The sequence below is a fragment of the Microcoleus sp. S1D4 genome (assembly GCF_036700765.1).
GTDB lineage: Bacteria > Cyanobacteriota > Cyanobacteriia > Cyanobacteriales > Microcoleaceae > Microcoleus.
This window is the reverse complement of the sequence record NZ_JAUBPP010000004.1, coordinates 230686-288356: the sequence shown is the minus strand read 5'-3', so window position 1 is coordinate 288356 and position 57671 is coordinate 230686. Positions and strand designations below refer to the sequence as shown.

Below are 57671 nucleotides of genomic sequence, written 5' to 3'. Positions count from 1 at the left end.
GGAACAATCCCCAATCTTTGCCTCCAAAATACATTTTGTCAAAAGCCGGGGCATAGATCCACCCGGCCACTGGTTCGGCCTCAACCAGCAGTCCCACCATCACGGCGTAGTGCTGTTTTCCCTGAATAAATCCCTCCGTCCCGTCGATCGGATCGATGCACCACAGCCGCGAGTAATTGGCCGAGTAAGCTGCTCTGGAGGCGATGTTTTCCTCTGCGATCGTGCCGTCTTCAGGAAACAAAGCGTTAAATGCTGCCGATAATTGTCCGTCTAAGTAGCGATCGATACTCGTCACGTAGTCGTCCGGGCCTTTCTGGCACACTTCAAAAGGTTGCGCCGCCAGCTTGTAAGCTTCCTGACCGCACTGGCGCATGGTGTAGCGAATTTTTTGGTCTTGTTCTGGAGAAATATACATGAGGTTTAAAATAAATGTTTTAGCTAACTTTCAGGATAAAATCTTAGTTCATTTGAATCGATCGATCGACCTCTGTCATTCGATTTTAGATTTTAGATTTTAGATTTTGGATTGATTCCACGGATAAATTCGGGAGCTTGAGGATTTGAGATTTTAGATACTCCCGATTGATTCGACGGATTGATTCCACGGATCGAGTACGTGGCGGGTACCACCTTTGAAATTCGCTTGTCACTGTTTTTGACTCGTACAGGATTTGATCGCGGGTGTCCTTGCAACCCCGTTTGCGAGGGCGATCGGGCAGTTGCTGTACCAGCCCCAGACAGGATTCTCCTCGCAATCTCCTAGGATAGAATCTTCTGAGGTTAAGTTAATTCCTGCCAGCACCAGCATTATAAGGAGAATATTTTGAAATATCATTGGGCGTTAGGGCGCAAAATAGACCTCGATGGCATTGAGCTCTATCCCAACTCCGAAAATGCCCCAGACACGTCCTGCGGGCTCTGAGAGACCGCTTAAATGCCACAGTCCACGCTGCCGACGGCGAAGCGATATCCTCCCTCGACAAACTGCGATCGAAAATTTCTTCTAAACCCGAACATTGGGCCGCCGCGCGCAAATTATCCGAGCAAGTCAGCAGCGGCGACGTGATATTTTGTACGGGCGAGGACATTGGCATTCCAGTGGTGGTGCTGTGCGGCGCTAAACCAGATCGCCCCAAAATTGTTGTATATTTCCACAATATCGATCGGCTGCGCGGCCGAGTCGCCCTAAAACTCTTCGGTTTAGCCGACAAAATTGATTTGTTCGCCGCCTGCGCCAGCCCTCAAACAAACGGGGACTTGCATACGCGCTGGGATTGCGGACTCAACTGCACTACGAACCAATTTTATATCGGTAAATCGATCGGACATGATATCAAACCCTAGCGTCCTTGTAGCGCAACACAAATCATGTCACCGGGCGCGCAATCCCCACCATAAATCTGACACGCCAATCATCAGTAAGGTCGCGTTGCACACCATACAATTGTTTAACAAACCCGCACCAAACTATTAAGATTCCCGTCCGCTAACCCACTTATCGCGCCATTTCACAGTGCCCTCGCTAGCCAAAACCCAGCGGCGACAAACCAGATTTTCTCGCAGCGGCGACTCTCCTTCCCGCAGCAAAATATACTTGTAACTAATCAACTTCCCCGCACTTTCATCAAACGGAATCTCCCCAAACCAAGTATTAGTATTAATGTATTCCAGCGGGTAAGCTTTGCTAATATCCCAATTCCCCAATTCAGGACAATCTCCAATCACCGCCACCCTTTCCCCAGGCTGAGTTTCAACGCTGTTAAGCTGCGCCCGCACAATGGTTTTTGCCTTAATCCGCTCTCCCACATGACTGAAAATAATTACTTCCCGCGCACCCAACTCTAAATCCTGCAACATCCCATCTTTCACTTCAAACTTGCGGCGCGACAAAACATCCGTATGTTCTCCATCAGGCAATTCAGTATCAACAGATTCGAGGGTGACAGAATCACCTCGATTCATCGCTACAAATACTAATGAATCCCGATAGCGCCGCACGTAACAATAGACATCAGGAGTTAAATATTTTTGCCACTGACTGCCCATCGAAATAGCAGGATTCAACCGCCGCAATCCTGACAGCAACCTTATGTCTCGGTAAATCGGCGAATCAGTATCCCACTTGTCCATCATCGGGCGGTTGTAAGGATCGTTGCCACCATTTGTATCGTCGTGCAGGTACTGTTCTGTACCGTAATAAATGCAGGGAATCCCGCGATTTGTCATAATTAAATTAACAGCCAACTTCAGCATTTCTGGATCGGGATTCAGCGATTGAAACCGGGGCATATCGTGGTTGTCAATAAAAGTAATCAACTCAGTAGCCCCGTAGTAGCGGCTATCTAAATCGAGCACATCTTGGATTAAATGAAATCCACTTTCAGCACCCTGGGCCAGCGCCTCCCGAATTGCCACGCACAAACCGAAATCTAAAATACTCATTCCCGACTCGTTAGCAAATTCGATAGATAAATCGTTTCTCGGATCGCTATAAATCCACTCGCCAAAGATGAAAACATCCGGTCTGTGCGTTGTAATATCAGCGTTAAATTCCTGCCAAAACCAGATCGGCATATGCTTAACAGTATCGACTCGCAGAGCATCAACACCCCGATCTATCCATTGTTTGATTGCTGATTTGATATAGTTGCGGTATTCGGGATTGTTTTCATTAAAAGTAGCTAAACCGGAAAGTTCGCAGTTTTGTACTTGCCATTCATCTTCCCAATTTTTGACTTCGCCGTAGTGGTGATACCAGTTATTTTTATCATTATTAAAATCAGCTATTTTTACACCATCGTCGTAAAGTTCGCCTTTTTTTCCGCTAAAATCTGGGTTGCTGTGGTTGCAGACAATATCCAGTATAAACTTCATTTGGCGCTTGTGCAATTCAGCAATTAACTTATCAAATAGGGTATCCTGATTTTCTTGAGTTTGGTTGAGAGATGGATTTTCATCTTTACCAATAAACCGAGGATTAAGGCGTTTAAAATCTTTAATCCAGTAGCCGTGAATCGCCGCTTGTTCGATAAATAATGCTTCTACTTGCTCAAATAAAGGAGTCAACCACAGTGCGGTAACACCCATGTCTTTTAAGTAATCGAGTTTGTCGATAATTCCCTGCAAATCGCCGCCCCAATATTTTCCCCAGTCTTTACCTTCGGGATCGTACAGTTCGGGATTTGGGCCTTCGTTATTTTCTGGATCGCCGTCATGAAAGCGATCGACTACAATGAAATAAATTGTTTCTTGGCGAAATTCAATGTCTCTGGTGTAGAGGAATTCTAAATCGAGTTCGCTTTCTGGTTGAACTTCTGCTACCAGAGACTCAATTTTTTCTTCGGGTTTGGTAGTTTCGTATTGAGAGGAAGTTTGAGTGGGAGTGACTGGTGTCATGAGAAATATGTTTTGATTTAGTAAGATTGGTCAGTTATTCGGAGCTAGAGTCGGAGATAGCCTTCTCATCTGACTAACTTTTACAGCATCATACGGAATTTACTGGTTGAATAAAATCTGTCTAAAGACAGATGGTGGAGTCGTCTATAGGTTTGTATTGAGGACTTCAGTCCTCAAAGTTTGATGGTAGTTGTGCAATTCCCTGGCCGATAGCTGCGCTTCACGGACTTTTCCCCTTTTTTTATCCCTTCCGCAAATTTTGGATATCTTCTTTTTTGAGATTTTTGTGGGGTGGGCCGAATATCTCGCCTCTATATTCGATTTAAATGCCGATCGACTTTTTCAACAAACTCCATCAAATGCTTGACGAATTTGGTTTGAATTTTGGTGCGTTCGACATCATTCGCGACGAGGACGACACGGTTTATTTGATCGAACTCAATCCTAACGGACAGTGGTAATGGAGCGAAATTCTCGCGGAAATGCCGAGGGTTCGCGCCACGGTCGAACTCATTGAAAATTTGGCGCTGCAATATCAACAGTATTGCTGAATTCGATCGCGAATTCTACATTTTATTGAGATTGCTTTCTCGCAACTATCGGGAATCAACGAACTACAGCCACTTCCTCAACTTCCACTTCAGAATGCTCCACCCGAAACACATTTGCATTCAGATTAGCGACAATTTGCTTCCCCTGCTGCGTCAGTTCCAAATAGCCGATCGCATCTTTGACATACCTATACACAACATTCCAATAAAACTTAGGATACCCGTCCCGCAAATCCCCCGGATTGCGATATCCCAACACCTGATTTTGACCAGTCTCCTCAAACTCGTAAAACAGCGCAGCAACCTTTTGCAAATATCGCGGATCGCTCAACTGACCGATTAAATCCGCCGCCCGCAGCAAACCCGGATAATTCGCAGTATTTTGATGATCTTCCCCTGCTGGAACCGGGAAACGAGTTAACTCAATATTCCGCTTAACTTCCTCGGCATCAATCAGTCTGTGACCTCCAAAACGCTCTTCAATAAACATTTTTGCGCGATCGACATGATAAGGGGTCAAACTCGCATCCGTCGCCCCCCGAGGTAGTGTTAATTTAAAGTCGCCTATGCCCGTCGCATAAAGTCCCATATCTGTTCTATCTTGCTGGCAAACGCCCTTGACGTATCCGATATCGTGGCACAGCAAAGCAATGTGGAAATGCAGCCAATATTCGCAGCAAACACCACCCTCACGGATGTGCTTGCCTCGCAAAATTTCTTGTCCTACCAATGTCACTAAAATAGTATGTTCTACATTGTGGTAAAGAGCATCGCTATTAGCAATATTTTGTAAAGCCATATCGGCTACCCAACCAATAATCTCGCCATAGTCAGATTTGAACCCGCCGTAGGTGTGGCGGTAGCCTTCAATTAGCCGATTTACAAAAGTATTAATCAGCAGTTCAGTTGCGTTAAACATATTCACTTGCTTGAGCAAAAATAGCTTGTTAAATTATTTCTTTACTTATTTTTTTTGATGCTACCGTTTGATATTTTAGTATTTGTCAAAATTAATGCTACACAATAATTTTTGTTTTCCACCCTGTGTAAGTAATTGGACAGAATTAATTACACACTGATTTTTTGCTGATTCTTTACTAGACAAGGCTTGTAGCCCAGAGTTTTGTGTAATTAATGGTGTCTTACTACTTATCAGGTGCGCGGCACCCTCGAAACAGCCGATCGCATTTCAAGATTTTTTGAGCGGGTGACGCACCCTAGAACTAATGTGGCATAATTAAGAATTTGTCTGATTTTTTACTTATTTGCCACGATGAATGCCCGCTCCTATCTAGAGGCATTCACTCATATTATCAAATATAATGAGTTAAATTTGGAATCTCGCAACTAGCAGAGCGATGCACCCAGTAAACAATCGATCTCGACGGGCGATCGAGGTATAACACCCCTCAATCAGCAGTACCGCGTTACATCTTCCCCGCATACGTCAGCCAAAAACGAGAGAGAGCGAAAACGCAACCCCACTAATTCTTCATATACCGGATTGAGTTTGCACATCGGGGGTATGTGGAAAAGATGGTGTCCCCATAGCTTGATATCTCTCTCAAAAGGACACTGTGAGGGTATAAGTTGGCACAACCACCGAGCTACTTGCCGATCGCCCACTGCAATGCCATCCAGCCACCGTCGCGCTGGTTGGACGAGAAACTTGCCAAAACTTAAGTATTGACACCGATTTTTAGGAAAAATACTTGTAGTCGAATTCATGATTGACCTCAGTAGTTATTACCAACAAAAAGCTCTGAATCACTCTTCTCAATCATCAATCAAACCCGCCGTTACGACAGTGACGTGAATAAGTTTTTCGTGTGATACCAAACGCCCTAAAATGTGATATATTAAGTTCATAGTCGTGATTGTAAGTCCGCAAAAATGTGAGACAGATCACTGGGTGCACTCTTTAGGCCGTGTAGCATCACATAGAGCAAAAAAATTATGATATTTTCTAACTCCCTGCATCTGCCTTACCCTACTACTTGCCTGCGAAACATTACCTGCTCAATTTACTAACAGAAGGTTTCAGGCAATGATTCAACAAAATGATAAAAATGCCGACCTTTTTCAACGCCCCCACACAAATACCGTGCTGGAAAAACTCCCTGTAGAAGTTAAAGCTTGGGCCGAAAGTTTACCTTGGAACCAGCGGCGCTACGTTTTGTCCCTTTCCTACATCTTGTGCGCCACTACTCCAGACTTGCAAGCAGAATTTTTAGATGACTATACAGCCGACGGCTTAGTCTCAAAAATGTTTGAAGATGTCGATACTCTCCACCGAGTCAAAGAGTATTTAATCAGATTCCAAGTCAAAAAAGAATTGAACGAATCTGATTTGAGAAGCTACATCAAACAATTTTACATCCACTCAGCTCAACAAGCGCGCCGAGAAACCGATCAATATTTAGAATCCGCGCTCCGCTTTGTCTTGAGCACAGAAGAACGCAATAATGTTTTTAACTACATTTTGGGTTTTGAGTTTATTAAAATTGTGTTTCAAATGAGTTGGTTGCAACATGAAAGATTAGCCAGACTGCAAAAAAGTCAGTCGCAGTTTATTGAAAGTTACATCAAGCCGATTCAACACGCCCACAGAATTAATGGCATAATTGTACCGAAAGATGAGAGAATATTTTTTGCCAGACGCACATATTACGTTCAACAGCCCAACATTTCTTACAGAAAACTCATTGAGTTAGTCATGGCCAGTTTTACTACAGAAATGGTGACTCAATGCGGATTTTCGATCAGCCGCCACTCTCAAGCTTTCCAGTTTGACTGCGACTACATTTACGATCCAGAACCGGAAGAAGAAAGATTTCCTACTGACTTGCAATTTATTCATTAGACTGATTCTATTAATTGTGAATCGGGCATCTTACCTGCTAGCTTACTGGCTTTTGAGAATTCGTCTATTGAGTGTACGCAATAATACCAAATCCGAGTTTGCCATCCCCTTTATCTTCTGACTCTTCTCTTTCCTCTTCTCTTCGCGCTATAAGTATCTTCCCGGTTCAATCGTAAAGGGGGTATGTTACCCGGATTTGGTATAAGCTGTGCATTGCTCGCCCGACATATAGCCGAGTCTCAATTTTATTGACACTCTATGCAAAAAGCATTTTTTTTACAGGGCTAGCGTCCCCGAAGAGCCAGTATTTTGTACCGTGCGAGAACGTCAAGAGCTCGCACGGTACAAAGCAAAATACAGATGCGCTGGATGCTTCCTCTGCAGATCGATACAAAAGCGCTTATCCCAGCCAGGATGGATTCATGGCGGTACTGTCAAATTGACTGCTGGTTTTATACAGTTCGTATTGACCTTTTGCCGCCGCAGAGCGAGTGCGATCGAGCATCGCCGCCACTTGTGCTGCATCCATCGGCTTAAACGTGCGGGCTGCCTCAAATGCTTGATCGAGAAGCTGCATGGTATCGATCCCAGTAATCACCACAGAAGTCGGCAGATTCATCGCATAGTGGAGACATTCGATCGGCGTAACTGTGTTGCTTCTAAGAACGTAGGAGTCGCCCATCGATTTCATCCCCAATACGCCGATTTTGTTCTGCACCAGCACGGGCAAAACTTGTTTCTCAAAACTTCTGAAATGGCCGTCCATCACGTTGAGCGGCATCTGTACCGTGTCGAAACGGAAATTGTGTTGAGCGGCAAGTTCCAGCATTCGCAGGTGAACCAAAGGATCTTTGTGTCCGGTAAACCCGATGTATCGAATCTTGCCAGCTTTCTGCGCTTCCACCACAGCCTCCATTGCTCCACCGGGGGCAAAGATGCGATCGGGGTCTTCCATGCGAATAACTTCGTGATGCTGCATCAGGTCGATGTAATCGGTCTGCAATGCCTTCAGCGAGTCGTCAATCTGCATCATAGCAGCGCCCTTGGTGCGACCGTCGAGCTTCGTCATCAGAAAAACTTTTTGCCGATAGCCGTCCTTGAGCGCTTGCCCCATCCATCGATGGCTGCGTCCGTTGTGATAGTCCCAGGAGTTGTCCATGAAATTGATGCCGCGATCGATCGCACTGCGAATCAGCTTAATACTTTCTTGCTCCTCTCGAAGCCGTCCGATATGGTGTCCGCCTAAGCCAATTGCAGACACTCGCTCTCCTGTGCCTCCCAGTGTCCTGTAACTCATCTCGCCGCTCAAACTTTGAGCTCGGGCCGCTTCACTTCGAGCGTATACTTGGGGTGGTTCATCTTGAGCGTATAGGGGTTTAAAAAAACCTTCTGAAGCTGCCATTCCTGCTGCAACTAAACTCGAAGCAGAAGTTACCTTCAACAATTCGCGTCTGCTAATACCCACAAATCTCTCCTTTTTTTAAAATACTAGAACTCACTCTCTACCAGACAATCTGGGGACTGCAAGCTTTTAACTTTTACAATCCTAGGAAGGCGGCAGGGCGATCGCATCTTTCCAAGGACGTACTGCTATTGTTATGTTTAAAATGCTAGGCTGTCTCAAATAATTAAAAGTTCAGGTCAAACAAGCGGAGTCGAGCGGCGAGGTATGAGGAAAATTTCCCCAAGTTTTTTCGCATCGGGCTGCAATCTTCGGCGCTGCTGAGAATTTAGATAAAGCACTCCCAAGTTTATGAATAACCCTTCTCTTCTACAAGTGCAGAAAATTAGAGCCATTGGATTGACGGTCAAAAATGCCGATCGCTCCCAGGAGTTTTATACCAAAGCACTCTCCTTTAAATTTGTTTCGGATATTACGGTTGAAGGGCAAAATTACAGCGAGCTCGAAGGTGTTGAGGGGGCAAAAATCCGCATTGTTACTTTGCAGCTTGGAGATGAACAAATTGAGTTGATGGAATATCTGAATGTTGAGGGAAAACCCATTCCCAAAGATTCCCAAAGTAACGACTTGTGGTTTCAACATTTGGCAATTGTAGTCAGTGACATCGATCGCGCCTTTGCACACCTGCGCTCTTTTCCCATTGTCCCCATCTCCACTGCACCCCAAACAATACCGCCGGAAAATCAAGAAGCTGCTGGCGTGAGAGCTTTTAAATTTAAAGACATTGACGGCCACAATTTAGAGCTAATTTGGTTCCCGGAGGACAAAGGACAAGAAAAATGGCATCAAAAGAGCGATCGCTGCTTTTTAGGAATCGATCACAGCGCGATCGCGATTAGCAACACAGAACAAAGTCTTCACTTTTACCGCGACTTACTGGGAATGCAAATTAAGGGAGGCAGCCTCAACCAAGGCGAAACCCAAGTTCGCCTCGATAATTTGCCAGAAGCTAAAGTCAAAATCACCGCACTTCGGCCGATTCAAGGCGGTTTAGGAATTGAACTGTTAGACTATTTAGTTACTCCAAAAGGCCGCCCCATACCGAGGAATTGGAAAAGTTGCGATATTGCTCATATGCAAGTCCAACTAATTGTTAACGATCTAGATCGACTATTGGAAAAGTTGCGACAAAATAAAGTTGAGTTAATCTCGCCGCAGATCGTGCAATTTGGAAATAATTCCAGTTTTTCCCGCCAAAGTTGCCTCGTCAAAGATCCTGACGGACACGCAATTTTACTGACATCAATTCCGGTTGAACCGGAATGATGTTAACAGTTAACAGTCAACAGTTAACAGTCAACAGTCAATTTACTATTCCGATGAAGAGAGGATTTGATATCAGAAACTAAGCTATTTCAAAAGATTGCTAAATTTTAGCCATTAACTAGCTGTATTATCTTTGCTATCTCCTAACATTTGCATCAATTTTCGGGCGACTACAACGCCCACTACCGCACCGCCAACCCATTTAACCACATCGGCAGTATGAATCGGGTGCAAGTGGCGATCGAAAATTTCATCTTTCAGCCATTCCTCTGTTACTTTTAAATTATGAACGGGAGTGGGCAATAACTCTAAGTAACTACCTTGGCGGATTAAGTGACCGAGTTCTCCGGTTACTTCAAAGCTATTGTAAATGTTAGCGACACTTTCTTCTATCCCAAGTTTTAGAAGTGTTCCCCGCAGGTTAACTTCCGCAGGTTTTAGCTCATTTCCCAAAGCCAGAGCATTCAAATTGTGAGCGATTGCAGCTCCCTGCTGATAAGCAACTTGAGCGGTGGGAGGTAAGGAATTGCCTTGCACTGCTGCACAATCTCCCCCTGCAAAAACTTCAGGAAAATCTAGCAGTTGCAGTGTAGGGTTCACGAAAGGGCGACCGTGTTTGTCTCGCGATTCATCAGAAATTGCTAAACCTTTAATTAGCGAATTAATGTTAGTTCCTGTCGTCCAAATCACTGTACCTGTTGATAAAGTTTTCGCCTGTCCGTGGCGCTGATATTCTACTTCGTTGGGGCGAATAGCTGTCGCTTTTGCCTCCATAATAAATTCTACTGGTACTGTGCGTTTTTGCAGAGCATTTGTCGCAATTTCGCGCAGGTGACTATTAATATCGTTCTCCAGGATTTGCTCGCCGTGATTGAGTAAAACGACCCGGACTTCCTCTGCATTGCCGCCCATTGCAGCATACCAATTTGGCAGTAAATCGCCTAAGGTACCTGCCATTTCCACCCCGGAAGCTCCAGCACCTATGACGGTGACAGTCAGGAATTTGCGGCGCTTTTGGGCACTTTGAATCTGAAGAGCTTGTTGCAAGCAGTCGCGCAGGTGTTTGTCAATGGCGATCGCATCTTCTCCGGTACGCAGAGGAAACGCATTCTCTTGAGCTCCCTCAACTCCAAAATATCCTGTAACGCTACCTAAAGCCAAAACTAAATTGCTGTAATTGTAAGCATCTCCCGATGTTACTTTGACTTCTCGCTGTTGTAAATCAATCGATTGAACGGCATCTTTAACAAAAATTACACCGCTACCTTTTAGCAATTCGTCATAGCGCGGCCAAACTTCTTCTGCACCCATTTCGCCGCTAAAATATTCGTAAAGTAACGGCTTAAAGCAAAAGCGATCCTCTTTTTCGATCAAAATTACAGAACGGGGATAGTGTTGGTGGCTCAAGTGCAAAGCTGTAAATAGTCCAGCAAAGCCGCCACCTACAATTACAGTTTGATAGATTGTGTTGTTCATCATACTGTTAGTTAAATTTGATAATTTTCTTGATGCACTAATTATTATACAAAAATGCAGCTTGATTCTAACTAACCTCAACTTATATCCGGTTCGGCCGATTGCGATCGCCAAAACGGATCGCGCGTGGGTCAGTCAGTGTCGGCTCCCTGTGGACAACTCAACTCCGCACGCGCGATCGAATCTGACTGCGGTTAATTGACAGGATATGATATTAGGGTAATTCTTATTCAAAGGTATCTGCCTTAAGAAAGACATAATTTAAAATTATATATTTCTTAAGGCATAAATAAATTTAAGTAGTAATGGCTAGACGCTATTACTAGCATGAGCTTCAACTAAAACAATCTCTTGTATAGACTATTTTTATGACAAATTTGACACAAGTTTGTTATCAATTTGACTAATAGAGTCTATATAATAAATGTCAAATAAATTTTCAAAATGACGGAGAAAAAATATGAGCTTTTCCCCTGAGCTTCTTAAAGGCCAAAAAGCTCTGGTAACGGGCGGAAGTTCTGGTATCGGCGAAGCGATCGCCCGTGCTTTAGCTGCAGCAGGTGCATCTGTTGCTGTCAATTACCACTCGGAAGCTGAAGACGCGCAGAAAATTGTCGAGGATATCAAAGCCGGGGGTGCAGAAGCGATCGCCATTGGTGCCGATGTCAGCAAAGAAGACGAAGTTAAGGCTATGTTCCGTCAGGCGATCGAGGAATTTGGTACGATCGACATCCTGGTTAATAACGCAGGTCTGCAAAAAGATTCGTCCTTTGTAGACATGACACTCGACCACTGGAACCTAGTCATTGGAGTCAACCTAACCGGACAGTTTTTGTGTGCTCGCGAAGCTGCCAAAGAATTTCTGCGGCGGGGCGTACAACCTCATATTTCGGCGGCTGCCGGCAAAATTATTTGCATGAGCTCAGTACATGAGGTAATTCCTTGGGCGGGTCACGTCAACTATGCTGCTAGTAAAGGCGGTATAAATATGATGATGCGGAGTATTGCCCAAGAACTCGCACCCCAGAGAATTCGAGTTAATAGTATTGCGCCAGGGGCAATCAAAACCCCCATCAATACATCAGCATGGAATACACCAGAAGCCGAAGCAAAATTGTTAAAACTTATTCCTTACAATAGAGTGGGAGAAGTAGAAGATATTGCTAAAACGGCTGTTTGGCTCGCTTCGGATGACTCGGATTATGTCTGCGGTGCAACGATGTTTGTGGATGGCGGCATGACTTTGTATCCAGGATTTGCTACAGGCGGCTAATCGAGATTATATAATCTAAAATCTGGCGGGATCGACTAAATGGGTGCTGAAGACAAACGAATTCAAGAAAATGCTGAAATGAAAGCGCACTGGAACCGCTGGGGTTCTTATTTAAGCGATCGCCAGTGGGGAACAGTCCGCGAAGATTATTCGCCAAACGGTGAGGCTTGGGAGTATTTCCCTCACGATGCTGCGCGATCGCGCGCCTACCGCTGGGGTGAAGATGGATTAGGGGGATTTTGCGATCGCCACGGTCAACTCTGCTTCGCCCTAGCACTGTGGAACGGCCGAGATCCGATTTTGAAAGAGCGTTTTTTTGGGCTGACTAACAGTCAAGGAAATCACGGAGAAGATGTCAAAGAATACTACTTTTATTTAGACAATACCCCAACTCATTCTTATATGCGGTGGCTGTACAAATATCCGCAGCAAGAATATCCCTATACCTTGTTGGTTGAGGAAAATGCCAAGCGCGACAAATATCAGCCAGAATATGAGTTGATGGATACGGGAATTTTTGAGGGCGATCGCTACTTCGATATCGTTGCTGAATACGCCAAAGCATCCCCAGAAGATATTTGCATTCGGATCGGCGCAACTAACCGAGGTTCAGAAACAGCAACCCTTGACTTATTGCCGAGTTTATGGTTTCGCAATACTTGGTCTTGGACGGATAGCAAAAAATCAGCGTATGTGGCTCGATCGGGCGATGGAGTTATCAAAGCTAACCATCCAAAATATGGCGATCGCTGGCTATTTTGTCAAGGCAATCCTCCCCTGTTATTTACTGAAAATGAAACCAACCTACAGCGCCTGTACGGTGTCGCCAATACCTCACCTTACGTTAAAGATGCTTTCCACGAATTAATCGTTCGCGATCGCCAAAAAGCTGTAAATCCCGCTCAAATCGGTACTAAAGCCGCCGCTCACTATCACCTGGAAATTGAGCCAGGAGAAACTGCAGTTATTCAACTTAGATTTACTGATGTTTATACCGACAATGCTTTTAGCCAAGAATTTGCAGACACCTTCATTCAAAGGCAAAAAGAAGCCGATGAATTTTACGAATCGCTAACTCCAAATCTTGAGGAAGATGTCCGCAACGTACAGCGTCAAGCCTTTGCTGGCTTATTGTGGACTAAACAGTTTTACGCCTACGATGTTCGCACTTGGTTGCGAGGCGATCCTGCAGAACCCATACCACCGGCGCAGCGTTTAAACGGTCGCAATGCTGAGTGGGAAAGCTTTTATGCAGAAGAAGTCATTTCCATGCCAGATAAATGGGAATATCCTTGGTTTGCAGCCTGGGATTTGGCATTTCACTGCATACCGATCGCCTTAATCGATGCTAACTTTGCCAAGCGCCAATTACTGCTGCTAACTCGCGAGTGGTATATGCACCCAAACGGTCAAATTCCCGCTTATGAATGGGCATTTGGAGATGTCAACCCGCCCGTGCAAGCTTGGGCGGCATGGCGAATTTATAAAATTGAAGAAAAGCGAGTAGGTAAAGGCGATCGGGACTTCCTAGAACGGATGTTTCACAGAATGCTGCTCAACTTTATTTGGTGGGTAAACCGCAAAGATCCTCAAGGTGCAAATTTGTTTCAAGGCGGCTTTTTAGGCTTAGATAATATTGGGGTATTTGACCGCAGCAAACCATTACCAACTGGCGGCTATTTGGAACAAGCAGACGGCACTGCGTGGATGGGAATGTTTTCGCTGAATATGTTAGCAATTGCCTTAGAACTTGCCCGCGAAGATCCAGTTTACTCGGACATGGCGCTCAAATTTTTTGAACACTTCCTTCACATAGCCGATGCTGTCAACCATGTCGGCCCCCAAAAAATCGGTTTGTGGGACGATGAAGACGGCTTTTACTACGATGCTCTGTCTCTGCCTAACGGTGAATGTTCCTTGCTAAAAGTCCGCTCAATGGTGGGGATGACGCTACTATTTGCCGTCGATACCTTGGAAACTGAATTATTAGAAACAGTGCCGGGATTTAAAGAGCAAATTGATTGGTTTTTGAAGAACCGCCCGGAACTGACAAATAATATTGCCAGTATGGAAATTCCCGGAGTCGGCGAGCGCAGGCTGCTTTCAATTACCACCCCCCAAGGATTGCAGCGCGTCCTCAAAAGGCTGCTAGATGAAAATGAATTTCTTTCGCCCCACGGCATTCGTTCCCTCTCTCGCTATCATTTAGAACATCCGTTTATCTTTGAGTGGGATGGCATTAAATATCAGGTAGACTATGAGCCTGCTGAGTCTACAACTGAGCAATTTGGTGGCAACTCAAACTGGCGCGGCCCGATTTGGTTTCCGTTAAATTTCTTATTAATTGAATCCTTGCAAAAATATTACCATTATTTCGGTGATGACTTCAAAGTAGAATTTCCTACTGGCTCTGGAGTTATGATGAATTTATGGGAAGTTGCCTTGCAATTAGAGCAGCGGCTAAATAGCATTTTTATCAGAGGTAAAGATGGTAAAAGACCAGTCTATGGCGGTTTAGAAAAGTTTCAAAACGATCCTCACTGGCAGGATTTGATTTTGTTTCACGAATACTTTCACGGCGACAACGGTGCAGGATTGGGCGCGTCTCACCAGACGGGATGGACTGCTGTGGTGGCGAAACTGATCCAGCAAGTGAGTGACAAACCATGAAACTGACAATGTTTTGTTTAAATCGATGTTTAGATATGAAATTGGCAATTTTCAGCAAACCGTATAGCCCTCTAACTATAAAGACAAGATTGCTTTGTAGTGAGGACTTTAGCCCTTCTAATTGCGGACTAAAGTCCTCACTACGAACCTGTAAAATGTTGATACTTGGTAATTGATTGGATGTCAGGAACCTCAGCCCTGACGGCATGAGGCTTGAAAGAGAAATCTCAAAAGCCGTCCTGACCAGCCTAAGTCTTAACTGACTACGTTTTTTGAGTCACGACACTCCTTGAATGCGTAGCTAGTTTTCCGCTCTGTCATTTGCAGTTAAACAGTTTTAAGGTCCCTGAAACGGTGCTGCAAGTCTAAAAAGCTCTTAAAACATGGGCGAAGCTAACTTTACCCCAGAAATGGGAGTTTGAGGTAACCATACCTCATCGGAGGGGCAACCATACCCCTCCACCCCGCGAGGGGATTTAAATTAATGCAAAGCCGTCCTTTTAGGACGGGGTTTCTACCCATTTTTCTGATGATATAATTCATTGATGCCGTAAGGACAAAGCAATGCCTGCTCTACCTCTCAATAGCGAAAATCTACCTTACCCCGATCCGCTCCATCCGATTCTTGTCCACTTTGTAATTGCGATGGTAATTTTCTCGTTTTTCTGCGACGTTGTGGGATATTTCACTCGCAATCACCGCTTGTTTGAAGTGAGTTTCTGGAACTTGTTTGTGGCGACAGTTTCCATATTCCTAGCTGTGATGTTCGGTCAGTTTGAAGCTGGTTTGGCGCAACCTTACGAGGTGGTTAAACCGGTACTGAATTTGCACGCGATTACGGGATGGTCGCTGGCGGCAATTATGGCGGGAATTATGGGTTGGCGCTTTGTAATTCGCAGGCGCAGTCCCTTGAAAGTACCGCCGGCTTATCTGGGGGCGACAACTTTTTTGAGTTGTTTGGTTTTATTTCAAACATATCTGGGAACTCGGCTGGTTTGGGTTTACGGGTTGCACGTAGAGCCGATCGTTGAAGCGACGAAAAGAGGAATTTTGCAATGAACTCGCAACTCGTGCAGCAACTTATCGATCAATTGGGGTTCAAGCTAGGTGCAAATAGACTGCCCTACGAAGTGCCAATTCATCCGAATTTGGTGCATTTTACCCTTGGTTTGTTTATAATTGCCATCTTGTTTGATATAGCAGGAAATCTTTTTCCGCTAGAAAGACCGATTTTGAAATTTTTGGCTGTCCCTGCGCTGCGATCGGGCTTTTATGATGTGGGCTGGTACAATTTGGTGGCAAGTGCGATCGTCACATTTTTTACTGTCGCAGCCGGATTTTTCGAGATTATGCTCGCAGATCCCCCTGCGAATGTCAAGAGTGCGTGGGGGTTGGGTGCAGCGCCGACTATGGTATTGCACGGTTTGGGCGGAGTTTTGCTGTTGGGGGCGATCGTTGCCCTGACCGTGTGGAGGGGGTTTCAGCGCTACCGCTGGCGCAAAGAAGCCAGCAGACAAGTGCAGTGGAGCTATTTGCTAGCAGGCGTTGTCATGCTGGGTTTACTATTCGTTCACGGGACGCTCGGAGCACACATGGGAGACCAGTTTGGGATTCACAATACGGCTGCGGGTTTGCTCCGACAGGGATTAAATCCTAGTTCTGTCCTCAAGTAAATAGGTAAATAAATTAAGAGTTTCGACTTAGAATACGCATCTTTTCAAGCAGCAGGAATTTTATGAAAGTTTTCATGAGCTTGCTATTGGCGATCGCGATCGCCTTAGATATGATAGCCAGCCACTGGGTAGGACAGCAGGCCTATTCTTGGATGCCCAGTCAGGGAACCGCAGAAGCCCAACAAGTTGACAATCTGTTTAGCTTCTTGGTGTCTATCGGAACGTTTATTTTTATCGGAATTTCTGCCATTATCCTCTATTCTATCCTCACTTCCCGCGCACCGAAAGGAGACTTCAGCCACGGTCATCCTGCGAGGGGAAATTGGAAAATCGAGGTTCTTTGGGTAGTTGTTCCGGTGTTGTTAGTGACGTGGGTTGCCGCTCAAAGCTACATGATTTATCAGAAAATCAACATCCAAGGTTTGACACCGATCGCCCACTTGCACCTGCCTCTAGAAGAACCTGTTTATGCCGCCGAAAAACCTACGGAAAACAACAACAATTCTAAACCAGTTGCTGAAGAAATTGAGGTAATTGCTAAACAGTGGTCTTGGTCTTTCCGCTATCCGCGCCAGAATGTTACCAGCACAGAATTGCACCTGCCAGCTAATCAAAACGTGCGGCTGACATTGCAATCGCTGGATGTTATTCACGGTTTCTACGTTCCTGAATTCCGCATCAAGCAAGATATCATTCCCAACCGCAGTATTAATTTTGTGTTTGCGCCGATCCGAGAAGGCAAATATCGGTTGAGAGATTCTCAATTCAGCGGCACTTACTTTGCCCTGATGGATGCGGATGTGTACGTTGAATCCCCCGCAGCTTACGATCGCTGGCTGACCAAAGCTGCGACACAATCGCCAACTCCTGCAAGCAATCAGGCGGTTTCCGAATACAAAAAGCAAGTGCAGAAAACCAGAAGCAGCTTCTGGCCGACTGTGACACCGGCTCCGCCTCCTGTGGTAAATCATCCCAACTGATCGAACTATTCGGCAAAAAAACAGAATTTGCTCTCGATTAATGACTAAGTAACTGAAAAATGACAAATAACTCGATTGAAAACATAGCCAACGGTGGCGCTCGTGAAAGCGATCTCCGCGAAAATCCGATTCATTGGCGGCGCTACATCAGCTTCAGCAAAGATCACAAAGTTATCGGCATTCAGTACCTAATTACTGCTTTTATCTTCTTTTTAATCGCGGGTTTATTCTCGATGATTATGCGCGCCGAACTGATCTCTCCAGCATTAAATCTAGTCGATCGCCCGCTGTACAATGGCTTGTTCACCATGCACGGGACAATAATGATCTTCCTGTGGGTTTTCCCCTGCATGGTGGGTCTAGGCAACTACCTGGTACCGCTGATGATCGGGGCGCGGGACATGGCGTTTCCCCTCCTTAATGCCATCTCCTTCTGGATAATTCCCTTCGCAGGCATCCTGCTGATTTCCAGCTTCTTGCTGCCCAGCGGCACCGCCCAGGCCGGCTGGTGGTCTTACCCGCCGGTCAGCATCCAGAACCCGTCGGGCGATTTAATCAACGGCCAATTTATCTGGCTGGTGAGTGTGGCGCTGCTAGGCATTTCGTCGATTATGGGGGGAATTAACTTCGTAACGACGATCGTCAGAATGCGAGCACCGGGCATGACTTGGTTCCGAATGCCAATCTTTGTGTGGACGGTTTTGAGCGCCCAGTTGCTGCAACTGTTTTGCCTGCCAGCCCTGACAGCGGCTGCGGTGCTGATGTTGTTCGATTTAGCCTTGGGGACAACCTTTTTCGATCCTTTTAACGAAGGCAGCCCGATTCTCTACCAGCACTTATTCTGGTTTTACTCGCACCCTGCAGTTTACGTAATGGCGCTGCCGGCCTTCGGTATTTTCTCGGAGATTTTGCCTGCTTTTTCCCGCAACCCTTTGTTTGGCTATAAATCAGTAGCGGTTGCATCCTTTGCAATTTCTCTACTCAGCATCTTCGTTTGGGTACACCATATGTTCGCCAGCGGCACTCCCGGCTGGATGCGGATGCTGTTCATGTTCTCCACCATGTTAGTCGCCGTGCCGACTGGCGTTAAGGTATTCGCTTGGACTGCTACCGTTTGGGGCGGAAAGCTGCACCTACAAACGCCGATGCTGTTTGCCTTGGGTGGCGTAGTCATGTTTCTGTTCGGCGGCATCACGGGCGTTATGCTGGGGGCCGTGCCTTTTAATCTGCACGTAAATAATACTTATTTTATAGTCGGCCACTTCCACTACATTGTGTTCAACACCATCACAATTGCGATTTTTGGAGCAATTTACTACTGGTTTCCCAAGATGACTGGGCGGATGTACGCCGAGGGCTGGGGCAAAATCCACTTCTGGCTAACTTTTATCGGGGCTAATCTGACTTTCTTTCCGATGCACCCGTTGGGCTTGCAAGGGATGGTGCGCCGGGTTGCTTCCTACGATCCGCAATACCAAGGGTTGAACGTCATTGCCAGTTTGGGGGGATTTCTGCTGGGGGTATCGACGCTGCCTTTTATCGTCAATATGGTGGTTTCCGCGCTGCAGGGCCCGAAAGCAACGGACAATCCTTGGCACGCTACGGGGTTGGAGTGGACTGTTTCTTCGCCGCCGCCTGTTGAGAATTTTGCCCAGATTCCGATTGTGACTTTGCCGCCGTACCACTATGTCGATTCTCCCGATCCGATTACCCAGGCTTCTGCTCAAGAATAGCTGCAATTTCAACCGCTGATTTCAGGCAGATAAACACAGATTAACGCAGATAATTTCAAGAATTGAGATCGATTGAATGCTAGAGGTATTTTCTTCCTGATGACCAATAACTAATGACCAATAACTAATGACTAATGACTCATGACTAATGACTAATGACTAATGACCAATGACTAATGACTTCTTCACTTATGGCAAATCCTACGCATTCAGGCCGATCGCCCCAAGAAAGCAACGAAAATTCTCAAGATCGCAAAAAGCGGATGTTTGGCTTTACCGCATTCTTGCTTTCCGAGAGTATGGTCTTCCTCAGTTTTTTCGCCGCCTACATCATCTTGCGGCAGACAACTCCCAACTGGATTCCTCCTGGTATCCCGAAATTAGAGGTGCTTAAACCTGCGATCAACACGGCGGTACTGGTTTCGAGCAGTTTTGTCATTTACTTTGCCGAACAGGCCCTCGATCGCCGGAAACTGGGTTTATTTCGCTTGCTGTGGCTGGTGGCATCCTTAATGGGAACTTACTTTTTAGTTAATCAGGCGATCGAGTGGAACAACCTATCTTTTGGGCTGACTACAGGGTTGTTCGGCGCGACATTTTATCTGCTGACTGGGTTTCACGGTTTGCACGTTTTTGTCGGGATTATCTTGCAGCTAATTATGCTTGTCCGTTCTTTCCTTCCGGGGAACTACAACGGCGGCCACTTCGGCGTGAGTGCGGCTTCTTTGTTTTGGCACTTTGTTGATGTGATTTGGATTGTTTTGTTCTCGCTGGTTTATCTGTGGTAGTTCTATTTCTTTGCCAAAACCCTACCCTTGCGGTTTTGATAGTGCTTGTAATTCTTCCCAAGTGTAATGTTTGGGCAATTCAACTGGCTTAGCATTAGCGCCTAAACCTAACCCGATCGCCGGCTCAATTTCGGCGATCGCCTCTGAAGCAACATCAGCCACTGCACTACCTGCCATACCGCCCGCGATCGCCCCTGCGATGCTACCAATGGCCGCACCAACCTTTCCGCCAACAGAATTACCAATGGCCGCACCAGCTACACCGCCGCCGACTGCGCCCAATCCTGTGGCGATCGGGTGAGATTCAGATGTTTCTGATTGGTCTTTATCGTTTTCATTCGGCTGTTTAACATCATTCATTGCCATTATTTCCTCACAAATTTTGCGGGTTTTCAATTTTTTCTTAATTGGTTCGTAGTGAGGACTTTAGTCCTTTCTTTCTCAAGGGATAAAATGAGTTTATTTTAACCGCTCAGCGATGCGATCGCCAACCCGCAGCGCATTTGCCATAATCGTCAGCGTCGGGTTAACCCCCGAATTTGACGCGAAAAAACTGCCATCCACAACATAGAGATTCTCAACATCGTGGGTGCGGCAATTCACGTCAAGCACTGAAGTTTTGGAGTCTGTACCAAACCGACAAGTGCCACATTGATGACCAACTGATTGTACCGGCATCTCGGCGCGAGGATACAGGCTAAAAGGAATGACGTGCTTGGCCGAACGGTGGAGGGATTTGACTACAGATGTCCAGCGGTGAATTAGCCGATCGCCCGCTTCGGTATTGTTCGGCGTATAATCCAAGTAAATTCGATCGCCTTCCACCCGAACACGATTGTTTGAATCTGGCAAATCTTCTGTTTGCAACCACCAACCAACCGATCGCTCAGCAATCAAATGCCGCTCGTATTTAGGAATCAATTTTACCAGCGGAGCCATCAGCGCCGGAGCCTCCGCCGGCAGCATATCAGCTAACACATTGCCCGTATTTTGTACCATACCCATTGGATAAGGAAAATCCGGCTCTCCCCAATAATAATCATTGACAGCAATAGTTTTTTGAAAGTTAGCTGCATTCACATCTAAGTGCATAGCAACTAAAGCAGTCGCCAGGTGTTTCATTAAATTTCTGCCCACCTGATCCGAACTATTTGCTAATCCATTGGGGTGCTGCTCGTTAGCAGATTGCAACAACAAAACAGCCGAATTAATCGCACCGCAGGAAACCACCACAATATCGCCTGTAAATTGCTGTCGTTCCCCTAAAATTTCGGTTTCTACCCCCGTCACTTCTCGCCCGGATTTGCTGGTATGCAGCCTCAAGACTTTGGCATTAGTTATTAGGGTGAAATTAGCATATTTTTCGCGGGTAGGGCGAATCGCATTCACCTCCGCATCGGCTTTCGCACCTACTAAACAAGGATAGCCGTCAAAAGTATCGCAGCGAATGCAAGGGCTGTTTGTGCGATCGGCTTCATTCAGCTTTAATCCTAAAGGTAAATGAAACGGATTGTAACCGAGCGATCGAATATCGTCCGCGAGCACCTGCATATCCGGTTCGTGGCTGACAGGAGGATAAGCATAAGGTTGGCTGCAGGGCGGTTCAGTCGGATCTGTTCCCCGCTCTCCATGAACGTCATAGAGTGCTTCAGCTTGCGTGTAATACGGCTCAAAATCTGCGTATTTGAGCGGCCACTCTGGAGAAAATCCTTGTTTGTGAATTACGCGATCGAAATCTCGTTCCCGCAGCCGTAAAAGAGCCGCACCATAAACCTTTGTATTGCCGCCAACCCAATAGCCCGTCTGGGGTCGAAACTCCTTTTCTTCCCTGTCGTACCAGCACTCATCCGTATGATAGCGCTCTTTTTGATAAACTTCCAGCGCGCTCCAATTTGCTTTTTCCCTGGGTAAAAAGTCGCCTCTTTCTAGCACCAAAATCCTTTTACCAGTCGGTGCGAGACGGTGAGCAAGCGTACCTCCGCCCGCTCCCGTGCCAATAATAATGATATCGTAGTGGTTCGCCGAATTTACCATTGCCTAATCTTTTCTTAATTGTGCTGGTTTGGGAATAATGTTCCCTTAACTCACTGATTCAATCTTACCCAGAAATTCAGGAATCACAACTGTATCGATAATGTGAATTACACCGTTATCTGCTTCCACATCTGGCTTGACTACCTTAGCATTGTTTACCTTAACTCCATTAGCAGTATCAATCTTGAGAGTTGAACCTTCGGAGGTGGTGGCTGAATTAGTTTTGCCAATTTCTGCTGCCGCGATTTTCCGCTCGCGAATCACATGATAGGTTAAAACTTTCATCAAATCCCGGATATATTTTAGCAAAGCTTTTACAGTTCCCGACGGCAGTTTAGAAAACGCTAAATCAGTTAGTTCCAACACGGCAAAAAAGCCTTCTGTTTTTAAACCTTCTACCAAGCTAGCAGCATTTAGAGCTGTTATTAAATTACTCCAAAAAACCGCATTAATTGCAGTATTTACCATAAATATCAGATCTCGATCTTTCTCCTGAATATTTCAGGTAATCTTGCAAAAAATAATGAATTTGCCAACTAGATTTTAGCTGCGATCGAGCAACACTTGCCCCGCATTAATTTGGATGCGAAACAGGCTGTAAGGTTTCTCGCGCAAGTCTTGCCCGTTATGATAGCTGGGGTTCCTATTCCACTGATCTACAGTAAAGTAGAGATAGCCATCTTGGGCAACAAATAGGCAATTCGGCCACAGCATTCGCGCATCGTGGGCGAGTGTTTCCCACGTACCATCAGGGAGGTGGCGCAAAATTGAATTGTTTTCGTAGTTTGTCACGTAAAGGTGATTTTTGTCGTCGGAAACCATGCCGCCAGAAGCGCCTTTTTCACCGTGATCGATGACTGTGGCGGCAACATTTTCATCAGGTAAATTTTGATTAACTAATGCTTCAATACTGACGCTGTAAAGGTGTCGGCTTGCTAGGGGACAATAGAACAGTCTTTGACCGTCACCGCTGAGGGCAATGCCATCGCTGCCGGTGTGAATGTGCTTGGCCGGTTTGTTGGGATGCCGCACCATCATCGGTTGACCTTCGACTATGGGCAAAAAGCCGGGAATTGGTTTAGTTGAAGGATGGTCATTGAGTTTTCTCCAACTATTTCCGGTGGCTAAATCTACGACAACAATGCCGTTAGGCCCTTCTTCCGAGGAGTCGGTAATAAATGCAATCCCATCCTCTCCCCAGCGCAAATCGACGCGCACGTCATTCAAGGTAGAATTGGCAGAGGCGACGGATTCGGGAAACAGAATTTTCTTGACAATACGATCGCCATTCAGGTCAATTCCCACCAGTTTCGGGCCGCCGGAGGGAACTAAATTTTGCTTAATTTTTGCATGATCTAACAGCCAAAGGCGATCGCGCGCGTCGATGGTCATCCCTTGAACGCACAGCAACTTTTCTGAGGGCGAAGCTAAATCTAACTTGTGGATTTCTGCATTGGGGTAGGGAACAGGATTGCCGTTTTTTTCTAGTGGCTGTTTGAGTTCCGCAACGGTGAATTCTACATCGTCAACCAGTCGGGGATAGCTGATGAAAATTCGCCCTTGCTTGGATACCGCAACCCCGATCGGCATGGCATCCTCGAATAGCGTTATTAGCTCTAAATTGCCAGCAGATTTGTCGGCTGGCAGTGAAGGCACAGCGGCCATAGATTTGGTTGCGGCTAAGTTCGCCATTGCACTAATCCTATTGAGAGTTTGAAGAATTTTAAAAACTAGAAAATTGGACGTTGATTGTATCTAAAAAATCTCTGCCATGCTATTGCTATTTACCATAAAAAATGGGTGTAAAGCCTCCCCCTGTAGGGTGCAAGGAAAAATCCATTTCCTTCGCTGACAATCACTTTGCGCTTGAGTCCGAGGTAACTGTCAACTGTCAATTGTTTACTGTCAACTGTTGAAAAAATTTGCATGACCCACCAAAAAATCTATTTTTTTTACCGAATTATAGGTTTTCAGCAAGTATTTTGGTTGAAAAACGGGATTTTGAAGTACCAGTTCGCAATTCCTCTAGTTAATTGACAAAGCAGTTCTTTTAGAGATTTTCATGGGTTCAACTTTACATTGTTGATGATTTTTTTATATCTATCGAATGGATGAGATTAAATTTATATCAAAAGACTGATTAGTATTTGAGCGCTCGTTGTTTAAGGATAAGAATAACGTTAAAAATAATATAAAATATCAATGTCTGAAGTCATCAATATTTATGACGATCGCCTGAAATCGCTTTTGCGCCCTGATGCTTCACTCCAGAAAGTTGTCAGCGGTGCCGTCTGGAGCGAAGGCCCGGTTTATTTCCATGAAGATGATAGCGTGGTGTGGAGCGATGCTCACGGCAATCGCTTACTGCGCTGGAGTCCCCGCCAGGGAATGAGCGTTTTGCGCGACCCCTCCGACTATCAAAGCGGTAATTACCGCGATCGCGAAGGTCGCCTTGTCTCGTGTTCGTCGGGTTTGCGCGCGATCGTCCGGCGCGAACACAGCGGCGAATGGCGGGTGTTGGTCGATCGCTACCGAGGATCGCGCCTCAACAGCCCCAATGACTTGGTAGTCAAGAGTGACGGCACGATCTGGTTCACTGACCCCCCCTACGGCCTGACGCAGCCCGACCAGGGATACGGCGGACAACAGGAACAGCCTGGATGTTTTGTGTACCGCTTCGATCCGGCGACGGGTGCGATCGATGCGGTGGTGACGGATATGTTACGCCCCAACGGCCTCGCCTTCAGCCCCGACGAAAGCATCCTCTACGTGTCGGATAGTTCTGCTTTCAATATGCCCCAAGGCTATCACCACCTCCGCGCCTATGATGTTGTAGCCGATCGCGCTGCAGACAACGGCCGGGTGTTCGCAGTCATCGAACCCGGTGAACCCGACGGGTTGCGAACCGACGAACACGGCAATATTTTTACAACTTCCAAAGATAGCGTGCAGGTGTACGCCCCCGACGGTACTCGTTTGGGGAAAATTCCGGTACCGGAGACTTGCGCTAACCTGACTTTTGGGGGAAAAAAACGCGATCGCCTCTGGATCGCTGCTGGCACATCTTTATATGCGATCGATCTCAACACTCGCGGGTGTCAATAAAGCTGTTCTCGCCACCTGCAATAGACCTCTCCCGTCATTCTTGTGGAACAGGCATCCTGCCTATTTTTTACAAGCTTTTGGAACAGAAGTCTAATAGATGTTTAATGATGTCCAATTTAGAATATCTCAATCGATTGGAAATGACCAAATGATTTACAAATTTGCTCTGGGTGTGGCGATCGCGCTGCTGTTCGCTCAAGTTTCAACTCATCTACCCGAACTAAGTTTCAAACTGCTCAGTTCACTCAATCCCGTCTATCCGACCGGCATTCTCGGCTGGGCACTTTTATTGCTGAGAGTTGGTGTCGGCGGGCTATTTATGCTGCACGGCTACCCAAAAATAACACATCTTCGAGAGTGGTCTGATGCTATGAAAATGCCGCTGTTTCTGTGCTTTCTCTCAGCAGCTTCCATGTTGGCTGGCGGAGTTTGTCTGATTCTGGGATTTCTGACACTATTAGCAAGTCTGCCGATTCTTGGTTCTATGCTATTCGCAATTTATTTAGATTTATCCAAAGGGTTGCCTTTTGTTGCTAGCGATCCCTATTTAATTCCCCAAGGGCAGTATGAAGGGCCAAATGGCAAGGGCGAACCGCCAAGCTGGGAGAAAGCTTTTATGTACTGTTTGATGCTGGTGGCGATCGCAGTTTTAGGGCCTGGTGCCTATTCGCTGGATGCTCTGATTTTTGGAGGGTAAAGAACCTGCAAGCGAACTCGATCGGTAAGCATTACCGGAGATGTCTGTTGCAAAAATTGGGAGGGGTGCCCTTCACCGCAAGTACGATCGCCACCAAGGCCGAATCAAACACGCCCGCGATCGAACAAACAGCCTTTGTGACTCTACAACCGCCCCGGAAACTGTTGGCGGTGCCCGCATTTGCATCTGCAAACGCTCAAACTCAAGTTCGCGCCCGCACACCCGGTTTCACTACCAGCAACCAAAAATTACAACTCTGCCTCGTGGCAGATAGTACGAACAGCTCAATTTTTGGGATACTAGAAACTAGCACTCAACTTATTATCTGAGGAACAAACGTGCTGCTATCAAAAGGCTTTGAAGTAGAAATGTATACCGGCACGCCCCAAGGTGAGGTTGTCGGTCTTTCCGATCGCATAGTCGCCAATTTAGAGGGATTTGTCCGGGAGCCTGATAGCCGCAATGTGGAGTACACGACTGCCCCGCTGTGCAGCTACGATCGCCTGCTGTGCGCCCTAGTTAAGCCCAGAGTCCGGCTGCGCGAGTATCTCAAACAATTGGGCGACTATACCTTGCTGCCTGGAAGTACCCTATCTCTCGGCGGGAGCGATCGATTTTACCGCTCCGATCCCAACAACCCCTACCATACCTACATTGAGCAAACCTACGGCACCAAAGTCGTTACCGCCAGCATTCACATCAACATCGGCATCTCCCAACCAGAACTGCTGATGCGCGCCATCCGCCTCGCCCGCGTCGAAGCACCGCTTTACCTTGCCTTGAGCGCCTCTTCTCCGTTTCTCGACGGCGAAGTCACGGGCTACCATTCCACTCGCTGGGGTTTGTTTCCCAAAACTCCCGCCGTCGTCCCCCTGTTTGAAAGTCACAAGCATTACATCCAGTGGACTGAAGAACAGTTAGAACTCGGCACCATGCAAAATGTCCGCCATTTGTGGTCTGCTGTGCGCCCAAATGGCGATCGGCGCCCCTACTGTCTCAACCGCCTCGAACTCAGAATTTGCGACCTCGAAGTCAATCCTCTGGCTTTATTGGCCATCACTGCCTTGCTAGAAGCTCGCATTTGGCAATTGATGGAAGACCCCAGTTTAGATCCTTTACAACTGAGCACCTTGTCGGCGGCTACCCGCAACCAAGACTTAGTTGCTCTCACAGATGCCAACGAAATTTCTGCATCCAGGCAAAGTTTGGATGCCGAACTCATCCACTGGCAAGATGGCAGAAAGATTTTGGCACGAGATTGGATTGAGGAAATTTACCAGGAGGTGTTCCCTCTTGCCAAGAAACGCGGCTTTAGTTGCTTTCTCTCGCCTCTCAAAAAGATTCTCCGGGAAGGTAACACCGCCCAGCAATGGTTGAAGCTGCACGAGGACGGTTTGGACACCCGCAGTATTATTCTCCAAGGGATTGATGGCATGGCTCACCAAGAATGGGAGCTCGAAGACAATTTGTGCGCCCAGTTAGTTGCCTAAACTATCTGCCATTCCCATCGCGGGGGCTTCTCACTAGCCCCTGGCTGTCCGTACTCAGCCCACAATTCCCATAGCCCGAATTTTGGACCCAGAAAAATTTGCCAAGCACAGCCCCAAAAAACAAATCAGAATATTTAATCAATCGCACTTTACAGAGGTTATAAATAAAAGCTATAACTGCTATCTACTTTTTAGGTATATTTATACTTCTCCCCAGAGCTGTCTTTTGCGTTTTTAATTAGCTTCATGCCCCAACTTGTCTTGATTCACCCGCAAATCCCCCCGAATACTGGCAATATTGCCCGCACTTGTGCTGCTACAGGCACGGAACTGCATTTAGTCGGCCCGCTGGGCTTTGAAATTACCGATCGCTACCTGAAACGCGCTGGCTTAGATTACTGGCCCTACGTTAACCTCCAATGTCACGAAGATTTGCCGGCTTTTCTGGCTTGTCGCCAACAGCGAGGGGGGCGATCGATCGGATTCAGCACTGGCGGGCGATGCAATTATGCCGAATTCCAATTTCAGCCAGACGATTGGCTGATGTTTGGCTCGGAAACTGTCGGCATTCCCCAGTTCGTCTTAGATGCCTGCGATGCCACAGTTTTTATTCCCATGAGCCAGCCTGGAGTTAGGAGTTTGAACCTCTCTGTTAGCGCCGCTGTGGGTTTATTTGAGGCTAAACGACAGTTGGGCGAACTCGGATAAATCTCGATCGACACCTACATACACATATAGATATTTAATCGCTGCTAGGGGCTGCTAAACCTTGATTTAAATATAAGAAATTTGTATCAAAGCGGTGAAATTCTAGATAGCTTTGATTAATATATTTTATTCATCCCAAAACATATTGTTATCAGCAATACAAAATTGCTCCCTAGATGATTAAGCCAGAAAAACAGAGGATTTCAGGGACTTAGGATACCAGGGATCGCCGTATTGTGCCTTGCTGCTATTGATATCTAGTAAATATACGGTTGTAGGTTGTCCGGAAATTAGCATAAAGTCGGATAATAGGTGAGAATCTTAGGCCGTGCCGGAACGCAAATTTTATTTGTTCGTTCCAGCTATTGCCGCGTAAGGCTTGTGGGTGTAAATTCAGCAGGTTTGACCGAGAATTTGAAAATTAATTACGGTTCGAGCTTGTCTAAATTTAAAAAGCAAGGTAATCTTGCCTAAGCATGATAGCTGTCAACAATCAAAATATTTTTGGTGGTTGATTTAAATTCAGCGTCATGGAATACCCTTGAGTGTTTCCAAGGACAGTTAGCGCTTCTCAGTAGGAGGTCGTTTTTTTGAAACGAACATATCCCCAAATTAAGCCTGTTCAGGCTAGTGAAATCGACGGAGACGGTTCATCAGAACCGTCCAAGCAGACAACGCTCAGCACTGGCAGAGTTCGCTCTCTCGCCACGATCGGGCTGGCAATATCTGTAGGTGCTTCAGGCATCCTGCTGCCGAGAAATGGAGACAGCGCTCGCGCGTCTGAACTCGCAACGGCAGCAAAATCTACCGCAGAAGTACAGCCAGTTTCGGCAAATGCACCCGCTACCTCGGCACAAGTTGACGGTTCCCGGGCCGAACAGGCAGGGGTTAAGGTTCAACAGGGACAAACCCTCTGGGAGTTGTCTCGGGACTATGAAGTTGCACCGCAGGCACTAGCAACTGCCAACGGTATCAAAATCGATACCGTACTCGAAGTTGGCCAAGAACTCAGAATCCCGACTGCGATGGCAGCGGCTCTACAACAGAACGCCGGCAATACTGCCGCGGTCGATCCCGAACAAAAGTTAAATCTGACTGGCTCCGAGTCGTTGGATAGTACAACTTCGTCATGGCAGCCAAACTCCGCGCCAGACCAGGAGACGATATCGGCACAAAGCTCGATCGAAGACCCTAACGCAGACTGGGCGATAGACAGTCTGAAAAAACAGGAAAACCGCACCACAGCATCAGGTCGGCCCCTGTCGGAGTCCTCGGTAAGAGCAAATTCATCTACATCTGCTGTAACGACTCTGGCATCCCCAGACTCTCCTACTCAGACAGCAATTCCAGACCTCAATACTACACCAGTAATTCTCAATGGCGGTGTCGGTCAAGCAGGCTCTGGCGATCGAGCATTCGAGTCCATTGAACAGTCTCTGGTAACACCCGGTTTGCCTTCGGCTGTGGTAGTCCCCCCCGCAGGCAGTACCGCCGCGCCAGAAACGGTACTGTACAGCGTCCGTCCGGGAGATACCCTAGATGCGATCGCCAAAGGTTACGGCGTATTGCCCAAAGAGCTGATCGCAGCCAACAAGCTCGGCAACCCCAACTTGCTGAATGTAAATCAACAGCTAAAAATTCCCCAAGTTGGGTCAAATAATCCCGCGGTGCAGGCGGCAGCCTCTGATTCTGCCTCCTACTCTAGATCTCTGTGGTCAGCAGCTTCGGTTCCCGCATCTTTGAACCAGAGTTCCTCTACCCCGGAAAGAACTGACTCGATAGTTACAGCATCCGCTCCTACAGCGCCTGTTGTCTCTCCCCTAGGGAACTTGGAAGGCCTGAACAATATTTCAGCGCCGATGGTTCCCAAAATCAACAGCATTTCGCTAACTCAAGTTTCTCAAACTATTAGCGACCCCGGTAAACTGGAGCTTCAAGGCGAACCAACTTTTACAGGTGCCGTTGACACCAGTGCCCTGCCTCAGCCAGCAAGTGCAACTGCTACCGCCATCGCTACGGGAGAATACCCCCAGCCGGTCAGCTTTCTGCCAAATGCTAGCACCCAGGGTTTAAATGCAGCGGACGGTAGCGCTTTACCTGAGTCGAATTCCGAGGCCCGTCCCGCAGGTCAGGCTCTCAACCCTTATGCCGAACGCTTGAGGGCTGAAGTTGGCAGGCTGCGAGAGGAATATCGCGCCGAACGCAATTCGATCGGCCCAAATGCAGTCTCCCTAGCTCCAACTGAGCAGGAGACGACTTTCGCCTCGACCAACCCGTCTCAGGAACTCCCAAGTGTAAATCCTGACCTCTACACTCCCGAGTACCCTGGGGCTGTGCAGAACGAAATCAGCAGACCGCCTTCGAGAGATTGGTCAGAGCAGGTTCAGAAGCAGCAGCAAGAGCGTTTTGACCCGGCTCGCGCCGCCGAACTCCAACCGATCGACCTGACGCCGAACTCGACTCTGGATCGGCCTGTGGTAGCAACGGCTCCTTTGGGTTCCCAGGGTTACGACCCCCTGAGCAACCCGTCTATGGGACGCATGGTTTCTCCAGAACTGCCTCCGCTTTCGGGCCCTGATACTTATCTGCCTAACGGCAAACAACGGTCTGCCAACGGGTTTATTTGGCCGGCTAAGGGCGTTCTCACTTCTGGCTACGGCTGGCGTTGGGGACGGATGCACAAGGGAATTGATATTGCAGGGCCGATCGGTACGCCAATTATGGCCGCCGACAACGGGGTGGTGACCTATGCACAGTGGAACGACGGCGGCTACGGCTATCTGGTGGAAATTACCCATGCAGACGGCTCAGAGACCGTCTACGCCCACAACAGCCGAATTTTGGTGCAAAAGGGTCAGACAGTCGCTCAAGGCGAACAGATTTCAGAAATGGGCAGCACCGGCTTCAGTACGGGGCCGCACTTGCACTTTGAAGTCCATCCCGCCGGACAGGGTGCAGTCAATCCAATGGCTTTTCTGCCTGACGATAGCTCTAGCGCTTCTAGGTAACAACTGGTCGGAAGTTATGGGTTTTGACTCATTATCAAAACTCATGACTTTGACTAGGAGTTATTAGAAATAATGTTGGATGGCAAGCAGCCATAGCTCGCCATACCATGCTACGATAGTAAATCGTGAAGTGAATTTGGCTCAGTGGCGCAGTGGTTAGCGCAGGGGACTCATAAGCCCAAGGTCGCAGGTTCAAATCCCGCCTGAGCCATCATTTCATTTAAAAAACCGCGCTCTCAAAATTGAGAGCGCGTTTTTTTGATTTTTTGACAAGATACTTGTAGTCGTTATGACTATGATATATTTGTAACAGTTCGTAAAAAAGGAAACAAAATCTATGACAAGTGAATGCCTCCGGGTTGGTCAAGCTGCACCGGATTTCGCAGCAACAGCCGTAGTGGATCAGGAATTCAAGACAGTTAAACTGTCAGACTATAAAGGCAAAAAGTATGTAGTCCTGTTCTTCTATCCCTTGGACTTCACCTTTGTGTGCCCGACTGAGATTACAGCATTTAGCGATCGCCATGAGGACTTCAAGAAAATCGATACCGAAATCCTCGGCGTATCCGTTGACAGCGAATTCTCTCACCTCGCTTGGATACAAACAGACCGCAAATCAGGCGGTATCGGCGACATCAACTATCCCTTAGTTGCTGACCTCAAAAAAACAATTAGTTCCGACTACAACGTCCTAGACCCTGAAGCCGGTATTGCCCTCAGAGGTCTGTTCATTATCGACAAAGAAGGCATCATCCAACACTCTACTATCAACAATCTTGCCTTCGGCCGCAACGTAGACGAAACCCTCCGCACGCTGCAAGCTATTCAACACGTCCAGTCTCACCCCGATGAAGTTTGTCCCGCAGGCTGGCAGCCCGGTGACAAGACTATGACTCCCGACCCGGTTAAGTCCAAAGTATTCTTTGCTGCGGTCTAACTTCATAGTTTTGAGTAAGCGAGTTTTGAATTAAAAAGTTTTTAATTCAAAACTCCCAACTATCCGGGCTTAAAATATCTGGTATTACCAATTACCAATTACCAATTACCAATTACCAATCCCCTAATTAGGAAATATGCTGACTTCTACAGATTTTAGCGGCTTGTTAAATCAGCGGTTTTTCCAAAATTTATTGCCTGTTCCCGCCACTAATGTTCTGAAGCTGGGACAGATGACTCCTGATTTTGAACTGCCGGATATTAATAATGATAAATTGGTGCGACTGTCGAATTACCGCGGCGATAGACCAGTAGTTCTGGCTTTTACGCGGATTTTTACTGAAAAGCAATATTGCCCTTTCTGTTTTCCTCATATTAAGGCTTTGAATGAAAGCTGGGAAAAATTTGCCGATCGCAATATAGAATTATTGATGGTAACTAGCACGGACGATCGCCAAAGCCAAATTGTGGTTAAAGATTTAGGCTTGAAAATGCCCCTGCTTTCCGATCCAGGCGTAAAAGTGTTTCGCACTTATCAAACCGGTCAAGCTTTGGGCGCTCCTTTGCCCGCTCAGTTTGTTTTGGATCGAGATGGAAAACTGCTATTTAAACATTTGTTTTCTTTCATCGACCACAATGCTAGTGTGGAAACTTTGCTGAAATATTTCGACAAGCAAGAAGACGGCAATACCCTATCCTAATACTTTGGTTGAAAAACCCGCTTTCTAAATACCCCTGCTTCCGCGAACTATGGAAGTTTTTAACCGCAGATACACGCAGGTGTACGCGGTTATTTTTATGTTTGGCGATAAATCTATCATGTCCGGCCTACAACCATAACAAAAAGCGTTCGTAGTGCGGACGACCCACACTACGAACAGGGACACGATATAACTCGTTGTGCCAATTCTCAGGGCGGAATACTCCGATGTTCGATCGGCATTAATCTAGACTATAGCTGGAATGTAGCTAGCACCAGTTTAAGCCGATGTCGTCTCCTAAAGGTCGATCGAGTAAAATTGAATTCAGCGTCTTAGCCTCGCACCCTGAGTTGTTGACAGGTTTAGAGACTTGGCTGCGGCTAGGCTTGATCGAGCCCGCTGAGGTTGAGCAATTGTGCCGACAATATTTAGTTTGCCCCCTGCCCGAACCCTCAAAGACGATCGCCCCAATTACTCAATCAAAAATACCCGCTCTCTCAACACAAAAAGCATTGCCCAGCACCGCTAAAAACGTTGTAGAGCGCGCAGAAACGGCTCGCACCCCTAATTTTGTTGCTCAAATTTTGCACTCGTTCATAGCCGAAATTAGCGTCGTGTGGCTGTTATTTTTAGGAGTGTTCATGGTAGTTGTCTCCTCTGGAGTCTTAGCTGCTAGTCAGTGGGAAAGATTTCCGGCTGCCGGACAATATGGAGTTTTGTTAGCTTATACTTTAACATTTTGGGCGATTAGCAGTTGGGCTAAAAAACAGGCTAATTTGCACTTGACTGCTCAAACTTTGCAAGAAGTAACACTGTTACTGGTGCCGATTAATTTTTGGGCGATGGACACTTTTGGATTGTGGCAATATCCCTGGAATTGGGCCGTAGCAATCGCCGCTGCACTTATTTTAACTTGGATAACGCGCGGGATTATTAAATCTCAGTATGAAAGCTTGTCGGGTAAAAATGTCACTTGCTCGATCGCCCTAAATCATTTGGGATTGAGTTATTTACACTGGGGTTGGGGATTTGTAGGCTTTTCCCTAGCTGCAGTTTATTTGGGTACCGTCGGAACTACTGCTGCTGGTGTTTATCAAGTTCAACAACAACGCTTACAATCTGTCCGACGCGGGGAAAACGCTGAAACCATCGCCGCTGCTTTTACTTCCAGCCCAGATTTTCTGACTTACAAAAAAGCTGCTTTAGTAGCCTATTCTTTAGGAATTTTACTGGGTCGGGCGATATTTGTCAAGGGCGTAGATATCGCTCAAATGGGTTTAGCTTTGGGGATTTGCGGCGTGCTTTTAGCATGGTTGGATTGGCAGCACCCTCTCGCATCTCGGACTATTACAAACAAGATATCCGACAACCCAAATCCCGGCAGTTTTTTTAACTGGCAATTAGCCGGAGGGGCTTTATTGGGTTTGGGCTGGCTGGTTTGTTTTCGCGAAATTCCCCTACAGGCGATCGCAGTTAGCGGATTGGCTATTTGGTTTTTTTATAGCCGCTTAGTGCGATTTTGGCAAAAGTTTGATTTGCTAATGCTTGAAGCGGTAGGAATTCAAACGATTTGGCTGTTTTGGCGAGTTGTTCCTTTAGGGATTAAAACACAATTTTCTACATTTTTAACTCAGCTTACCCACTCTGGGCAAACTCCTTGGGTTTTGTGGGGTGTTTTGCTCTTGCCTTATTTAATTTTAACCGCAACTGCGGCGCAGTGGCTCTACCGATCGCGCAAGTTTCAACTTGCCAGTTTTGGTGAAAATCTTGCTCTTGGTTTAGGCAGTGTTTTAACTGTTATTAGTTCCGTCAATCCTTTTTGGCGATCGCTCAATTTATTGGTTTCTACTTTAACTTTAGTTTGGATTACTTGGAAATACGTCATCCCAGATAATTCCCGGCGATTCTCAATCCCAGATTCGGCACTCGATCGCCAGCGAAATCCGGCATTTTTAGTTTACCTGACTCACATTCTGGGTTTAGGCGCGATCGCTTCGACAATTGACTTATTTTTTCCCAACCAAACACCCCATATTTGGGCAGGAATTTTATTGCTGTTTATGGCGGCTGAATGGGGATTTTTGGTCTGCATGAAAGCAGCAAATATCAGAGAAAATTCTGCCTTTTTCCGCTGGCATCCTGCATGGTTCCAAAGTTCTTGGAATCTGGGTTTAGGATTGGCGGGATTCAGCTTTATGTTGCTCTACAGTAATTTGCAGTCTCCCTGGGGTTTGATTTGGATGGCGGCACCTTTTGCTTTGACTGCTGTTGCTAAATATACTGATTTTCCTCACAAACAAGTCGCCAGTACATTCAGCGCGATCGCCCTAATATTAGCGCAATTTCTCATTTTGAGTTTTCCCGGATATCAGTTAATCGCTTTGGGTTTGGCTGCTGCGTTGATGTTAGTCAATACTTTCTATTTGGTAGAGGTACCGGCGGCTGCAATTTGTGTCGGATTTAACTTGGGTTTTGTAGCGGCGGTAATCGATCGATTAGGTTTTGTGTCTGGTTGGGCTTGGGGAATTGCTGGGGCGATCGCACTTTTGTGTCTCTGGTTGTTTCGCAGCACGATTGTTCGTGTTTCCAGCCGTTTCCCTCAGCCTTCTCGATTAGCTCAAATTTACGATCGAGCTTTAGATGGTTGGGCTGTCTTACTCGCCAGCTTGCTGTTAACAACTATTACTTTTTATTCTTTTGAACTCTACGCACGCCCTACCTTCAATTTCTCCGCCTCTGCTGAAGTATTGGCTGCTACTTTGGTAATCATGGCTGCGATTGTTTTCCGAAGTTTGCACCAACTTTCGCCTCTGGCAATTTATGCTTTGGCTTGGAGTTTGGAGTTGCTGACAGCAGTCGGTTTGAGTTTTGTCGATCGCACTGCGATTAATTTGGCTGTAGCGAATATTGCGATCGGGTTGTTTGCACAATTGATGGGTGATTGGTGGCGGCGGCGCAATTCCGACGATCGCACAATTTTACCCAGCATTCACGTTATACCTTTGGTTTACGGGTTGTTGGGTTTGATTTTGCGATCGCAAACTTTTGCTAACTGGACTGGTTTAACTGTGTTTGGTGCGTCTTTAATTGCGATCGGCATTGGTAGGCGTGAGCAACAATTCAAACCTCTGGTTTATTTAGGATTAATTGGTGTCTCAGTTTCTGCTGGCGAATCAGTGATTTATCAACTATTGCAAACACCGGGAGGCTCTTTTGGTGACGGTTTAATTGTGCTGGCAACCCTCGGTACAACTTTAACCTATATATATCGCATTTTGTCTCCTTGGCTTAGCAACTATTTGCATTTAACTAATGCGGGGTTGAAAATATTTGCTCACCTGCACTGGGTTTTGAGCAGCGTAATCCTAATTTTGGCTTCTACCAACGATATTAAATCCGGGATAAATTTAGGATTAGTCACCGGTGCTTTATTAGTGCAGTACGCTTTCTTGCAAGGGCGAAATAATCTCGATCGCCTGTGGGCAGAAATTTGGATTTACTTGGGCTGGCTAGAAGCCTTTGGCGTCCGGCTTTATTGGATAAATACGCCTTTAGTTAAGTACATTTCCGGGCCGCTGGGGCCGTGGAAAGTTGCTTTCGCTTCTTTATTTGCCTATTTCATTTATATTTTACCTTGGGATAACTGGGGTTGGTCAAAAAAACCTTGGCGGATAATTGCTTCTCTGATTCCCGCAGTAGCTATTTTGGAATCTCCGGCTAAGTTTTATCCGATTAGCTGGTTGATAGCTGCCGCGTTTTATATTTTCCTAGCTTGGGAAAAGCAGGAAGTCCGTTTTACCTACGTGAGTGTGGCCATAATTGACTGGCTATTGTTGCAGTGGTTTGCACAAATGGGATTGACTCTGCCTGAATACTACTTTACTCCTTTGGGGCTTTCTTTCCTTTATGTTGTTCAGTTCGTGAAGCGTAGCTATCCCGTAGGGAATCGCACTTTGCAACTACCAGCCCAAAAAACCCTGCGCCACACTCTGCGAATCCTCGCCACGGCGCTGATTTGCGGGATACCTCTTTTTACTCAGCAAAGCCACGGTTTAGTAGCGGGGGCTTTTAGTTTGCTAGCGATTGTGGCTGGTTTGGCGCTGAGAGTGCGGGCGTTTTTGTTTGTGGGGACAGGAATTTTCTTAATCAATGTTTTCTATCAGTTAGTAGTGCTGATTTTCGATTATCCACTGATTAAATGGGCGATCGGTTTGGCTTTTGGGATTGTATTTATCTGGATTGCTGCTACTTTTGAAACTCGGCGCGATCGCATTTCTGCTTTTGTGCAGCATTGGGTTGTACAATTGCAATCGTGGGATTGAGTCTTCCCTTAATCAACTCCTCTGACGTGGGGATATCGGTTTACCAAATATATATTTTTTTTCGATAAAATCTAAAAAAAACGCCCTTTTTTTTGGGGTCAAAGGCTTGACATTCCCGGCTTAAAAAGGTATCATGTGATAATGGAAGTGGTAGCAATTTTCAAATTTAAGCCACCACTTCCATTATCTAAAGTATAGCTTAGAAATCAAGCAAAATCAATAAGTAAAAATACCTTTTTTTGCGCCGCGATTTGAGATTGTGAAAGCAGCAAAGGCGATGCAACAGAAAAACGGCAACTAAAAGGAGCGCCAAATAAGTGATGACAACTCAGTTAATCAAGCGCCTGTTCACAGTAAAAGAATATCATCAGATGATTGAATCTGGCATCTTGACAAAAGATGATCGAGTTGAATTGATTCGAGGAGAAATTGTTCAAATGGCCGCCGTCGGTAGAAGGCACACATCCCATGTCAAGCGCCTGACAGAGTTATTCTATATCAGCTTATTATCAAGAGTAACCATTGGAGTTCAAGATCCGGTAGAATTGGACGATCGCTCGGAACCTGAACCGGATATTTCCTTACTGCGGCGGCGCGATGATTTTTATGAATTGGGACATCCTCAGTCGGAGGATATTTTACTAATTGTGGAAGTAGCGGATACAACCGCTGAAACTGACAGAAATATCAAAATTCCTCTTTATGCTGAAGCGGGTATTGCAGAAGTTTGGCTGGTAGATATTAACGAGCAATGTGTCGTAGTTTATCGCGAACCTTCTCAATCGGGATACCAAAATATTCAAAGATTCCAGCGGGGTCAGACTTTATTTATTCTAGCTTTTCCAGACATAGAAATTCCTGTGGATGCGGTGTTGGGATAAAAAGCTGGACTCATATCATTTTTTTTTCGCCGCGACTTGAGAGTCTAAATTAACAAGAATCAGCAAACAATTATAGGCAAAGGTGGGCAGAAACCCACCGTAAAGCAGAGCTATTAATTGTTTAATCTAACTCTGGATCGCCAGGTCGATCGAACACAATCTCAAAGATTCCCGATCGCACAAACTTGCACAAAGCCCTTAAATGGTCATCTGCATCTTGGCGATTGCAGAAACGCGCAACAGCGTGATTTCGAGCATCAGGCAAAACCCGCACAATCACCCAAGGTTTGGCATAATCCGGCTTTATTGACACTCCCCGGTCTAAAGACACGGGGATTCTTAAGGACAAACTTTGGGGGATGAATCCGCCCAAAGTTTAATTCTTAAAGGGTTAGTCAATAACCCACTACCCACTCGCTCAATTAATGAGTCTATGGCTACCTTTGATTTTCTGATGATGTTTGCTGCCCCATTAACATCTGCATTTAAGATTAGTCCCTGAGCAGAACGGTACAAACCTCGTTTAATTCGCTTACCCGAGGGCTGCCAATTGTCGGGTTTTTCACCGACTTTCACGGGCATTATGTCTCGGTCTAGGAAGCTAGATTTTGAAGTGTAAGATTCATCTTGTTCGACAAATTTCCACCCTTTTAAATCGCATTCTTGTTGCAACCTTTCTTTGACTTTGGCGGTCGGTATTTGGACAAAGTTTTGGTTGGTCACTCCGCCCATGTTTACTTCTTGTTTTTGTCCCTTATTCCAACCAAAAACTATGACATTAATTAGATTATCCTGGCAATAATCAACAATAATTCTCACTGCTTTATTAACAGCATCTCTCATTCTTCGGGCGCGAGTTTCGGATAATTGCTGTAATCGTTGTGATGAGAAACCTTGAGGTAGCTTATGTTTGGCGTGTTCTGATTGAACTTTTGCTTTCTGTTTGTTAAACCATTGGTTCCAAGATTTTAGTTTACGGCCATCAATAATAAAAGGCTGGCCATTACTAGAGACACAGGTCAGCCAGTTATTGATGCCATGATCGATTCCCAGGATGCCAGTCGCTTCTAAATCGCAACTAAGGGCTTGTTCGCCAAGAGATTCGTGGACGTACTCGACCCAGACTTGACCATTTCTAGGAATTAGTCTCAGCTCTTTAATGGTAGAGCTTTTAATACGTTCGGGTAAAGGAACCAAAAGTGCATCGGTGCCAAAATGCTCTTTACCTTTGTTTCCTAAAGGCAGTCTAATTTTATTCCCAACCACCTTTAAAGCTTGACCGGGGTAAGAAATTGGGTACATTCCTCCTTTGGTTCTATATTTTGGTAATCTCGGCTTTTGGCTGAGTTTTCCTTTATAAGCTAACTTGGACAATGCTCGGAAAGAGCTAAAAGATTCAGCTACAGATTTAAGAGATTGTTGCGCGACTTGTGAGTAGAGAAGCCCGTAATTTTCGTTATTTTTGGCAATTTTGTACAAGTCAGGATATTTAACCGTACTTTTGTCTTTAAAGAATCTTTGCCTACCTTCGTAAGTCCCAACATTAAACAGGTTATTTGACCATTTTAGTAGTTGCTCAACAATAGGCTTTTCAAATTCCGTTAAATGCCAAACATCTTTTTGCACTGCGTACATTTTGTTTCACCTCCATTGATTAATTTTACCATGTATCGCATTTGTCTGACTGGTATACTAAAGTCTATTCCTACCTTTCATCCCTGGACTAAAGTCACAGGGTTTTCAGGGGTTTATTTATAAATCAGGCGTTTTCGTGAGTTGCAGATTATCTTCTGGCTGTGCAGTTACTTGCCGATTTGGAGAATGTGCGGCAATTATCTGGGCACCTGCTTTTCGTAGAATGTCGAGGTAGCTGGCGATGAAACTACCCGTGAGGTTGGCCGCCAACTGTTCGATTAGATGGCTAGCTAAGCTTTTGACCTCTTTTTCCTGCAACAGCACCCGCTGCGCGTCGAAATCGGCGTCAGAGTAGCTGCGGATGCAGGATAGGAGTTGTGTGATGCCGAAGTCGTCTAAAGCTTGTTGGTAGCCGCGAGAAAATTCGCTTCCGTCGCTGGAAGGTTTTATCATGGTAATAGCTCTCTTTGATTTTTAGAGCCACAAGCCAGCGACGAACTTTCCTAGGGCGCGCGCTGGCTTTTGACTTTTCCGAGTATAGCGCAATATGCAGCATATTTACAGCATATATGTAGCAAAATCGACAAAACGCTGTAAATATATCACACTGACGATCGGCTTAGATAAGAAAAAATCAACCTCTGATGACGAAACGCCTATCAACCTCCATCGCAGATGGAATTTATGACCAACTTCAAGATTGGGCAAACGAGGAACGCCGTTCAATCAGCGGCTTAGCAGCATTCCTTTTGGAGAAAGCTGTGAGAGAGCACCAAGAAAAGATCCAAAAACAGCCGCCACCCTCTAATGAAAAGCAGGACTCACAATAAAGTTTGTGCGAAATCATTGGCGGGAAACTTGCAATTAGACAGAAATTCAATCTCTGATGACGAAACGCCGATCAAAATATTTAGCAGACGGAATTTACACTCGCCTTGAGGAATGGACTAAACAAGAAGGTCGATCGACTAGCAATTTGGCAGCATTCCTGTTAGAGAAAGCTCTTGTAGACCATGAGGAGAAACTGCTAAAACAGCAGTCTTTGTCTGATGAGAAGCAGGGGCAGCAGTAAAGTGGATGCTCCCATAGCCCGCAATCAACTGCGATCGGCTTAAACAAAACTAAATCTCCGATGACTAAACGTTTAACCACTTATTTAGCAGCAGGAATCTATGACATCTTTATACGACAAGGACAAATGGAAAAATGACCCTTACTTTCGATCGAGCTAATTATAGCAATTTGCTGGCAGAAGTCGCTCCACGGGCGATCGAAACCGAGCAAGAATACGATCGCCTCCTAGCAGTCGCAGAGGGGCTGACGTTCGCCAAAAACCGTACTCCCGAAGAAAAAGCTTTACACAAGTTATTGGTAACGCTCATTGAAGTTTACGAGGCTCAAAATTATCCGATCGACAAATCCGAACCTCACGAGATTTTGCAACACATCATGGAAGCCAGCGGCACCCGTCAAGCTGACTTAGTGGACATCATTGGATCGAGTGGCGTAGTTTCTGAGGTTGTTAATGGCAAGCGGGCAATTAGCAAAGCACAAGCTAAGGCACTCGGCGATTATTTTAAAGTGTCGCCTAGTTTGTTCATTTAATATGATGTAAATGCCAATTTTCAACACTCATACAGCAGTCTTCCGTAGGGTGTGTCGCTATCCACAATCTTTAATAAAGACGGCTAATTTAATAGCGACGCACCTGGTAGGTTCAATGAATCAAGAAGCCAGCCATTTTTTTTAGCAAGCTTTTTTATTGGCAATAAAATGTTGGATTTGTTTGTTGACATATTGACAAAAATAAGGTTCGTCGCTATCAGATTGTCGCTTTTTTTGAGGATTGTTGATGTATCCGCACCCTACAGTTACTGTTGCTGCATTCTTTTTTTTAACTGGTATTTTTTAATTAAAAACCCGGTTTCTCCAAGAAACCGGGTTTTTAATCAAACGTTATTTATCCGCGTGTCATCGCACTTAATGGCTTAAAGCAAATTCCGGCAATCTCGGTTCAGATTCGCCACTCGGCAATACCTTCACCTGACCGTTTTCATCCACATCTACGATCGCACTTTGGCCTTCTTTCAGTTTCCCAGACAGCATTTCCTCAGCCAGTACATCTTCCAACAACCGCATGATTGCGCGCCGCAAAGGTCGAGCACCGTAGCTGGGATTGTAGCCTTCTTTAACTAACAGTTCCTTGAACGCTTCTGTCACCGACAAAGTGATACCCTGTTCCGTTAAGCGACTGAAAATTTCCTGCAACAAGATGTCAGCAATCTGCTTGATTTCTTCCTTATTCAACTGCCGGAAGACAATAATTTCATCCAGACGGTTGATAAATTCAGGACGGAAAAACTGTTTCAGTTCTTCGTTTACCAAACTCCGCACGCGGTTGTATTGAGAGTCTGCTGCGCTTTCAGTAAACTCGAAACCGAGGCCGCCGCCGCCTTTTTCAATCACCCTCGAACCGATGTTTGATGTCATCACCAGCAGCGTATTCTTAAAGTCTACTGTCCGACCTTTCGCATCGGTCAAGCGGCCGTCTTCCAAGATTTGGAGCATCATGTTGAAGACATCCGGGTGAGCTTTTTCGATTTCGTCGAATAAGATGACCGTGTAAGGACGGCGACGGACTGCTTCTGTTAGTTGACCGCCTTCATCGTAGCCGACGTAACCCGGAGGCGAACCGATGAGTTTGGAGACGGTGTGGCGTTCCATGAATTCGGACATATCTAACCGAATCATCGCTTCTTCGGAACCGAAGAAATAGGAAGCCAAGGCTTTTGTCAGTTCCGTTTTGCCGACGCCTGTTGGGCCGGAAAAGATGAAGCTGGCGATCGGGCGGTTGGGATTTTTCAAGCCGACCCGCGCGCGGCGGATGGCGCGAGAAACTGCGCTGACAGCTTCTTCTTGACCGATTAAGCGCTGGTGCAATGTGTCTTCCATGTGCAGCAGCAATTCCGATTCCGATTCTGTCAGCTTGCTAACTGGTACTCCCGTCCAATTTGCCACGATGTGGGCGATGTCTTCTTCAGTGACGATGGGAGAGATTCTGATCTGGCTTTTGTTGATCGTAGCTTCAGCGATTTCGGCTTCGATTTCTAATTCGCGATCGCGCAATTTGCCAGCTTTATCGAAGTCTTGTTCGCGCACGGCAGCATCTTTTTCTTTGCTAACAGCCGGAAGTTGTTTTTTGAGTTCTTTAACTTCGGGCGGGGTTTGCGAGTTCAAGACGTGGACGCGGGAACCTGCTTCGTCTATTAAGTCGATCGCCTTGTCTGGCAAAAATCGATCGTTAATATACCTGTCTGACAGTGTAGCCGCTGCTTCTAAGGCTGCATCGGAGATTGTCAGTCTGTGGTGCTGTTCGTAGGCCGATCGCAAACCGTACAATATTTCTATTGTTTCAGCCACGCTTGGTTCGCCGATTTTAATCGGTTGGAAGCGGCGTTCTAGGGCTGCGTCGCGCTCGATATGCTTGCGGTATTCATCCAAGGTTGTCGCGCCCACACACTGCAATTCGCCTCGCGCCAGGGCTGGTTTGAGCATATTGGAAGCGTCCATGCTACCTTGAATCGCGCCTGCACCAACTAAGGTATGAATTTCATCAATTACCAGAATGATATTGCCTGCTGCGCGAATTTCGGCCATGATTTTCGTCAGCCGTTCTTCAAATTCGCCTCGGAATTTTGTCCCAGCAATCAGCGAACCCATATCGAGGCTGATTACTTGTTTGTCTTCTAAAATTTCCGGGACGTTTCTGTTGACAATGCGCTGGGCGAGGCCTTCGGCGAGGGCTGTTTTGCCTACTCCCGGTTCGCCTACGAGCACTGGATTGTTTTTCGTGCGGCGGCCCAACACTTGGATCACGCGCTCGATTTCATTTTCGCGGCCCACCACGGGATCGAGTTTGCCGCTGGCTGCTAGCTTGGTTAAGTTTGTGCCGAATTCTTCTAAAGTCGGGATTTTGCGATCGCCGCTATCCCCCCGGCCTCCAGATACCGCCGCGACTTCTCCCACTGCACGAATTACCTGCGTGCGAACTCTCTGGCGATCGATTCCCAGGTTTTGCAGCACCTTCGCCGCCACCCCTTCATCGTCTTGGATCAGCCCCAGCAGGATGTGCTCTGTGCCGATGTAATTGTGTCCTAACTGTCGCGCTTCGTTCAGCGCCGTCTCAAAAATGCGCTTGACGCGGGGGGTAAACGGAATTTCCGGCGGGAGGAACCCGGAACCTCTACCGATGATATTTTCAATTTCATTGCGCGCCTCTTTCAAGTTGAGGCCCATATCCAGTAATACTTTTGCAGCGATGCCAGTGCCTTCGCCGACGAGTCCTAAGAGAATTTGCTCGGTGCCTACAAAATTGTGGCCGAGGCGCCGCGCTTCCTCTTGGGCTAGCATGATTGCTTTAATGGCTTGTTCTGTAAAGCGTTCAAACATATTTTTTCTATCCTACTGTCTTGGCGAGGGTTGTATCGCTGCTGGTGAGGAGCGATTTGGAACACTACACAAATTATATATGTAAATTTTTGTGTATTTCCTTTTATTCAATGTATCGCTACTAAGAGGAGGCGGACAGTGGGGAGAGCCGAATAGTTGGGGTGTGTTTGCCGTCTGGTTCTGCGATCGAACTGTGCCAAGGCAAATTAATCTTATCAATCACCATATCACTCATCTCCTAATCTACTGTGTTGCCGTTCCCCTGTCAAGCATTCTCTTAAAGCGAGCTATCGACAATGTTGCTTCGGGCGATCTGAGAATGCTTTTGTTTCAAATTACGTATTTTTAGCAAAAGTATTGCACCCCAAAGCAATTTTATTTTAACAGTTTGACTTGCCCGCTGGCGGTCAACAACCATTTTTTTCAACTAAAATCCTTCGTTGCAGCCTGTAGATTTGGTGAAAAGCCCGGTTTCTTTGGGCTTAGTGCGTGCAGGAATCAACAGGTTAAGGGGCTTATGGGCGATCGCCATTTTCAGAAGGCAGGAGGCTTTTATGAACTCACCCTTAAAAGAGGGAGATTGAAACAAGGACATTGTACACCTCGCTGCCAGCATTCTCAGTATAATTATTTATTTTACTGAGCTTTAAACTCACAACTAAAGTTTTAATTAATATTTTTCACCTCCTGCCTTCTGCCTCCTGCTCTCTGCCTTTCTTGTAAAATTAGCTGCATTTTGAAATTGCCATTAATCGCCTAGTTGCAAAATCTGCGATCGAAACTTACAACCGTGAAACTTTCTTGTAATTTTTGCCTTTAACCAATGATAATTTCCCCATTTTAAAGCCATTGTGGAAGCAACTGTTTAATAACTTTTACAAACCCGATCGCAATTTGAATCAGCGGCCAACCCGCAAAACCGATTAACACCGCCCAGCGAGTTTTAATATCCAAACCTTGGCGAACCGCCACAATTACAGATAGCAAGCTCCACACAGCTAATATCCGCTCTATCCCTTCTCCCAGCAAGGGAATTAACGTTAAAAAATTTAGCACTTGCGGGGCGTAAGCAAATCCGATCGGAACCAACAACTCCCCATAACTTACATGACCGGGTTTCAGCCACTGCCCGATTTTAAAGATAGTGAAAGTCCAAAAATAATAACCCCCCACCAGTGCCAAAGCATCTATCCAAAGTGCTAACAATAACACGGATAGCTCAGTTCGATTGATTAACAAAATGACGGCACTGCCAAAAACGCGGGACACCGCTGCTAAAATTACAATCGTTAAAGCTATCCGCTTCGTTCTGGCAGTGTAGGGAGTTTTTTCGTAAAAGTTGCTGTTCAAAGAAAGTGCGTTCCAAAGCGTTCTTCGCAAACCTGCAATTGAATCTTCTCCCCTCACCTTTAACTCCTGCTCCTCAAGATAGTTGACAACTAGGACAAAATAAGCTCTAATACAGCAAAATCACCAAAATATTTCTACATAATTAGGTAATTAACAGGCATTCTACCAGATTTTCTTAAATGCTAAGATTGATTTTGCAGATATTTGCGTGGCTGCGCGGAGGAAGTTTAAATTTGTTGCTCATCGCAGCTCTAATCCTGCTAGTTTGGGGCATTCTTTCGCCAGTGGGAACTGTTATATGGTGGCTGGGTCAAAGTGCCGAAACTTTGGGTTTCAAGAAAAATTCGCCGGAGATATTGCCCCCGAACGACAGCAGCCCGGAAGCGCGCAAGTCTTCACCGAGCAATTGTTATATCATCTTTTTACCGGGAGTTGGCGATTTTTCGGGGGACGAACTAACACCGGGAGAAGCATTTTTTCTCAAACATTTAGTTGAAAGTCACCCGCAGTGCGTAGCCGTGGGGGATATTTTTCCTTATTCAGCTTCTAACAAAAGTTTAGGCGGACAGCGCTGGCTAGCTCCTTTTTGGCGGTTTGCAGCACAGGCAAAAAGTGGGCCGATTGGGGCGGATATATTCATCAAAATTCGCAATCTTTGGAGGTTTGCAATTTCTCTTGATTATCGCTACGGTTTTGCATACAATCAGGGAATTGCTCATGCAATTATCGAGCGAATGAATGCTAAATCTCCGATTTCAGCTAATCCTCAAAAACCTTTGCAAGTTATTTTAATTGGCACTAGCGGCGGCGCACAAGTTGCTTTGGGTGCTACTCCCTATCTTAAAGAATGGCTGAAAGCAGAAGTTACTGTTATTTCAGTTGGGGGCGTGTTTTCGGGAGAAAATGGTTTTGCAGAAGCCGATCGCGTTTTCCATTTACGCGGCACTCGCGATTCAATTGAGGATATTGGCGGCATAGTTTTTCCGACTCGCTGGTACTGGTTCGCGACTTCCCCGTTCAATCAAGCTCGTTTACAAGGACGCTACGCAGAAGCTGTCAGCGGCCCTCAAAAGCACGACGGCGATGAGGGATATTTTGGGGAAGATCGGGCAAGTAATGGTGAAAAGTATGTAGATATTACGCTGGATAAGATTAATCAATTGCCTGTTTGGTCTGATGGCGCGTCCGATTGATAAGTTTTTACATATTCGGTGCCTATACAACTATCGGACATCATATCAATCAGTAACATCAGCTACTTAGTCTTTAAATTGGATCTAAAGAAATAATAAAATTCTCTTGGGTTCTTGCTCCGCAGCACCGCCCGGAATATACAATTTAAATGCAGAATAGCTTAGTCATTAGTAATTAACTGTATCATTGTTCGTTGTGCGTCGCTTGAAGCTTAGCCTTGTTGCCTTCGAGTCTCTACCGCAGTTCCCAACGCGCGATGCCCATTCCCTATTCCCTATTCCCTATTCCCTATTATCAATGTCTCGACCAACATTATATATTGCCATCACCAATCACGGATTTGGTCACGCTGTCCGAGTTTCCTCGGTAGCTGCAAAAATTCAAGAATTAAATCCAGATATTTTACTAATTATCACCACAACCGCACCTCGGTGGCTACTAGAATGTTACATTACTGGCGACTTTATCCTCCGTCCCCGCGCTTTTGATGTGGGAGTTGTGCAAGCTGATAGTTTGCATATGGACAAAGAGGCGACGCTGGAAAAGTTGCGGGAAATTCGGAAAAACCAAAATTCTATAATTGCGGGCGAAGTTAATTTTATCAAGCAAAATCGGGTGGGTTTGGTGTTGGCAGATATTCCTCCTTTGGCTGCGCGAATGGCAGCATCTGCTGGGGTTCCTTGCTGGATGATGAGCAATTTTGGCTGGGATTTTATCTATCGAGATTGGGGCGGGGAGTTTGTAGAAATGGCAGATTGGATTGGTGAATGTTTCGGAAAGTGCGATCGGCTTTTTCGCCTGCCTTTGCACGAACCGATGCCAGCTTTCCCAAATATTCAAGATGTCGGCTTGACGGGCGGCAATCCTCGCTACAGTAACGATGAAATTCGGGAAGTATTCGGCATTAAATCACCGCTGGAAAAAACTGTATTGCTGACTTTCGGCGGCTTGGGTTTAGAAGCAATTCCTTATCAAAATTTACAGCTATTTAGCGATTGGCAATTTATTACTTTTGATGCAATCGCTCCCGATTTGCCGAATTTGATTAAAGTCAAAAATCAAGAATTTGCACAATCTTTCCCGATTTTACCGCGTCCGGTGGATCTGATGCCTGTCTGCGGGCGCTTGGTTTCTAAACCGGGATACAGCACTTTTTCGGAAGCTTTGCGCTTGGAAATACCTGTTGTTTCTATTATGAGAGAAGGTTTTGCGGAAGCTCAGGTGTTGTTGGAGTGGCTGAAAAATTATGCGGAACATCAAGTGGTGACGGCGGCGGAGTTTTTTGAGGGGGATTGGGAGTTTTTGCGACAGCCACTGCATCCGCCGCGTTTGTCCGATAAGTTGGATAAAAATGGTACTGAGGCGATCGCCCAAGCTGTTGTAGACTATTTTAAAGATCGGGATTAGGATGATGCTGATTTACGATCTCAAATCCCAATGGATAAATCTTTGATTGATTCCACCGCAGATTAACGCAGATTAACGCAGATATTTTCCTGAGCGGAAAGCGATTGAATGCAATGCAAGTCTAATTTGGTCTAAAATCTAAAATCTAAAATCTAAAATCGAATGCTTCATCACCAACAAATACTCAGAATTCAAACTACAGGGAAGTCTCTGTGCAACATCACTCCTAAGATAGAAGATGCGGTGGCGAATTCGGGTATTGAAACAGGACTTTGTAGCTTGTTTTTGCGCCATACTTCTGCTAGCTTGGTGATTCAAGAAAATGCTGACCCGGATGTACTTAAGGATTTGGCTAACTTTTTGGCTAAACTGGTACCGGAGGGCGCGAGTTACATTCACGATGCGGAAGGCCCAGACGATATGCCGGCGCACATTCGCACTGCGCTGACTCATACTTCCGAACAAATCCCGATCGCGCGCGGTAGATTATTGTTAGGAACTTGGCAGGGAATTTATCTCTGGGAACACCGCCAGCGCGGCCACTTTCGCGAATTAGTCGTTCACGTCAGCGGCGTTGGATCGGAATTTGCACCTCGCTGATTTTAGTGGCTTCTGGTGTCATCGGCGAGTTGTAAAAAAAGCGGCGCGGCGGCCCGACTATTTCGTATTCGGGATGTTCTTGAAGCCAATCTTTGAGTTTCTGGAGGTTATTTTCGTAACTTTCCCAAGTGTAGGCCCCGCGCGCGCCGATGCTGACAACTGTCATCGGTGAAGTATCCGTGACTTCCACAGCAGAGTTAACGCTGCTGGGGGCGATATTTGATGCCGGGTAGAGGAAGGAAACTTCTGCAACCGGAACTTTATCGATTTGCTCGGAAGTTTCCGTGTAGCGCGCTTCTACTGGCGTTGTCATCGCAATTTGATTGTTGCTGATGTGTTCAAATAAGGGATTGAATGCGATTCCTGTAGCTTGTCGCAAATCGCCTGCGTGGGTGTAGGTGACAGCGCGGTACTGAGGATATTGCTTAACTTCTATGACGCCAATCTGTGCCGGCTCAGGGAATCCACTAGGTAATGTCATTTTAGATTTGAGATTTTAGATACTTCGGCTTTGCGATCGTACAAGTTTGAGATTCTAGATTTTACACTAAATAATGAGGCAATACTTACTCTGCAAGGGTTTTCTAGTTGCTTGCAGTTGCGTTTGTTTGGGCCACTGCTATAAATAGGCTGAGATTGTTTGCAGCCGATCGCTCCTGCAGCACAACCAGTTTAGCAGTTATTTAGAGCGATGCTAACTGTCGATCGCCTAGAATTAGTTGAGATATTTCTTGCTTAACCTCGTAATAATACGGACGGCGCTAAGTAAGCAGAGAAACATCAATCTAGTTGTCCTTAAAAAATTAGCGTTTTTCAGGGGTGTCTGCTATTTATGTCGGAAAAGATTCGGCTGTGCCGATCGAGCTGTGCATTTTCAGTTATTGCCACGGTTATCGCGCTCAGCAACGCCGTTCAATTATATCGCTTTCAGGGAATGACATATGAAAAAGATTCTAGTGATTGAGGACGATCGAGTAATTCGAGAGAATATTCTCAAACTCCTCAAAGCCGAAGGTTTCGACGTGACGGGTGCAGAAAATGGAGCGCTGGGTTTAAATGCGGCGGTGTCAAGTCTTCCCGACGTGATTCTTTGCGATGTGATGATGCCGGAACTAGACGGGTACGGGGTGCTGATGGCCTTGCGATCGCACCCTGTTACTGCTACAGTACCTTTTGTTTTCCTCACAGGTAAAGCCGAGCGCTCTGAAATGCGGCAAGGTATGGAATTGGGAGCAGATGATTACCTCACAAAACCTTTTACTAAAGCTGAGCTTGTGGGTGCGATATCCAGCCGCTTGAAAAAACAAGCAGCTTTTGCCGAACAGCAGCATAATTTGCGATCGCCAAGCAGCACATTACTCCCAGATGCCGCCGACAAATTAGAGGAGATAGAAACAAGTTTGCGTGCAGCCTTGGAACGAGAAGAATTCCAAGTTTACTATCAGCCGCAGGTCAATGTTCAGACTGGAAAAATCGTGAGCGCTGAAGCTTTAGTGCGCTGGCTGCATCCCGAAAAAGGGCTGATTTCGCCCGCTGAATTTATTCCTGATGCCGAAGCAACTGGCTTCATCGTACAGTTGGGCGAGTGGGTTTTGCAGACAGCTTGCAGACAAATACAGGTTTGGCAAAATGCTGGTTTTTCCTTGCAGCAGGTAGCGGTGAATCTGTCGCCCGCCCAATTTCACCAACCAGAACTCAGCAGCAGAGTTGCCGAAATTTTAGCAGAAATTGGTTTAGCACCGAGCAGTTTGGAATTAGAGCTGACCGAAAGTTTGATGGTGGAGGATGCCGAAAGTGCGATCGCGACTTTGCAACAATTGAAAGATTTGGGAGTTTCTATCTCTATTGACGATTTCGGCACAGGCTATTCTTCTTTAAGCTATCTGACACAATACCCCTTTGATGTTTTAAAGATCGATCGCTGTTTTATCAGCAATATAACCGACGGTTGCACAAATGCAGCGATTGTCAAAGCTATTATTGAAATGGCGCACAGTCTCTGTCTTGAGGTAATTGCCGAAGGAGTTGAAACTGAAGCCGAAAAAGATTTTCTGTGGCGCTACGAGTGCGATGCCATGCAAGGATATTTATTCAGTCCTCCTGTGCCGGCAGCGGATTTTGAACAGTTGCTGGCGGAAGGCAAATAGAATATAGCTGAAGTCAATATTTGTCCTATAATCAAGTGCGATCGGGGTGAAATATGGTTTTAGAATCTACCAGTAACGTTGACTTACTCAAATCAAGCACTAAAAAAAATAAGGATGTTTACCTAGCTGTTAAGCTAGCTCTATTGATAGTATTTTTATCTATTTTGTCCAAATTCTTTGTCATTGTCAACGCCGGAGAACGGGGCGTGCTGATGCAGTTTGGTAAAGTGCAAGAACAGGTACTCGGAGAAGGAATTCACGTAATAGTACCCACAGTTTATACTGTAAAAAAGTTGAGCGTTAGGGTGCAAAAACAGGAAAGTTCCGCTGAAGCTTCCTCAAAAGATTTGCAAGATGTTTTCACGGATGTAGCGCTCAACTGGCATATTCTCCCAGAAGAAGCAAATGCTATTTTTCAACAAATAGGTGACGAGAAAGAAGTCGTAGCTCGCATTATAGAGCCTGCTGTTGAAGAAGTATTAAAAGCAGTTATGGCAAAATATACGGCTGAAGAAATAATTACTAAACGGGGAGAAGTTAAAGCCACAGTTGATGATTCTTTGACCTTGAGGCTGGTTACGTATCACATTGCCGTTGACGATATTTCTTTAGTACACGTTCACTTTTCTGAGCGGTTTAGCGAGGCAGTGGAGGCGAAACAAATTGCCGAACAGGAGGCAAAAAAAGGGGAGTTTTTAGCGCTGAAGGCAGCAAAACAGGCGGACGCTAAGGTGAATTTAGCCAAGGGAGAAGCCGAAGTGCAAAGGTTGCTGCGGGACAATTTGACTCCGGAACTTTTGGAAAGGCAGGCTATAGAAAAATGGGATGGGAAATTGCCGCTGATTGTTGGTGATGGGGGTAAAAATTTATTGGACTTGAGGAAGTTGGTTGAGAGATAATTATAATCGTGGACGCAGGGGTAGCCAAAAACCGGGTTTCTTTACGAAAATACAGGGAGTTTAGCTTTTGATGTCGGTTAAAAAATAGGTTTCTTGAGTATTCGTGCCTAAGTCCTGAATTAGCAATTACCAGCACCTTGACTTAATATCTCTTCAAAAGCTTTAGTAATTCTAGTTTGAAAACGCTGTCGGTGCTTCAGTTTTAAAACAGGTTTAATTATTTCCAAAGATACATTAGAACTTGGTTTGCTATCTATAATTTTAATCGATCGCAGTGTAGATAGCTGCAATTCTTTTTTTACCATCAATTCAGGAATAGCCGCTGCACCTGTGCCACTTTCCACCACAGCTTTTACCATTTCACTACTGTTCAAAACTAAAGTTACATTCAATTCATGGGGATTAATTTCCCAACTTTGCAAAGCTTGTTCCAACATTTGCTGAACTCCCGAACCAGATTCTCGCATCACCCAATCCGTTTTCGCAATTTCCGCTAAACTCACATCTGTTTGTTCAAACCAAGGGTGAGATTTGCCAACTACAATCAGCAAGCGTTCGCTGCCTACAACTTCTTCCTCCAGAGTGTTCTTAAGCGAAGCTTTGATGTCTCCCGTCACTAAACCCAAATCAAATGTTCCCGTCGCCGTACCCGCACAAATTTCTTCGGCATTTGCCAGAGTACAATTCACGCAAATACCAGGATGTTTTTGTTTGAACTTGCTAAGTTTATCAGGCAACCAATAATTGCCAATGGTCAGACTGCAACCCAAGTTTAAATCGCCTCGCTGCAAGTCGTTCAACTCCCGCAAACCTCTCTCAGTCAAAGCAACTTGGTCGAGAATTTTCTGAGTTTCAACTTGCAGCAACTTCCCAGCATCTGTGATTTCGATGCGGCGGCCGATGCGGTGAAATAGTTTTACTCCGTATTGCGCCTCTAAGCTTTGGATGGTCGCGCTGACAGCGGGTTGGGTAATGTAAAGTTCCTCCGCTGCGCGGCTGAAGTGCAGGTGTTCCGCGACAGCTAGAAAAACTCGCAGTTGGTCAAGTGTCATTCCGGCCATGCTGAGTACCCTTTTACTAAATACAGTTATTTTTTGAGATTAAAATCTCTTGCGGCTAAGCTTTGACCTGAAGTTTTCGACTCTATTGTACAGGTTGGAATTACCAAAAAAGCACGGTTGCCAGCCGTTATTTAAAGTTTCCTTTTAACGTCAAGGGTTTGAGATTTTGGCGACAGATACATCTGCTATTCCAACAGTTCTTTTGTGGCGGCACTGCATCACTTGTATTTATTAATTCGATAAAAAACAACATTTGATTCTACCCCAGAAGGGGATTACAGTTATGTTCAAGCTTCTAACGCAGGGCCAAATGCTGAAGCAGCACCGACAATTTTAAGCCGATCGCCAAAAGTCGATCGACAAAAATAGAGAAGATAAATGACCAAGAAAACGCAAAAAAATCACAGTCCCCACGGCTTAAAGCCGGACTGCCTCTCCTTCGGGGAGGTTTTAGCTCAATCCTTTGCCGTCATTGCACCTACAACGATACCAGCATCTAATATAGGTTTAATTGTCGCTCTTTCGGGTAACGGGGCTTGGCTGAGCTTTCTCATCGGCTTGATGGGCCTAGTATTTGTCAGCATCAATATCAACCAATTTGCGAGTCGATCGGCTTCTGCCGGTTCTCTTTATTCTTATATTGTTAAAGGACTTGGCCCGACTGCCGGCGTAATTTGCGGCTGGAGTTTGGTACTGGCTTATCTATTTACTGCGATGTCCGTTTTGTGTGGTTTTGCCAACTTTACGGGTACTTTCATCGGTCATTTAGGCATCCATCCCTCACCGATTACGCTGTTAGCGATCGGGGCTGGCGTTGCTTGGTATGCAGGTTACAAAGATATCCAGCTTTCAGCTATGGCGATGCTGTGGCTAGAGGGGGCATCAGTGGCGGCGATTTTTATCTTAGGAATTATCATCTGGGCGCACAAAGGTTTTGCCTTAGATATGTCCCAATTAACTTTGGAAGGCGTAACTCCCGGCAACATAGCGACGGGGCTTGTCTTAGTAATGTTTGGTTTCTCTGGTTTTGAAAGTGCTACATCTCTGGGCGACGAAGCGAAAAAACCCTTAAAAAATATCCCCAGGGCTGTGATGGGCAGTGCTGTCATGGCAGGCTTATTCTTCGTTCTGATGACTTATATTGAGGTTTTGGGTTTTAGCGGTACTGGAGTTTCTATTACTAATAGTGAAGAACCTCTGACTTTTCTAGCGCAACAAGTCGGGATGGGTTGGCTGGGAGAGTTAGTTGCTTTCGGCGCTTTATTTAGCTTTTTTGCTTGCGTGCTCGGCAGCATCAATCCAGCGGCGAGAGTGTTTTTTATGATGGCGCGCCACGGTTTGTTTCACTCTTCATTAGGTGTAGCGCATTCATCTAATAGAACTCCCCACGTTGCAGTAACGATGTGTACATTTCTGACATTTTTGGTACCTGCTGTGATGTCTATGTTTAACATCAAACTGTTCGATTGTATGGGTTACTTGGGGGCAATTTGCAGCTACGGATTTTTAACCGTGTACGTCTTAATTTCGATCGCGGCTCCGGTTTACCTGCACAAAATTGGTAAATTGCGCCTGCGGGATGTAGCGTTCTCGGCTGTGGCGATCGCATTTATGATGATTCCGATTGCGGGCAGCGTGGGCATTCCCGGCAGCACTATGTTCCCACCTCCCGAAGCTCCTTACGATGCGTTTCCTTACTTGTTCTTGATGTACTTGGTGGTTACTTGCGGATGGTTTTTCTGGCAGCGGCTGCGTTCCCCTGAACTGACGGGATCGATGCAGCAGGGTATTGACGCAATTCACGCCAAATTCGAGGAAGAAAATCCAATTTACGGCGGTGTTCGATTGAAAGCCGTTCCCTTTGACAGCGATCGTTTTTGATTAACAGTTACCAGTTCGCTGTTCGGAGAAAGAGTTTTTAAGCAACGGGGCTTTTACTGAGATATTGCAGCATTGTCAATAAGCATTTCAAAGGCGTTGCTCCGATCAACAGCCCACAATAAAATTTAATTTTTGTGCAACGGGCATCTTGCCCGTTCCGAAGATACGAGCCCAGCAAGTACAACGAAATAAAAAATCTGAGGAGACACAGAAATGAATGAATTACTAACAGCAATTTCTACAGGGATGACAGCTTTTACGGCTACCAACCTTGACGATATTCTGATTCTGCTGCTGTTTTTCTCGCAGGTGAATGCAGTATTTCGGCGCAGGCATATCGTCTTCGGTCAGTTTCTGGGCTTTAGTGCACTTGTTTTGGCTAGCCTTCCCGGCTTTTTTGGCCGCTTAATCTTTCCGCCAGATTGGATCGGAATGCTGGGTTTGCTGCCAATTGCGATCGGGCTTAGCCGCTTGCTGAATCCAGAAACTGACGATTCGGAAGTTGAGGCAGAATTAGAGCAATCTGAGAAATCTTTTTTTAGCAGTTTCCTGTCTCCTCAAACTTACAGCGTAGCAGCGGTGACGGTGGCCAATGGGGGCGACAATATCGGGATATATGTGCCACTTTTTGCTAGCAATACTTTAGAAAGTTTGGCGGTGGTTCTAACTGTATTCTTCGGGATGGTAGGCGTTTGGTGCTACGCTGCTTATCGGTTAATTCAAATGCGGGCTATCGCGGATACTTTGACTCGCTACGGCAATCAATTAGTACCTTTTGTTTTGATCGGATTGGGAATGGCGATTCTGGTTAAAAGCGGCACTCTGGCAAGCCCAACTTTAAGTATAATATCTTTAGTTGGTTGCGCTTTCTGTTTGATAACTATCAGCAGAGGTAACGCCAGGGAAACTGAAGTTTAGAAAAATTGCAGGGACAGCACATGAATTGGATTGCAGCAGCGATTATTGCCGGGATTACATCTTTTGCCGCAACCAATATCGACGACATGGTGATTTCGATGCTGTTCTTCGCCCAGGTAAATGATACTTTCCGCCCCCGGCATATCTTTGTGGGTAAGTACCTCGGATTTGCAGCACTAATAACTGCTAGTTTGCCCGGTTTTTTTGGCGGTTTAATTGTGCCGAAAGCTTGGATTGGCTTGCTGGGTTTGGTTCCGATCGCGATCGGCATCAGTCACTTAGTCAAGAGAGAAAATGAGGAAAATGACGTACAAGCCGTATCGGGCGAATTTAACCGTCAATCTAACTCATCTGTTCTGTCAAAACTCGCCAATCTTTTCAATCCCCAAACTTTGAATGTGGCTGCGGTAACAGTGGCCAACGGGGGAGACAACATCGGTATTTATTTGCCGCTGTTTGCTAGCAGCGATTTGCCGAGCTTGGTGGTGATTTTGGCGGTTTTCTCGGTGATGGTAGGTGTTTGGTCTTATGCCGCTTACCGGTTAACTCGCCAAAGGGCGATCGCCCGTATTTTGACTCGGTATAGCCAGGCTGTTGTCCCTTTTGTATTAATTGGCTTGGGAATATTTATTCTGATTGAAAGCGGTACGTATCGCCTGCTCCCGGCATTTCAATCTAACTAAGTATTCGCCAATTTTCTGCTACTTTCCTCCCTCTATAGATAGATAATTTGCCATAAATCATAAGTCCTAACTCATCACTTTTTCCTTAACAATTGTTTGCTTAAAGTTTGCGCTATATCGCTTGAATTTTATCAACAAATATGCTAAGTTAATAATGAAGTGAGTGACCAAGCTAAAAGCAGCTTCAAACTAATTTAGCCTCAAGTATTCACGAAAGCTGAAACCATCTTTTGAGCTAGCCAATTGCCCGACTTAGGCAACAATATACCTTTTGTCTCAATAAATTCTGTAGTAGTGGTGAATCCAACCAAGCTAAAAACTTGAGGATTAATCCATAAAATATCGCCCGAACACTTCGCCCCTACTCTACGCAGAGCGACTCTGACAATAGGTAGAATGCTGAAAAAACCGATTTTTCGCTTCTGCACAATTTGGTTTTTCCGACAAACCAGTTAAAGAGATATCGTTTTGGCCTAAGTCCTAAGATAGCAAGCAAACAGAAAGTTGGAAAAAACCTGACAATCTAGAAAAGGACAAAAATTGTGAAAATCTTCAAATTTGTTTTAGTGCTGTTGGTAATGGCCGCCAATTTAGTATTTGTTCTCCCCTCCTGGGCCGACGCTCCAAAAACGCCGAAATATGCGAGCAATCCCGATTACATAGAGGTGACTCAAGCTCTAAACACTCTCAGGACAGCGAAAGATGCGCCCAATCTCGCCCAGACTTATACCCCTGAGCAACTTCAGCAAAAAATCTCTCAATTGGAGTTTCAAAAATACACTTTAGAAACGGGAAAAGCTTGGGGTCAGTGCCGCAACAAGACAGGAAAAACCCTGGCTGTCTACGGCCCGAAAGGCAAAAAAGCCGCTTCTTCTACTTACGAGAATGCCCTTTATTTTCTAGCTGACGGCCAAACAACTGAACATAAATGGGATTGCGATGGAATTTATCTGCCCAGCGATCTCAAAGCAACCGATTTAAGGTCTGTCGATAAACCTTCAGAAGAATTGACTGGCGGTCTAGCTGTTAAGATAGTTGACGGAACTCAAGTTGTAGCGATAGCTAATCCCGATACGGGCGCTGTAGAATTCAACGTTCCTACTGCTAAAGTTTTCCAGCCTGGGGATGCGAATTGGTTTGTTCCTGATGTGACTCAGGCTTACATAGATGCACAAGTTCCCAACGCACCAACTGAGGAAAATGATTAGTTTTGGTGAACTTGTAATGCGATCGGCTGTGTAAAGTTTGTTCCAACGCAACAACCCGCCGGGGAGCTATCCCCGGCGGATAATCGTCCCAGCAGAAATCTATCAATTTACCTTGATATTTGGAGTTAATATTAAAAGGCTAATCTATGCTATTAAATTGGAAATCCACGAAAGTAAATACAGAAAAGATTAGGCGACCAAATCCGTCGCGGGTGCGGGATCACTT

52 protein-coding genes and 1 tRNA gene (2 of these 53 only partly in view) are annotated in these 57671 nt (G+C 45.9%); 34 read left to right on the top strand and 19 right to left on the bottom strand.

Features of this window, described 5'->3' with window-relative positions; translation table 11 throughout:
* Nucleotides 1-415, bottom strand: partial view of a 3'(2'),5'-bisphosphate nucleotidase CysQ family protein gene (locus QT998_RS06885; RefSeq protein WP_333114823.1) — the start only. 434 nt of this gene lie to the left of the window's left edge; 415 of the gene's 849 nt are visible here — the first part of the coding sequence; its start codon is at nucleotides 413-415; its stop codon lies off the left edge, out of view.
* Between the two features lie 370 nt (nucleotides 416-785).
* The gene (locus QT998_RS06880; protein ID WP_333114821.1) at nucleotides 786-1088 is read right to left on the bottom strand and encodes a hypothetical protein; all 303 of its coding nucleotides are present in this window, start codon (nucleotides 1086-1088) and stop codon (nucleotides 786-788) included.
* On the opposite strand from QT998_RS06880, the gene QT998_RS06875 reads away from it, so the two are divergent.
* Nucleotides 1063-1344, top strand: coding sequence for a hypothetical protein (locus QT998_RS06875; RefSeq protein WP_333088866.1), 282 nt, complete (start codon nucleotides 1063-1065; stop codon nucleotides 1342-1344). The two genes, QT998_RS06880 and QT998_RS06875, sit on opposite strands and share 26 nt — an antisense overlap.
* Before the next feature lie 126 nt (nucleotides 1345-1470).
* Here QT998_RS06875 and QT998_RS06870 read toward each other — a convergent pair whose 3' ends face one another.
* From QT998_RS06870 to QT998_RS06860, 3 genes are all read right to left on the bottom strand, one after another.
* Nucleotides 1471-3396 carry an alpha-amylase family glycosyl hydrolase gene (locus QT998_RS06870; protein WP_333114819.1) on the bottom strand — a complete coding sequence of 642 codons (1926 nt, stop codon included), beginning with the start codon at nucleotides 3394-3396 and terminating at the stop codon, nucleotides 1471-1473.
* A 606-nt stretch (nucleotides 3397-4002) separates the two neighbouring features.
* Nucleotides 4003-4866 (bottom strand): Npun_R2479 family HD domain-containing metalloprotein, encoded by an 864-nt coding sequence (locus QT998_RS06865; protein WP_333088870.1) that lies wholly within the window; start codon nucleotides 4864-4866, stop codon nucleotides 4003-4005.
* A gap of 494 nt (nucleotides 4867-5360) precedes the next feature.
* A complete protein-coding gene (locus tag QT998_RS06860; protein WP_333088871.1) occupies nucleotides 5361-5675 on the bottom strand; it encodes a Mo-dependent nitrogenase C-terminal domain-containing protein in 315 nt (104 codons plus the stop codon).
* A 319-nt stretch (nucleotides 5676-5994) separates the two neighbouring features.
* Between QT998_RS06860 and QT998_RS06855 the strand changes: the two genes are divergently transcribed.
* Nucleotides 5995-6810, top strand: a complete 816-nt coding sequence (locus QT998_RS06855) for a cobyrinic acid a,c-diamide synthase (RefSeq protein ID WP_194010787.1) — start codon at nucleotides 5995-5997, stop codon at nucleotides 6808-6810.
* A 400-nt stretch (nucleotides 6811-7210) separates the two neighbouring features.
* Here QT998_RS06855 and QT998_RS06850 read toward each other — a convergent pair whose 3' ends face one another.
* On the bottom strand, nucleotides 7211-8275 hold the full coding sequence (locus QT998_RS06850; protein WP_333088874.1) for an aldo/keto reductase: 1065 nt from the start codon (nucleotides 8273-8275) through the stop codon (nucleotides 7211-7213).
* Between the two features lie 288 nt (nucleotides 8276-8563).
* On the opposite strand from QT998_RS06850, the gene QT998_RS06845 reads away from it, so the two are divergent.
* Nucleotides 8564-9538: a VOC family protein gene (locus QT998_RS06845; RefSeq protein ID WP_333088875.1), complete on the top strand. Its 975-nt coding sequence runs from the start codon at nucleotides 8564-8566 to the stop codon at nucleotides 9536-9538.
* A 114-nt stretch (nucleotides 9539-9652) separates the two neighbouring features.
* On the opposite strand, the gene QT998_RS06840 is transcribed toward QT998_RS06845, so the two are convergent.
* Nucleotides 9653-11017 (bottom strand): NAD(P)/FAD-dependent oxidoreductase, encoded by a 1365-nt coding sequence (locus tag QT998_RS06840; protein WP_333088878.1) that lies wholly within the window; start codon nucleotides 11015-11017, stop codon nucleotides 9653-9655.
* Between the two features lie 457 nt (nucleotides 11018-11474).
* Between QT998_RS06840 and QT998_RS06835 the strand changes: the two genes are divergently transcribed.
* The 7 genes from QT998_RS06835 (at nucleotide 11475) to QT998_RS06805 (ending at nucleotide 20131) form a co-directional block, all read left to right on the top strand.
* On the top strand, nucleotides 11475-12287 hold the full coding sequence (locus QT998_RS06835; protein WP_333088880.1) for an SDR family oxidoreductase: 813 nt from the start codon (nucleotides 11475-11477) through the stop codon (nucleotides 12285-12287).
* Between the two features lie 39 nt (nucleotides 12288-12326).
* The gene (locus QT998_RS06830) at nucleotides 12327-14957 is read left to right on the top strand and encodes an MGH1-like glycoside hydrolase domain-containing protein (protein WP_333088881.1); all 2631 of its coding nucleotides are present in this window, start codon (nucleotides 12327-12329) and stop codon (nucleotides 14955-14957) included.
* Nucleotides 14958-15521: 564 nt separating this feature from the next.
* Nucleotides 15522-16016 (top strand): DUF2231 domain-containing protein, encoded by a 495-nt coding sequence (locus tag QT998_RS06825; protein WP_333088882.1) that lies wholly within the window; start codon nucleotides 15522-15524, stop codon nucleotides 16014-16016.
* Nucleotides 16013-16630 (top strand): DUF2231 domain-containing protein, encoded by a 618-nt coding sequence (locus QT998_RS06820; RefSeq protein WP_333088884.1) that lies wholly within the window; start codon nucleotides 16013-16015, stop codon nucleotides 16628-16630. Before QT998_RS06825 ends, QT998_RS06820 begins: the two co-directional genes overlap by 4 nt.
* A 62-nt stretch (nucleotides 16631-16692) precedes the next feature.
* Complete coding sequence (locus QT998_RS06815) at nucleotides 16693-17610, top strand: cytochrome c oxidase subunit II (RefSeq protein ID WP_333114817.1); 918 nt, start codon at nucleotides 16693-16695, stop codon at nucleotides 17608-17610.
* A gap of 59 nt (nucleotides 17611-17669) precedes the next feature.
* Nucleotides 17670-19343 (top strand): cytochrome c oxidase subunit I, encoded by a 1674-nt coding sequence (gene ctaD, locus QT998_RS06810; RefSeq protein ID WP_333088887.1) that lies wholly within the window; start codon nucleotides 17670-17672, stop codon nucleotides 19341-19343.
* A gap of 176 nt (nucleotides 19344-19519) precedes the next feature.
* Nucleotides 19520-20131, top strand: coding sequence for a cytochrome c oxidase subunit 3 (locus QT998_RS06805; RefSeq protein ID WP_333088888.1), 612 nt, complete (start codon nucleotides 19520-19522; stop codon nucleotides 20129-20131).
* A 21-nt stretch (nucleotides 20132-20152) separates the two neighbouring features.
* On the opposite strand, the gene QT998_RS06800 is transcribed toward QT998_RS06805, so the two are convergent.
* From QT998_RS06800 to QT998_RS06785, 4 genes are all read right to left on the bottom strand, one after another.
* Nucleotides 20153-20491 carry a glycine zipper domain-containing protein gene (locus QT998_RS06800; RefSeq protein ID WP_333114815.1) on the bottom strand — a complete coding sequence of 113 codons (339 nt, stop codon included), beginning with the start codon at nucleotides 20489-20491 and terminating at the stop codon, nucleotides 20153-20155.
* Between the two features lie 99 nt (nucleotides 20492-20590).
* Complete coding sequence (locus tag QT998_RS06795; protein WP_333114813.1) at nucleotides 20591-22165, bottom strand: GMC family oxidoreductase; 1575 nt, start codon at nucleotides 22163-22165, stop codon at nucleotides 20591-20593.
* Between the two features lie 45 nt (nucleotides 22166-22210).
* Nucleotides 22211-22633: a fasciclin domain-containing protein gene (locus QT998_RS06790; RefSeq protein ID WP_228049741.1), complete on the bottom strand. Its 423-nt coding sequence runs from the start codon at nucleotides 22631-22633 to the stop codon at nucleotides 22211-22213.
* 75 nt (nucleotides 22634-22708) lie between these two features.
* Nucleotides 22709-23857: an L-dopachrome tautomerase-related protein gene (locus QT998_RS06785; RefSeq protein WP_228049742.1), complete on the bottom strand. Its 1149-nt coding sequence runs from the start codon at nucleotides 23855-23857 to the stop codon at nucleotides 22709-22711.
* A gap of 510 nt (nucleotides 23858-24367) precedes the next feature.
* On the opposite strand from QT998_RS06785, the gene QT998_RS06780 reads away from it, so the two are divergent.
* The 11 genes from QT998_RS06780 to QT998_RS06730 all read left to right on the top strand — a co-directional run bounded on the left by QT998_RS06780 (nucleotide 24368) and on the right by QT998_RS06730 (nucleotide 38013).
* Nucleotides 24368-25270: an SMP-30/gluconolactonase/LRE family protein gene (locus QT998_RS06780; RefSeq protein WP_194066011.1), complete on the top strand. Its 903-nt coding sequence runs from the start codon at nucleotides 24368-24370 to the stop codon at nucleotides 25268-25270.
* Nucleotides 25271-25418: 148 nt separating this feature from the next.
* Nucleotides 25419-25967, top strand: a complete 549-nt coding sequence (locus QT998_RS06775; RefSeq protein ID WP_194066012.1) for a DoxX family protein — start codon at nucleotides 25419-25421, stop codon at nucleotides 25965-25967.
* Nucleotides 25968-26014: 47 nt separating this feature from the next.
* A complete protein-coding gene (locus QT998_RS06770) occupies nucleotides 26015-26296 on the top strand; it encodes a hypothetical protein (RefSeq protein WP_333114811.1) in 282 nt (93 codons plus the stop codon).
* Between the two features lie 9 nt (nucleotides 26297-26305).
* Nucleotides 26306-27457, top strand: coding sequence for a glutamate--cysteine ligase (gshA, locus tag QT998_RS06765; RefSeq protein ID WP_194066014.1), 1152 nt, complete (start codon nucleotides 26306-26308; stop codon nucleotides 27455-27457).
* A 246-nt stretch (nucleotides 27458-27703) separates the two neighbouring features.
* Nucleotides 27704-28165: a tRNA (cytidine(34)-2'-O)-methyltransferase gene (locus QT998_RS06760; protein ID WP_194010379.1), complete on the top strand. Its 462-nt coding sequence runs from the start codon at nucleotides 27704-27706 to the stop codon at nucleotides 28163-28165.
* 590 nt (nucleotides 28166-28755) lie between these two features.
* A complete protein-coding gene (locus QT998_RS06755; protein ID WP_333088903.1) occupies nucleotides 28756-31173 on the top strand; it encodes a peptidoglycan DD-metalloendopeptidase family protein in 2418 nt (805 codons plus the stop codon).
* A gap of 138 nt (nucleotides 31174-31311) precedes the next feature.
* Nucleotides 31312-31384: transfer RNA gene (locus QT998_RS06750), tRNA-Met, on the top strand.
* Nucleotides 31385-31510: 126 nt separating this feature from the next.
* The gene (locus QT998_RS06745) at nucleotides 31511-32110 is read left to right on the top strand and encodes a peroxiredoxin (RefSeq protein ID WP_194010381.1); all 600 of its coding nucleotides are present in this window, start codon (nucleotides 31511-31513) and stop codon (nucleotides 32108-32110) included.
* Nucleotides 32111-32246: 136 nt separating this feature from the next.
* Nucleotides 32247-32810 carry a peroxiredoxin family protein gene (locus QT998_RS06740; protein WP_333114808.1) on the top strand — a complete coding sequence of 188 codons (564 nt, stop codon included), beginning with the start codon at nucleotides 32247-32249 and terminating at the stop codon, nucleotides 32808-32810.
* Nucleotides 32811-33097: 287 nt separating this feature from the next.
* Nucleotides 33098-37132: a hypothetical protein gene (locus QT998_RS06735; protein WP_333114806.1), complete on the top strand. Its 4035-nt coding sequence runs from the start codon at nucleotides 33098-33100 to the stop codon at nucleotides 37130-37132.
* Between the two features lie 320 nt (nucleotides 37133-37452).
* Nucleotides 37453-38013 (top strand): Uma2 family endonuclease, encoded by a 561-nt coding sequence (locus QT998_RS06730; protein ID WP_333114804.1) that lies wholly within the window; start codon nucleotides 37453-37455, stop codon nucleotides 38011-38013.
* Nucleotides 38014-38134: 121 nt separating this feature from the next.
* On the opposite strand, the gene QT998_RS06725 is transcribed toward QT998_RS06730, so the two are convergent.
* The 3 genes from QT998_RS06725 to QT998_RS06715 form a co-directional block, all read right to left on the bottom strand.
* Entirely contained in the window at nucleotides 38135-38344 is a 210-nt protein-coding gene (locus QT998_RS06725) for a hypothetical protein (RefSeq protein ID WP_333088908.1), read from the bottom strand.
* An 8-nt stretch (nucleotides 38345-38352) separates the two neighbouring features.
* Nucleotides 38353-39648, bottom strand: a complete 1296-nt coding sequence (locus QT998_RS06720; RefSeq protein ID WP_194066019.1) for an RNA-guided endonuclease InsQ/TnpB family protein — start codon at nucleotides 39646-39648, stop codon at nucleotides 38353-38355.
* Between the two features lie 117 nt (nucleotides 39649-39765).
* The gene (locus tag QT998_RS06715) at nucleotides 39766-40101 is read right to left on the bottom strand and encodes a hypothetical protein (protein WP_333088910.1); all 336 of its coding nucleotides are present in this window, start codon (nucleotides 40099-40101) and stop codon (nucleotides 39766-39768) included.
* A gap of 191 nt (nucleotides 40102-40292) precedes the next feature.
* Here QT998_RS06715 and QT998_RS06710 point away from each other — a divergent pair, with 191 nt between their 5' ends.
* The 3 genes from QT998_RS06710 to QT998_RS06700 all read left to right on the top strand — a co-directional run bounded on the left by QT998_RS06710 (nucleotide 40293) and on the right by QT998_RS06700 (nucleotide 41253).
* Nucleotides 40293-40478, top strand: coding sequence for a ribbon-helix-helix domain-containing protein (locus tag QT998_RS06710; protein WP_193975303.1), 186 nt, complete (start codon nucleotides 40293-40295; stop codon nucleotides 40476-40478).
* 56 nt (nucleotides 40479-40534) lie between these two features.
* Nucleotides 40535-40720 carry a ribbon-helix-helix domain-containing protein gene (locus tag QT998_RS06705; RefSeq protein ID WP_194010384.1) on the top strand — a complete coding sequence of 62 codons (186 nt, stop codon included), beginning with the start codon at nucleotides 40535-40537 and terminating at the stop codon, nucleotides 40718-40720.
* A gap of 134 nt (nucleotides 40721-40854) precedes the next feature.
* Nucleotides 40855-41253, top strand: a complete 399-nt coding sequence (locus QT998_RS06700; RefSeq protein WP_333114802.1) for a helix-turn-helix domain-containing protein — start codon at nucleotides 40855-40857, stop codon at nucleotides 41251-41253.
* A gap of 375 nt (nucleotides 41254-41628) precedes the next feature.
* On the opposite strand, the gene QT998_RS06695 is transcribed toward QT998_RS06700, so the two are convergent.
* Both QT998_RS06695 and QT998_RS06690 read right to left on the bottom strand, forming a co-directional pair.
* A complete protein-coding gene (locus QT998_RS06695; RefSeq protein WP_333088912.1) occupies nucleotides 41629-44097 on the bottom strand; it encodes an ATP-dependent Clp protease ATP-binding subunit in 2469 nt (822 codons plus the stop codon).
* Nucleotides 44098-44937: 840 nt separating this feature from the next.
* Entirely contained in the window at nucleotides 44938-45504 is a 567-nt protein-coding gene (locus tag QT998_RS06690) for a hypothetical protein (protein ID WP_333088914.1), read from the bottom strand.
* A 122-nt stretch (nucleotides 45505-45626) separates the two neighbouring features.
* On the opposite strand from QT998_RS06690, the gene QT998_RS06685 reads away from it, so the two are divergent.
* The 3 genes from QT998_RS06685 (at nucleotide 45627) to QT998_RS06675 (ending at nucleotide 48648) form a co-directional block, all read left to right on the top strand.
* Complete coding sequence (locus QT998_RS06685; protein ID WP_333114800.1) at nucleotides 45627-46640, top strand: hypothetical protein; 1014 nt, start codon at nucleotides 45627-45629, stop codon at nucleotides 46638-46640.
* A 298-nt stretch (nucleotides 46641-46938) separates the two neighbouring features.
* A complete protein-coding gene (locus tag QT998_RS06680; RefSeq protein ID WP_333114799.1) occupies nucleotides 46939-48048 on the top strand; it encodes a glycosyl transferase in 1110 nt (369 codons plus the stop codon).
* 162 nt (nucleotides 48049-48210) lie between these two features.
* Complete coding sequence (locus QT998_RS06675; RefSeq protein ID WP_194010390.1) at nucleotides 48211-48648, top strand: secondary thiamine-phosphate synthase enzyme YjbQ; 438 nt, start codon at nucleotides 48211-48213, stop codon at nucleotides 48646-48648.
* Here the strand turns inward: QT998_RS06675 and QT998_RS06670 are convergent.
* A complete protein-coding gene (locus tag QT998_RS06670) occupies nucleotides 48614-49129 on the bottom strand; it encodes a heme-binding protein (RefSeq protein WP_333088918.1) in 516 nt (171 codons plus the stop codon). The two genes, QT998_RS06675 and QT998_RS06670, sit on opposite strands and share 35 nt — an antisense overlap.
* A 460-nt stretch (nucleotides 49130-49589) precedes the next feature.
* Between QT998_RS06670 and QT998_RS06665 the strand changes: the two genes are divergently transcribed.
* Nucleotides 49590-50795, top strand: coding sequence for an EAL domain-containing response regulator (locus QT998_RS06665; protein ID WP_333114797.1), 1206 nt, complete (start codon nucleotides 49590-49592; stop codon nucleotides 50793-50795).
* Nucleotides 50796-50848: 53 nt separating this feature from the next.
* Nucleotides 50849-51694, top strand: coding sequence for a prohibitin family protein (locus tag QT998_RS06660; RefSeq protein WP_333088921.1), 846 nt, complete (start codon nucleotides 50849-50851; stop codon nucleotides 51692-51694).
* A gap of 119 nt (nucleotides 51695-51813) precedes the next feature.
* On the opposite strand, the gene QT998_RS06655 is transcribed toward QT998_RS06660, so the two are convergent.
* Complete coding sequence (locus tag QT998_RS06655) at nucleotides 51814-52746, bottom strand: LysR family transcriptional regulator (RefSeq protein WP_333088922.1); 933 nt, start codon at nucleotides 52744-52746, stop codon at nucleotides 51814-51816.
* Between the two features lie 387 nt (nucleotides 52747-53133).
* Between QT998_RS06655 and QT998_RS06650 the strand changes: the two genes are divergently transcribed.
* From QT998_RS06650 to QT998_RS06640, 3 genes are all read left to right on the top strand, one after another.
* On the top strand, nucleotides 53134-54636 hold the full coding sequence (locus tag QT998_RS06650) for an APC family permease (protein WP_333114795.1): 1503 nt from the start codon (nucleotides 53134-53136) through the stop codon (nucleotides 54634-54636).
* 213 nt (nucleotides 54637-54849) lie between these two features.
* Nucleotides 54850-55554, top strand: coding sequence for a cadmium resistance transporter (locus QT998_RS06645; protein WP_333114793.1), 705 nt, complete (start codon nucleotides 54850-54852; stop codon nucleotides 55552-55554).
* 20 nt (nucleotides 55555-55574) lie between these two features.
* Nucleotides 55575-56237: a cadmium resistance transporter gene (locus QT998_RS06640; protein WP_333114791.1), complete on the top strand. Its 663-nt coding sequence runs from the start codon at nucleotides 55575-55577 to the stop codon at nucleotides 56235-56237.
* A 200-nt stretch (nucleotides 56238-56437) separates the two neighbouring features.
* Here QT998_RS06640 and QT998_RS06635 read toward each other — a convergent pair whose 3' ends face one another.
* Nucleotides 56438-56665 carry a hypothetical protein gene (locus QT998_RS06635; protein ID WP_333114789.1) on the bottom strand — a complete coding sequence of 76 codons (228 nt, stop codon included), beginning with the start codon at nucleotides 56663-56665 and terminating at the stop codon, nucleotides 56438-56440.
* Between the two features lie 114 nt (nucleotides 56666-56779).
* On the opposite strand from QT998_RS06635, the gene QT998_RS06630 reads away from it, so the two are divergent.
* Both QT998_RS06630 and QT998_RS06625 read left to right on the top strand, forming a co-directional pair.
* Complete coding sequence (locus QT998_RS06630; RefSeq protein ID WP_333114787.1) at nucleotides 56780-57445, top strand: hypothetical protein; 666 nt, start codon at nucleotides 56780-56782, stop codon at nucleotides 57443-57445.
* 146 nt (nucleotides 57446-57591) lie between these two features.
* Nucleotides 57592-57671, top strand: partial view of a YidH family protein gene (locus tag QT998_RS06625; RefSeq protein ID WP_333083967.1) — the start only. It continues 343 nt past the right edge of the window; the window shows 80 of its 423 coding nt (coding positions 1-80); the start codon lies at nucleotides 57592-57594; the stop codon falls past the right edge of the window.

Excerpts from the sequence above, each read along its gene's own strand:
- QT998_RS06660 (WP_333088921.1), top strand. The coding sequence starts at position 50,849 with ATGGTTTTAGAATCTACCAGTAACGTTGACTTACTCAAATCAAGCACT.
- QT998_RS06710 (WP_193975303.1), top strand. The coding sequence starts at position 40,293 with ATGACGAAACGCCTATCAACCTCCATCGCAGATGGAATTTATGACCAA.
- QT998_RS06805 (WP_333088888.1), top strand. The coding sequence starts at position 19,520 with ATGACTTCTTCACTTATGGCAAATCCTACGCATTCAGGCCGATCGCCC.
- QT998_RS06640 (WP_333114791.1), top strand. The coding sequence starts at position 55,575 with ATGAATTGGATTGCAGCAGCGATTATTGCCGGGATTACATCTTTTGCC.
- QT998_RS06815 (WP_333114817.1), top strand. The coding sequence starts at position 16,693 with ATGAAAGTTTTCATGAGCTTGCTATTGGCGATCGCGATCGCCTTAGAT.
- QT998_RS06840 (WP_333088878.1), bottom strand. The coding sequence starts at position 11,017 with ATGATGAACAACACAATCTATCAAACTGTAATTGTAGGTGGCGGCTTT.
- QT998_RS06740 (WP_333114808.1), top strand. The coding sequence starts at position 32,247 with ATGCTGACTTCTACAGATTTTAGCGGCTTGTTAAATCAGCGGTTTTTC.
- QT998_RS06835 (WP_333088880.1), top strand. The coding sequence starts at position 11,475 with ATGAGCTTTTCCCCTGAGCTTCTTAAAGGCCAAAAAGCTCTGGTAACG.
- QT998_RS06830 (WP_333088881.1), top strand. The coding sequence starts at position 12,327 with ATGGGTGCTGAAGACAAACGAATTCAAGAAAATGCTGAAATGAAAGCG.
- QT998_RS06845 (WP_333088875.1), top strand. The coding sequence starts at position 8,564 with ATGAATAACCCTTCTCTTCTACAAGTGCAGAAAATTAGAGCCATTGGA.
- QT998_RS06705 (WP_194010384.1), top strand. The coding sequence starts at position 40,535 with ATGACGAAACGCCGATCAAAATATTTAGCAGACGGAATTTACACTCGC.
- QT998_RS06680 (WP_333114799.1), top strand. The coding sequence starts at position 46,939 with ATGTCTCGACCAACATTATATATTGCCATCACCAATCACGGATTTGGT.
- QT998_RS06880 (WP_333114821.1), bottom strand. The coding sequence starts at position 1,088 with ATGTCCTCGCCCGTACAAAATATCACGTCGCCGCTGCTGACTTGCTCG.
- QT998_RS06780 (WP_194066011.1), top strand. The coding sequence starts at position 24,368 with ATGTCTGAAGTCATCAATATTTATGACGATCGCCTGAAATCGCTTTTG.
- QT998_RS06670 (WP_333088918.1), bottom strand. The coding sequence starts at position 49,129 with ATGACATTACCTAGTGGATTCCCTGAGCCGGCACAGATTGGCGTCATA.
- QT998_RS06730 (WP_333114804.1), top strand. The coding sequence starts at position 37,453 with ATGACAACTCAGTTAATCAAGCGCCTGTTCACAGTAAAAGAATATCAT.
- QT998_RS06860 (WP_333088871.1), bottom strand. The coding sequence starts at position 5,675 with ATGAATTCGACTACAAGTATTTTTCCTAAAAATCGGTGTCAATACTTA.
- QT998_RS06820 (WP_333088884.1), top strand. The coding sequence starts at position 16,013 with ATGAACTCGCAACTCGTGCAGCAACTTATCGATCAATTGGGGTTCAAG.
- QT998_RS06650 (WP_333114795.1), top strand. The coding sequence starts at position 53,134 with ATGACCAAGAAAACGCAAAAAAATCACAGTCCCCACGGCTTAAAGCCG.
- QT998_RS06775 (WP_194066012.1), top strand. The coding sequence starts at position 25,419 with ATGATTTACAAATTTGCTCTGGGTGTGGCGATCGCGCTGCTGTTCGCT.
- QT998_RS06655 (WP_333088922.1), bottom strand. The coding sequence starts at position 52,746 with ATGACACTTGACCAACTGCGAGTTTTTCTAGCTGTCGCGGAACACCTG.
- QT998_RS06795 (WP_333114813.1), bottom strand. The coding sequence starts at position 22,165 with ATGGTAAATTCGGCGAACCACTACGATATCATTATTATTGGCACGGGA.
- QT998_RS06675 (WP_194010390.1), top strand. The coding sequence starts at position 48,211 with ATGCTTCATCACCAACAAATACTCAGAATTCAAACTACAGGGAAGTCT.
- QT998_RS06695 (WP_333088912.1), bottom strand. The coding sequence starts at position 44,097 with ATGTTTGAACGCTTTACAGAACAAGCCATTAAAGCAATCATGCTAGCC.
- QT998_RS06800 (WP_333114815.1), bottom strand. The coding sequence starts at position 20,491 with ATGAATGATGTTAAACAGCCGAATGAAAACGATAAAGACCAATCAGAA.
- QT998_RS06790 (WP_228049741.1), bottom strand. The coding sequence starts at position 22,633 with ATGGTAAATACTGCAATTAATGCGGTTTTTTGGAGTAATTTAATAACA.
- QT998_RS06855 (WP_194010787.1), top strand. The coding sequence starts at position 5,995 with ATGATTCAACAAAATGATAAAAATGCCGACCTTTTTCAACGCCCCCAC.
- QT998_RS06735 (WP_333114806.1), top strand. The coding sequence starts at position 33,098 with ATGTCGTCTCCTAAAGGTCGATCGAGTAAAATTGAATTCAGCGTCTTA.
- QT998_RS06865 (WP_333088870.1), bottom strand. The coding sequence starts at position 4,866 with ATGTTTAACGCAACTGAACTGCTGATTAATACTTTTGTAAATCGGCTA.
- QT998_RS06715 (WP_333088910.1), bottom strand. The coding sequence starts at position 40,101 with ATGATAAAACCTTCCAGCGACGGAAGCGAATTTTCTCGCGGCTACCAA.
- ctaD (WP_333088887.1), top strand. The coding sequence starts at position 17,670 with ATGACAAATAACTCGATTGAAAACATAGCCAACGGTGGCGCTCGTGAA.
- QT998_RS06645 (WP_333114793.1), top strand. The coding sequence starts at position 54,850 with ATGAATGAATTACTAACAGCAATTTCTACAGGGATGACAGCTTTTACG.
- QT998_RS06665 (WP_333114797.1), top strand. The coding sequence starts at position 49,590 with ATGAAAAAGATTCTAGTGATTGAGGACGATCGAGTAATTCGAGAGAAT.
- QT998_RS06785 (WP_228049742.1), bottom strand. The coding sequence starts at position 23,857 with ATGGCGAACTTAGCCGCAACCAAATCTATGGCCGCTGTGCCTTCACTG.
- QT998_RS06720 (WP_194066019.1), bottom strand. The coding sequence starts at position 39,648 with ATGTACGCAGTGCAAAAAGATGTTTGGCATTTAACGGAATTTGAAAAG.
- QT998_RS06825 (WP_333088882.1), top strand. The coding sequence starts at position 15,522 with ATGCCTGCTCTACCTCTCAATAGCGAAAATCTACCTTACCCCGATCCG.
- QT998_RS06685 (WP_333114800.1), top strand. The coding sequence starts at position 45,627 with ATGCTAAGATTGATTTTGCAGATATTTGCGTGGCTGCGCGGAGGAAGT.
- QT998_RS06760 (WP_194010379.1), top strand. The coding sequence starts at position 27,704 with ATGCCCCAACTTGTCTTGATTCACCCGCAAATCCCCCCGAATACTGGC.
- QT998_RS06870 (WP_333114819.1), bottom strand. The coding sequence starts at position 3,396 with ATGACACCAGTCACTCCCACTCAAACTTCCTCTCAATACGAAACTACC.
- QT998_RS06700 (WP_333114802.1), top strand. The coding sequence starts at position 40,855 with ATGACCCTTACTTTCGATCGAGCTAATTATAGCAATTTGCTGGCAGAA.
- QT998_RS06745 (WP_194010381.1), top strand. The coding sequence starts at position 31,511 with ATGACAAGTGAATGCCTCCGGGTTGGTCAAGCTGCACCGGATTTCGCA.